General features: G+C 71.2%; 54 protein-coding genes and 1 pseudogene (1 of these 55 only partly in view). 24 read left to right on the forward strand and 31 right to left on the reverse strand.

Annotated elements, in window-relative coordinates; genetic code table 11:
• Window positions 1-9: 9 nt before the first annotated feature.
• A pseudogene (locus BLT23_RS23855) lies at window positions 10-549 on the reverse strand (LLM class flavin-dependent oxidoreductase); the annotation flags it as partial.
• Between the two features lie 68 nt (window positions 550-617).
• Entirely contained in the window at window positions 618-1,487 is an 870-nt protein-coding gene (locus BLT23_RS23860; protein WP_090052324.1) for a LysR family transcriptional regulator, read from the reverse strand.
• Window positions 1,488-1,564: 77 nt separating this feature from the next.
• On the opposite strand from BLT23_RS23860, the gene BLT23_RS23865 reads away from it, so the two are divergent.
• Entirely contained in the window at window positions 1,565-2,794 is a 1,230-nt protein-coding gene (locus BLT23_RS23865; protein ID WP_090052325.1) for an aspartate aminotransferase family protein, read from the forward strand.
• Between the two features lie 6 nt (window positions 2,795-2,800).
• On the opposite strand, the gene BLT23_RS23870 is transcribed toward BLT23_RS23865, so the two are convergent.
• The 9 genes from BLT23_RS23870 to ehuB form a co-directional block, all read right to left on the reverse strand.
• Window positions 2,801-3,436, reverse strand: a complete 636-nt coding sequence (locus BLT23_RS23870; RefSeq protein WP_090052327.1) for a hypothetical protein — start codon at window positions 3,434-3,436, stop codon at window positions 2,801-2,803.
• Between the two features lie 14 nt (window positions 3,437-3,450).
• A complete protein-coding gene (locus BLT23_RS23875) occupies window positions 3,451-4,233 on the reverse strand; it encodes a hypothetical protein (protein ID WP_090052329.1) in 783 nt (260 codons plus the stop codon).
• The gene (locus BLT23_RS23880; RefSeq protein WP_090052331.1) at window positions 4,221-4,934 is read right to left on the reverse strand and encodes an ABC transporter ATP-binding protein; all 714 of its coding nucleotides are present in this window, start codon (window positions 4,932-4,934) and stop codon (window positions 4,221-4,223) included. The genes BLT23_RS23875 and BLT23_RS23880 overlap by 13 nt, the downstream gene beginning before the upstream one ends.
• A gap of 76 nt (window positions 4,935-5,010) precedes the next feature.
• Window positions 5,011-5,679, reverse strand: a complete 669-nt coding sequence (locus BLT23_RS23885) for a response regulator (RefSeq protein WP_090052333.1) — start codon at window positions 5,677-5,679, stop codon at window positions 5,011-5,013.
• Window positions 5,676-6,755 (reverse strand): sensor histidine kinase, encoded by a 1,080-nt coding sequence (locus BLT23_RS23890; protein ID WP_090052335.1) that lies wholly within the window; start codon window positions 6,753-6,755, stop codon window positions 5,676-5,678. Before BLT23_RS23890 ends, BLT23_RS23885 begins: the two co-directional genes overlap by 4 nt.
• 248 nt (window positions 6,756-7,003) lie before the next feature.
• Window positions 7,004-7,783 carry an ectoine/hydroxyectoine ABC transporter ATP-binding protein EhuA gene (gene ehuA, locus BLT23_RS23895; RefSeq protein ID WP_090052337.1) on the reverse strand — a complete coding sequence of 260 codons (780 nt, stop codon included), beginning with the start codon at window positions 7,781-7,783 and terminating at the stop codon, window positions 7,004-7,006.
• Window positions 7,780-8,439: an ectoine/hydroxyectoine ABC transporter permease subunit EhuD gene (gene ehuD, locus BLT23_RS23900; protein WP_090052339.1), complete on the reverse strand. Its 660-nt coding sequence runs from the start codon at window positions 8,437-8,439 to the stop codon at window positions 7,780-7,782. Before ehuD ends, ehuA begins: the two co-directional genes overlap by 4 nt.
• Window positions 8,436-9,116 (reverse strand): ectoine/hydroxyectoine ABC transporter permease subunit EhuC, encoded by a 681-nt coding sequence (gene ehuC / locus BLT23_RS23905; RefSeq protein ID WP_090052341.1) that lies wholly within the window; start codon window positions 9,114-9,116, stop codon window positions 8,436-8,438. Before ehuC ends, ehuD begins: the two co-directional genes overlap by 4 nt.
• A gap of 19 nt (window positions 9,117-9,135) precedes the next feature.
• Window positions 9,136-10,029 (reverse strand): ectoine/hydroxyectoine ABC transporter substrate-binding protein EhuB, encoded by an 894-nt coding sequence (ehuB, locus tag BLT23_RS23910; protein WP_342713689.1) that lies wholly within the window; start codon window positions 10,027-10,029, stop codon window positions 9,136-9,138.
• Window positions 10,030-10,271: 242 nt separating this feature from the next.
• On the opposite strand from ehuB, the gene ectA reads away from it, so the two are divergent.
• From ectA to BLT23_RS23940, 6 genes are read left to right on the forward strand one after another with little or no spacing between them, the layout of a single operon-like run.
• On the forward strand, window positions 10,272-10,802 hold the full coding sequence (gene ectA / locus BLT23_RS23915; protein ID WP_090052345.1) for a diaminobutyrate acetyltransferase: 531 nt from the start codon (window positions 10,272-10,274) through the stop codon (window positions 10,800-10,802).
• A 26-nt stretch (window positions 10,803-10,828) separates the two neighbouring features.
• Window positions 10,829-12,076: a diaminobutyrate--2-oxoglutarate transaminase gene (gene ectB, locus BLT23_RS23920; RefSeq protein ID WP_090052348.1), complete on the forward strand. Its 1,248-nt coding sequence runs from the start codon at window positions 10,829-10,831 to the stop codon at window positions 12,074-12,076.
• 23 nt (window positions 12,077-12,099) lie between these two features.
• Window positions 12,100-12,501, forward strand: a complete 402-nt coding sequence (locus BLT23_RS23925) for an ectoine synthase (protein ID WP_090052350.1) — start codon at window positions 12,100-12,102, stop codon at window positions 12,499-12,501.
• Window positions 12,498-13,406 carry an ectoine hydroxylase gene (gene thpD / locus BLT23_RS23930; protein WP_090052353.1) on the forward strand — a complete coding sequence of 303 codons (909 nt, stop codon included), beginning with the start codon at window positions 12,498-12,500 and terminating at the stop codon, window positions 13,404-13,406. The genes BLT23_RS23925 and thpD overlap by 4 nt, the downstream gene beginning before the upstream one ends.
• Window positions 13,407-13,442: 36 nt before the next feature.
• Window positions 13,443-13,991, forward strand: a complete 549-nt coding sequence (locus BLT23_RS23935; RefSeq protein WP_218133866.1) for a redoxin domain-containing protein — start codon at window positions 13,443-13,445, stop codon at window positions 13,989-13,991.
• Complete coding sequence (locus BLT23_RS23940) at window positions 13,988-14,836, forward strand: cytochrome c biogenesis CcdA family protein (protein WP_090052355.1); 849 nt, start codon at window positions 13,988-13,990, stop codon at window positions 14,834-14,836. Before BLT23_RS23935 ends, BLT23_RS23940 begins: the two co-directional genes overlap by 4 nt.
• Before the next feature lies 1 nt (window position 14,837).
• On the opposite strand, the gene BLT23_RS23945 is transcribed toward BLT23_RS23940, so the two are convergent.
• Window positions 14,838-15,617 (reverse strand): universal stress protein, encoded by a 780-nt coding sequence (locus BLT23_RS23945; RefSeq protein ID WP_090052356.1) that lies wholly within the window; start codon window positions 15,615-15,617, stop codon window positions 14,838-14,840.
• A 196-nt stretch (window positions 15,618-15,813) separates the two neighbouring features.
• Between BLT23_RS23945 and BLT23_RS23950 the strand changes: the two genes are divergently transcribed.
• Both BLT23_RS23950 and BLT23_RS23955 read left to right on the forward strand, forming a co-directional pair.
• Complete coding sequence (locus BLT23_RS23950; RefSeq protein ID WP_090052359.1) at window positions 15,814-16,179, forward strand: DUF1330 domain-containing protein; 366 nt, start codon at window positions 15,814-15,816, stop codon at window positions 16,177-16,179.
• A gap of 168 nt (window positions 16,180-16,347) precedes the next feature.
• On the forward strand, window positions 16,348-16,548 hold the full coding sequence (locus BLT23_RS23955) for a hypothetical protein (protein ID WP_090052362.1): 201 nt from the start codon (window positions 16,348-16,350) through the stop codon (window positions 16,546-16,548).
• A gap of 48 nt (window positions 16,549-16,596) precedes the next feature.
• Here the strand turns inward: BLT23_RS23955 and BLT23_RS23960 are convergent, their stop codons facing one another.
• A complete protein-coding gene (locus BLT23_RS23960) occupies window positions 16,597-19,251 on the reverse strand; it encodes an alpha/beta hydrolase family protein (RefSeq protein WP_090052364.1) in 2,655 nt (884 codons plus the stop codon).
• A gap of 263 nt (window positions 19,252-19,514) precedes the next feature.
• Between BLT23_RS23960 and BLT23_RS23965 the strand changes: the two genes are divergently transcribed.
• Window positions 19,515-19,739: a hypothetical protein gene (locus tag BLT23_RS23965; protein WP_090052366.1), complete on the forward strand. Its 225-nt coding sequence runs from the start codon at window positions 19,515-19,517 to the stop codon at window positions 19,737-19,739.
• Window positions 19,740-19,855: 116 nt separating this feature from the next.
• On the opposite strand, the gene BLT23_RS23970 is transcribed toward BLT23_RS23965, so the two are convergent.
• The 3 genes from BLT23_RS23970 to BLT23_RS23980 form a co-directional block, all read right to left on the reverse strand.
• A complete protein-coding gene (locus BLT23_RS23970) occupies window positions 19,856-20,122 on the reverse strand; it encodes a GlsB/YeaQ/YmgE family stress response membrane protein (RefSeq protein ID WP_090052368.1) in 267 nt (88 codons plus the stop codon).
• 38 nt (window positions 20,123-20,160) lie between these two features.
• On the reverse strand, window positions 20,161-21,102 hold the full coding sequence (locus BLT23_RS23975) for a cation diffusion facilitator family transporter (RefSeq protein WP_090052370.1): 942 nt from the start codon (window positions 21,100-21,102) through the stop codon (window positions 20,161-20,163).
• Between the two features lie 66 nt (window positions 21,103-21,168).
• Window positions 21,169-21,567, reverse strand: coding sequence for a MerR family transcriptional regulator (locus BLT23_RS23980; protein WP_090052373.1), 399 nt, complete (start codon window positions 21,565-21,567; stop codon window positions 21,169-21,171).
• Between the two features lie 131 nt (window positions 21,568-21,698).
• On the opposite strand from BLT23_RS23980, the gene BLT23_RS23985 reads away from it, so the two are divergent.
• The 5 genes from BLT23_RS23985 to BLT23_RS24005 all read left to right on the forward strand — a co-directional run bounded on the left by BLT23_RS23985 (window position 21,699) and on the right by BLT23_RS24005 (window position 26,514).
• The gene (locus BLT23_RS23985; RefSeq protein ID WP_090052375.1) at window positions 21,699-22,997 is read left to right on the forward strand and encodes a hemolysin family protein; all 1,299 of its coding nucleotides are present in this window, start codon (window positions 21,699-21,701) and stop codon (window positions 22,995-22,997) included.
• Complete coding sequence (locus tag BLT23_RS23990) at window positions 22,994-24,046, forward strand: hemolysin family protein (RefSeq protein WP_090052377.1); 1,053 nt, start codon at window positions 22,994-22,996, stop codon at window positions 24,044-24,046. Before BLT23_RS23985 ends, BLT23_RS23990 begins: the two co-directional genes overlap by 4 nt.
• 26 nt (window positions 24,047-24,072) lie before the next feature.
• A complete protein-coding gene (locus BLT23_RS23995) occupies window positions 24,073-25,143 on the forward strand; it encodes a sporulation protein (protein ID WP_090052379.1) in 1,071 nt (356 codons plus the stop codon).
• Between the two features lie 304 nt (window positions 25,144-25,447).
• Window positions 25,448-26,092 carry a DedA family protein gene (locus BLT23_RS24000; RefSeq protein WP_090052381.1) on the forward strand — a complete coding sequence of 215 codons (645 nt, stop codon included), beginning with the start codon at window positions 25,448-25,450 and terminating at the stop codon, window positions 26,090-26,092.
• Window positions 26,093-26,235: 143 nt separating this feature from the next.
• A complete protein-coding gene (locus tag BLT23_RS24005; RefSeq protein WP_090052383.1) occupies window positions 26,236-26,514 on the forward strand; it encodes an early set domain-containing protein in 279 nt (92 codons plus the stop codon).
• Window positions 26,515-26,791: 277 nt separating this feature from the next.
• On the opposite strand, the gene BLT23_RS24010 is transcribed toward BLT23_RS24005, so the two are convergent.
• From BLT23_RS24010 to BLT23_RS24030, 5 genes are all read right to left on the reverse strand, one after another.
• On the reverse strand, window positions 26,792-27,970 hold the full coding sequence (locus BLT23_RS24010) for a hypothetical protein (protein ID WP_090052385.1): 1,179 nt from the start codon (window positions 27,968-27,970) through the stop codon (window positions 26,792-26,794).
• Window positions 27,971-28,104: 134 nt separating this feature from the next.
• Window positions 28,105-30,075 carry an ABC transporter ATP-binding protein gene (locus BLT23_RS24015; protein WP_245744126.1) on the reverse strand — a complete coding sequence of 657 codons (1,971 nt, stop codon included), beginning with the start codon at window positions 30,073-30,075 and terminating at the stop codon, window positions 28,105-28,107.
• Window positions 30,072-30,638 (reverse strand): TetR/AcrR family transcriptional regulator, encoded by a 567-nt coding sequence (locus BLT23_RS24020; RefSeq protein ID WP_090052387.1) that lies wholly within the window; start codon window positions 30,636-30,638, stop codon window positions 30,072-30,074. The genes BLT23_RS24015 and BLT23_RS24020 overlap by 4 nt, the downstream gene beginning before the upstream one ends.
• A 135-nt stretch (window positions 30,639-30,773) precedes the next feature.
• Window positions 30,774-31,316, reverse strand: a complete 543-nt coding sequence (locus BLT23_RS24025; protein ID WP_090052897.1) for an SMI1/KNR4 family protein — start codon at window positions 31,314-31,316, stop codon at window positions 30,774-30,776.
• Window positions 31,317-31,339: 23 nt separating this feature from the next.
• Window positions 31,340-33,730 carry a type 2 lanthipeptide synthetase LanM family protein gene (locus tag BLT23_RS24030; RefSeq protein ID WP_090052389.1) on the reverse strand — a complete coding sequence of 797 codons (2,391 nt, stop codon included), beginning with the start codon at window positions 33,728-33,730 and terminating at the stop codon, window positions 31,340-31,342.
• Between the two features lie 62 nt (window positions 33,731-33,792).
• On the opposite strand from BLT23_RS24030, the gene BLT23_RS24035 reads away from it, so the two are divergent.
• Window positions 33,793-34,674 carry a LysR family transcriptional regulator gene (locus BLT23_RS24035; RefSeq protein WP_090052391.1) on the forward strand — a complete coding sequence of 294 codons (882 nt, stop codon included), beginning with the start codon at window positions 33,793-33,795 and terminating at the stop codon, window positions 34,672-34,674.
• Window positions 34,675-34,730: 56 nt separating this feature from the next.
• Window positions 34,731-35,786 (forward strand): tartrate dehydrogenase, encoded by a 1,056-nt coding sequence (locus BLT23_RS24040; protein ID WP_090052393.1) that lies wholly within the window; start codon window positions 34,731-34,733, stop codon window positions 35,784-35,786.
• A 14-nt stretch (window positions 35,787-35,800) separates the two neighbouring features.
• Here the strand turns inward: BLT23_RS24040 and BLT23_RS24045 are convergent, their stop codons facing one another.
• On the reverse strand, window positions 35,801-36,301 hold the full coding sequence (locus BLT23_RS24045) for a winged helix-turn-helix transcriptional regulator (RefSeq protein ID WP_090052394.1): 501 nt from the start codon (window positions 36,299-36,301) through the stop codon (window positions 35,801-35,803).
• Between the two features lie 87 nt (window positions 36,302-36,388).
• On the opposite strand from BLT23_RS24045, the gene BLT23_RS24050 reads away from it, so the two are divergent.
• Window positions 36,389-36,904, forward strand: coding sequence for a PaaI family thioesterase (locus BLT23_RS24050; protein WP_090052900.1), 516 nt, complete (start codon window positions 36,389-36,391; stop codon window positions 36,902-36,904).
• Here BLT23_RS24050 and BLT23_RS24055 read toward each other — a convergent pair.
• Window positions 36,876-37,640, reverse strand: a complete 765-nt coding sequence (locus BLT23_RS24055; RefSeq protein ID WP_090052395.1) for an SDR family oxidoreductase — start codon at window positions 37,638-37,640, stop codon at window positions 36,876-36,878. The genes BLT23_RS24050 and BLT23_RS24055 overlap by 29 nt on opposite strands.
• Before the next feature lie 99 nt (window positions 37,641-37,739).
• On the opposite strand from BLT23_RS24055, the gene BLT23_RS24060 reads away from it, so the two are divergent.
• Window positions 37,740-38,606 (forward strand): helix-turn-helix transcriptional regulator, encoded by an 867-nt coding sequence (locus tag BLT23_RS24060; RefSeq protein WP_090052398.1) that lies wholly within the window; start codon window positions 37,740-37,742, stop codon window positions 38,604-38,606.
• On the opposite strand, the gene BLT23_RS24065 is transcribed toward BLT23_RS24060, so the two are convergent.
• Window positions 38,593-39,069, reverse strand: a complete 477-nt coding sequence (locus BLT23_RS24065; protein ID WP_090052400.1) for a GNAT family N-acetyltransferase — start codon at window positions 39,067-39,069, stop codon at window positions 38,593-38,595. The genes BLT23_RS24060 and BLT23_RS24065 overlap by 14 nt on opposite strands.
• 148 nt (window positions 39,070-39,217) lie before the next feature.
• Between BLT23_RS24065 and BLT23_RS24070 the strand changes: the two genes are divergently transcribed.
• The 3 genes from BLT23_RS24070 (at window position 39,218) to lnt (ending at window position 43,740) form a co-directional block, all read left to right on the forward strand.
• Window positions 39,218-40,762 (forward strand): sigma-70 family RNA polymerase sigma factor, encoded by a 1,545-nt coding sequence (locus tag BLT23_RS24070; RefSeq protein ID WP_218133867.1) that lies wholly within the window; start codon window positions 39,218-39,220, stop codon window positions 40,760-40,762.
• Window positions 40,763-40,862: 100 nt separating this feature from the next.
• Window positions 40,863-42,275, forward strand: coding sequence for a polyprenol phosphomannose-dependent alpha 1,6 mannosyltransferase MptB (mptB, locus tag BLT23_RS24075; RefSeq protein WP_090052902.1), 1,413 nt, complete (start codon window positions 40,863-40,865; stop codon window positions 42,273-42,275).
• Complete coding sequence (gene lnt / locus BLT23_RS24080) at window positions 42,259-43,740, forward strand: apolipoprotein N-acyltransferase (protein WP_245744127.1); 1,482 nt, start codon at window positions 42,259-42,261, stop codon at window positions 43,738-43,740. The genes mptB and lnt overlap by 17 nt, the downstream gene beginning before the upstream one ends.
• A gap of 3 nt (window positions 43,741-43,743) precedes the next feature.
• On the opposite strand, the gene BLT23_RS24085 is transcribed toward lnt, so the two are convergent.
• On the reverse strand, window positions 43,744-45,189 hold the full coding sequence (locus tag BLT23_RS24085; RefSeq protein WP_176946898.1) for a phenylacetate--CoA ligase family protein: 1,446 nt from the start codon (window positions 45,187-45,189) through the stop codon (window positions 43,744-43,746).
• A gap of 113 nt (window positions 45,190-45,302) precedes the next feature.
• Here BLT23_RS24085 and BLT23_RS24090 point away from each other — a divergent pair, with 113 nt between their 5' ends.
• Together BLT23_RS24090 and BLT23_RS24095 are read left to right on the forward strand one after the other, a co-directional pair.
• Window positions 45,303-46,955, forward strand: a complete 1,653-nt coding sequence (locus tag BLT23_RS24090; RefSeq protein WP_090052404.1) for a choice-of-anchor B family protein — start codon at window positions 45,303-45,305, stop codon at window positions 46,953-46,955.
• A gap of 78 nt (window positions 46,956-47,033) precedes the next feature.
• Window positions 47,034-47,906 (forward strand): hypothetical protein, encoded by an 873-nt coding sequence (locus BLT23_RS24095; protein ID WP_090052406.1) that lies wholly within the window; start codon window positions 47,034-47,036, stop codon window positions 47,904-47,906.
• Window positions 47,907-48,018: 112 nt separating this feature from the next.
• Here BLT23_RS24095 and BLT23_RS24100 read toward each other — a convergent pair whose 3' ends face one another.
• The 6 genes in view from BLT23_RS24100 to BLT23_RS24125 are tightly spaced (at most 30 nt apart) and all read right to left on the reverse strand, a layout consistent with a single transcriptional unit that may run on beyond the window.
• Window positions 48,019-49,293, reverse strand: coding sequence for a cation:proton antiporter domain-containing protein (locus BLT23_RS24100; RefSeq protein WP_090052408.1), 1,275 nt, complete (start codon window positions 49,291-49,293; stop codon window positions 48,019-48,021).
• A gap of 30 nt (window positions 49,294-49,323) precedes the next feature.
• Window positions 49,324-50,631 (reverse strand): cytochrome P450, encoded by a 1,308-nt coding sequence (locus tag BLT23_RS24105; RefSeq protein ID WP_245744128.1) that lies wholly within the window; start codon window positions 50,629-50,631, stop codon window positions 49,324-49,326.
• Window positions 50,625-51,632 (reverse strand): alpha-hydroxy acid oxidase, encoded by a 1,008-nt coding sequence (locus BLT23_RS24110; RefSeq protein ID WP_090052412.1) that lies wholly within the window; start codon window positions 51,630-51,632, stop codon window positions 50,625-50,627. Before BLT23_RS24110 ends, BLT23_RS24105 begins: the two co-directional genes overlap by 7 nt.
• Window positions 51,629-53,194 carry an NAD(P)-binding domain-containing protein gene (locus BLT23_RS24115; protein WP_090052415.1) on the reverse strand — a complete coding sequence of 522 codons (1,566 nt, stop codon included), beginning with the start codon at window positions 53,192-53,194 and terminating at the stop codon, window positions 51,629-51,631. Before BLT23_RS24115 ends, BLT23_RS24110 begins: the two co-directional genes overlap by 4 nt.
• A gap of 11 nt (window positions 53,195-53,205) precedes the next feature.
• Entirely contained in the window at window positions 53,206-54,603 is a 1,398-nt protein-coding gene (locus BLT23_RS24120; RefSeq protein WP_218133868.1) for a class I adenylate-forming enzyme family protein, read from the reverse strand.
• Window positions 54,590-55,872 carry the 3' portion of an NAD(P)-binding domain-containing protein gene (locus BLT23_RS24125; RefSeq protein WP_090052417.1) on the reverse strand. 262 nt of this gene lie beyond the right edge of the window, so the window shows 1,283 of its 1,545 coding nt (coding positions 263-1,545); the start codon falls outside the window, past its right edge — the gene reads right to left on this strand; it ends in the stop codon at window positions 54,590-54,592. Before BLT23_RS24125 ends, BLT23_RS24120 begins: the two co-directional genes overlap by 14 nt.

The following is a 55,872-nucleotide window of genomic DNA, read 5'->3' on the forward strand; positions in this document are numbered from 1 at the left end:
GCCGCCTTACCACATCCGGTCGCGCAGACCGGCGGCGTGCGGCTGGACCCGGTCCGACCACACCTCGATGCCCTCGACGCCGCTGAAGCCGGTGACCTTCTCGCCCGCGACGAAGCCGAGCAGCCGCTGGACGCGGTCGTAGCCGAAGTTCTCGGCGTCGGCGGTCTCCGGGTACAGCGCCCCCTTGACCTCGTCCCAGTGCATCGGCGGGCCGACGCTGACACCGGGGTTCAGCCGGCCGCCGGACAGCACGTCGACCGTGGCGAGGTCCTCGGCGAGGCGCAGCGGGTTCTCCCAGCCGAGCGGGATGACGGCCGTGCCGAGCGCGATCCGGCTGGTCCGCTGGCTCGCCGCGGCCAGGACCGCGACCGGCGAGGAGATGCCGAACTGCAGGTGCCGGTGGCGCACCCAGGCGCTGTCGAACCCGAGGTCCTCGCCCAGCGCGATGATGTCCAGCGTGGACCGGTGGCCTGCGCCGGGGTCGTGCTCGTCGAACAGCCCGATGGTGAGAAAACCCAGCTTCCGCAAGGGCTCCGACTTCCGCGGCACGGTTCCTCCTCGATCATCCTCCCGCCGAGGGTAGGCGCCTTCGCGGCGGTGTCCAGATGGTGGAACGGTCAACGATCGCCGGCCTGCGACCGGGCGTGCAGCGCGTCGAGCACGACGGTGGTCGCGGCCCGTGACCCCCGCCGCGCCGCCGCGGTGATCCTGCGCGTCACCGGCAGCTCCTTCGTGTGGACGTGGAACCGCCGGTCCACGGCGAGCGCGGGCAGCACCGCCACCGCCAGCCCGGCCTCGACGTGCTCCAGCGTCAGCATGTAGTTGCTGAACCGGCCCACGACCCGCGGCTCGAACCCGGCCTGCCGGCACAGCCGCGTCGCGAGGTTCGCCATGTACGAGCCGGGCACGTCGAACGCCCACGGCTCGTCCGCGCACGCCGCGAGGTCGTTCTTCGGCTGGTCCGGCGGTGAGAGCAGCAGGACCGGGTCCGCGCCCAGCGGCACCACGTCGACGTCGCGCGGCACCGGCAGCTCCACGAAGTCGGTGGTCGTGATGATGACGTCGACCTCGCCCGCGAGCAGCGCGGGCATGCTGGCGTGCGGCTCCAGCTCGACCAGCTCCACCTGGAGGTGCGGGTGGCGCAGCGCTTGGAGGGCGGGCACGGCGAGCGTGTGGATCGCGCTCTGGAACCCGCCCAGCCGGACGCGCCCGGACGGCTCCCCGCTCAGGTCGCGCAGCTCGGCCTCGACGGCGTCCATCTGGTCGAGGAGCGACCGCGCCCGGCGCGCCAGGATCAGCCCCGCCGACGTCAGCCGCACCCGCCGCCCCGTCCGTTCGAGCAGCTGCGTGCGCGTCTCGGCCTCCAGCACCGCGAGCTGCTGCGACACGCTCGACGGGCTCAGGTTCGCGGCCTGCGCCACGGCTCGCACGGTGCCCAGCGCGTCGAGCTGGCTGAGCAGGCGCAGCCGGTATGGGTTCAGCGTCATGCTGTGCAGTATTTCCGAACAGCGAGCGTGGAATCGTGAGATGGACCTGACGCTCGGCGGGTCCTAGCTTCGGTGGCATGGACTCCTTCTGGGACGACGTCGACCGCCACCTGGTCCGCTACGGCGGAACGTTCACGCCCGAGATCATCGACAGCGCGTCGGGAAGCTTCCTGTTCACCGAGGACGGCCGCCGCGTCCTCGACTTCACCTCCGGCCAGATGAGCGCGATCCTCGGCCACTCGCACCCGCGCGTGGTCGAGACGGTGCAGCGCCAGATCGCGAACCTCGACCACCTGTTCAGCGGCATGCTCAGCCGCCCGGTCGTGGACCTCGCCCGCCGCCTGGCGGGGACGCTGCCGCCGTCGCTGTCGAAGGTGCAGCTGCTCACCACCGGCGCCGAGTCGAACGAGGCCGCCCTGCGGATGGCCAAGCTCGTCACGGGCAAGCACGAGGTGGTCGCCTTCGCCCGGTCGTGGCACGGCATGACGGCCGCCGCCGCGGCGGCCACCTACAGCGCGGGCCGCAAGGGCTACGGCCCGGCCGCACCGGGCAACTTCGCGATCCCCGCCCCGTCCGGTGACTGGCGGACCCAGCTCGACCTGGCGTTCGACCTGGTCGACGCCCAGTCGGTGGGCTCGCTGGCGGCGTGCATCGTCGAACCGATCCTGTCCTCCGGCGGCATCCTCGAACCGCCGCCCGGCTACTTCGCCGCGTTGCGGGAGAAGTGCCGGGAACGCGGAATGCTGCTGATCTTCGACGAGGCGCAGACCGGCCTGTGCCGCACCGGCACCTGGTACGCGTTCGAGCGCGACGGCGTCGTCCCGGACATCCTGACGCTGTCGAAGACCCTCGGCGCGGGCCTCCCGCTCGCCGCCGTCGTGACCTCCGCCGAGATCGAGGAGGAGGCCCACGCCCGCGGCTACCTGTTCTTCACCACCCACGTCTCCGACCCGCTGGTGGCCGCCGTCGGCAACACCGTCCTCGACGTGCTGGAGGAGGAACGCCTCGACGAACGCGCGGCCAAGCTGGGCGCGTTCCTGCGCACCGGCCTCGAGGACATCGCGGCACGTCACTCGCTGGTGTCCGACGTGCGCGGACGCGGCCTCCTGGTGGGGCTGGAGATCGCGGACGAGTCGCTCAGCGCGCCGATCACCCGCCGGTGCCTGGAGCTGGGACTGCACATGAACATCGTGCAGATGCCGGGGATGGGCGGCGTGTTCCGGATCGCTCCGCCGCTGACGGCGTCGGAGGAGGAACTGGAGCTCGGGCTGGGCATCCTGGACGAGGCGATCGGCGCGGCGGGGTAGGCGCGATCACGCGTCCCGCTTGGTGAACGTGAGCAGGGCGAGCGCGGTCGTGACCACCAGCCAGGCGGCCACGACCGCGCCCCCGTGCCACGGCGACAACGCGCCCGGCCCGTAGAGGCCGGCTCCGGCGCGGTCGGGGAGGTGGCTCGCGGCATCCGTGACCGCCGCGAGCAGCGGGGACACCACGAACAGGAACGCCGTCATCGCCGCGGCCGCCCCGGAGAGGCTGCGCAGCAGCACACCCACCCCGAGAGCGAGGAGTCCGATGGCGACCAGATAGGCGGTGCCGCCGAGCAACGCGGTGGCCGGTGCGTCCGCCACCAAGGCGGACAGCGCGCAGGTGAGCAACGACGCGGGGATCGCGACGGCGAGGTAGGCGAGGACCTTCCCGCACAACAGCAGCGGCCGGTGCGGGACGCACACCAGGCTGGTGCGGATCTGCCGTCCGCTGTACTCGCCCGCAGTCGTCAGGACGCCGAGCACGACGAGGCCGAGCCGGCCGTACTCCACGGCGCGGAAGCCCGCCGCCCAGGCCAGCGCCGGTGTGGCGAGAACGGTGACGACCACTGTGGCCCTCACCGCGGGCAGTGTCGCGAGCTTGCGCAGCTCGGCGGCGAAGACGTGGCGCAGATCGTTGCTCATGACGCCTCCCCGCCTCACGCGTCGCGGCGGATGAACGCGACCGCGCCCACCGCCAGGCCGAGAGCGGTCCACGCCGTCAGCACGGTTGCTCCCGCCAGCGGCGGAAGTTGTTCCGTGTACGCGGTTTCGCCCGCGAAGAGGGGAATCCCGGCGGCGTCGGGGAGGTACTTCGCCCACGAGGTGACCTTGGACAGCAGGAGCGACACGGAGATCGCCGAGCTGTTGACGATCAACACGACCAGGGGGATGAGGCCGTTGCGCGTGACCGTCGTGACGCCGAGGGCGATCAGCGCCGTGCAGACGCAGTAGAAGACGGCGCCGGGGAGCCGCCAGCCGAGCTCACCGGCGGCCTGCCACGGAGCCAGCCCGAACGGGCCGAGCACGGCCTGTCCCGCGACGATCCCGGTGGCGATCGCGGCGGACGACAGCACCGCCGTCACGAGCGTGAGCACGGTGGCCTTGGCCAGGAGCAGCGCGCCCCGGCGGGGAACGCCGGTCAGCGTGGCCACGATCTGCCTGCCACCACCGACATCGCCGTCGTTGGCGGTGTACTCGCTGCTCATGACGACGACACCGAGCACGATTCCGGCGACCACGGCGAACATCACGCCTTCAAGCCCGCGTTCGGCGGCGGACAAGCCGCCCTCCGGACCGGTGCCGCCCTCGGCGACCCGGGAGCGCAGGGCGTTGCCGTTCACCGCGGCGACCGCCGGTGCCGCGACGAGGCACAGCGCCGCCGCGACGAGCGACGCGCGGAGCGAGAGGAGCTTGCGCAGCTCGGCGTTCAGGAGTCCCATCGGTCCTCCCGGTCGGTGAGCGCGAAGAAGGCGTCCTCCAGCGACGCGTGCCCCGTCGTGACGTCACCCTTCGGTCCACTGTGGACGATCTCGCCGTGGTGGATCACGACCAGGTCGTCCGCGGTGCTCGCCAGCTCGCTCATCAGGTGGCTCGACAGCAGCACGGTCCGTCCGGTGGCGGCGCGGGCCCGCAGGAACTCGCGCAGCCAGCGGATGCCGTGCGGGTCCAGGCCGTTCACCGGCTCGTCCAGCACCAGCACCTCCGGGTCGCCGAGCAACGCCGCCGCCAGCCCCAGCCGCTGGTTCATGCCCAGCGAGAAGCCGCCGACCCGCTTGCGGCCGACGTCGCCGAGCCCGACGAGGTCCAGCACCTCCGGCACCCTGCTCCGGGGGATGCCGTTGCTCGCCGCCACCCACGACAGGTGCCCGCGCGCGGTGCGCGACCGGTGCGCGCCACTGCCTTCCAGCAGCGACCCCACGGTGCGCAACGGGTTGCGCAACGCCCGGTACGGCTTGCCGCCGATGAGGGCGGTGCCCGCGTCGGCGGAGTCGAGGCCGAGCAGGATGCGCAGGGTCGACGACTTGCCGGCGCCGTTCGGGCCGAGGAACCCGGTGACGCGCCCGGCTCTGGCGGTGAAGCTGACGTCCCGCACGACCACCTTCGTGCCGTGCCGCTTGACCAGACGGGAGACTTCGATCATGGTTCCAGCCTGGGGCCGGACCGCCGTGCGGGGCATCGACCAAAGGTTGACACCTGGTCCCCGGCCGGGGGACGGGCTACCTGCGCAGCGTGTCCGCGAACCCCGACTCGTAGGCGAGGATCACCAGCTGGGTGCGGTCGCGGACCTCCAGCTTGTCGAAGAGCCGGCTCAGGTACGTCTTCACCGTGGCCCTGCTCAGGAACAGCGCCGCGGCGATCTCGTCGTTGGACATGCCCGCCACGACCGCCGCCACGACGTCGTGCTCGCGGTCGGTCAGCTCCGCGAACCGCGCCAGGCCGGGCCTCGTGCGCTCGTGCCGCCGGGCGAACTCCGCGATCACCCTGCCCGTCACCTCCGGCGCGAGCAGCGAATGGCCACTGTGGACGGTGTGGATCGCGCGCAGGATCTCCTGGGCACCGGCGATCTTCAGCAGGAACCCGGAGGCACCGGCCCGCAACGCCTCGTAGACGTACTCGTCGAGGTCGAACGTCGTCAGGACCACCACCCGCACCGCTCCCGGTGCCGCGCACACCGCGCGGGTCGCCTCCAGCCCGTCCAGCACCGGCATCCGGACGTCCATCAGCACCACGTCCGGGCTCAGCCGGTGCACCGCGCTGACCGCTTCCGCACCGTCGCGCGCCTCACCGACCAGCACCAGCGACTCGTCGGAGGCGACCAGCTCGCACAGCGAACCGCGCAGCAGGTCGTCGTCATCGGCGACGAGCACCCTGATCCGCCCGCTCATGCGCCCGGCAGCGGAAGTACCGCGCGCAACGCGAACCCGCCCTGCTCGCGTGCGCCGGACGTCAGCTCCCCACCGAGCGACTCCACCCGTTCCCGCAGCCCGATCAGCCCGAACCCCTTCTCGTGGTGGCGTGTCCCCGCCAGTGTTCCACCGTCGTCGACGACCTCGGCGACCACCCGGCCGTCCAGCACCTCGACGGTGACCCGGCACCGGCAGCCCGGGGCGTGCCGGACGGCGTTGGTCAGTCCTTCCTGCACGATCCGGTACACGGCCAGTCCTGCGCTCGGCGGCAAGCCGTCCGTGCCGCGCACGGTGAGAGTCACGTCGATCCCCGCCGCACGCATCCGCTGCGCCAACGCGGGGAGGTCTTTCACTCCCGGCTGTGGCCGTCGTTCGGCGGGGGAGGCGGCGTCCCTGACCGTGCCGAGCACCGCGCGCAGGTCGGCCAGCGCGTCCTTGCTCGTCCGCTCGATGCGGGTCAGGCGGTCGCGCAGCCTCTCCGCGTCACCCGTGTCGACGTGCGCCGCCACCCCGGCCGTCACCGCGATCGTGCCGAGCGAGTGCGACACGACGTCGTGCACCTCCCGTGCCACCCGCAACCGTTCCGCCAGCACCGCACGGGCGCTCTCGGCCCGTTCGGCCTGCGCGGCCTCCTGGCGTTCCCGCCGGACCGCTTCACCGAGCCGCCAGGTGCCGGCCAGGACGAGCACGCTCACGATGACGTACCGGGTGATCTCCTGCTGCCCGCCCGCTCCCGCCGTCAGCATCACGGCCACCGTGGCGCCGAGCACCACCGTCACGGCCCGCGATGTGCAGGGACCGCCGTGCGCTATCGCCACCGGGTACAGCGTCCACGCCGCAGCCACGAACGGGTCCCAGGTGACGCCGAGCAACGCGCCCGCGAGGGTCGCCGCCGCCACCACGCCGAACGCCACCACCGGCCACCGCGACCGCAGCAGCACCCCGGCGACGACCAGCACGGCCACCGCGCTCGGCGGCGTACCGCGGGGCAGCCAGAAGACGAGCACGCAGAGCGCCGCGACACCGGCGTCGGCGAGCAGCCTGGAAAACACCACCCACCGACCCTACAAAGCCACCACCGGGCGGTGCGCCCAAGCACGCTTCCAGAAGCGCTGTCCGTAACCCCCCGCCCCGCTCGCGACTCTCTTTCGCGTTTCCCCTGTTGCACGCGGGGGCCCTACGTTCGCTCCACGAGTACGCGGGGCCCCCGCGTACTAGAGCCGTGTCACGCGGAGGAGGCGGGATCCGCTGGGTGGGTGACACACGGGCGGGCGAAGGCAGGGTAAGACCTCTGGCGCAGCGCTCAGCTTTCCTCGCGCAGCGAGCGCAGGAACCGTTGCGTCCGTTCGTGCTGAGGGGCGTCGAACAGCTCGGCCGGGGGAGCGGACTCGATGATGCGGCCCTCGTTGAACATCAGCACGCGGTCGGAGATGTCCCTGGCGAACTTCATCGCGTGGGTGACGCAGAGCATGGTGACCGAGGTGCTCTTGGCGACGTCGCGGAGCACGTCGAGCACCTCGGCGGCCAGTTCGGGGTCCAGCGCCGACGTGACCTCGTCGAGCAGCAGCACCTCCGGCCGGATCGCCAGGGCACGGGCGATGGCGACGCGCTGCTGCTGCCCGCCGGAGAGATGCGCCGGATGGGCGTCGATCTTGTCCGCCAGGCCCACCATCTCCAGCAGCTCCCGCGCCCTGGCCTCCGCCTCGTCCTGCGACAGGCCGAGCACGTGCACCGGCGCCTCCGTGACGTTGCGCAGCACCCGCATGTTCGGGAAGAGGTTGTACTGCTGGAACACCATCGTGATCTTGCGGCGCACGGAACGCAGGTGCTGCTCGCGGGCGGGCACGAGCGTGCCGTTGCGCATCTCCTGGAACAGGTTGTCGCCGTCGACCGTGATGGTGCCGCTGTCCGGCTCGGTCAGCGTCATCAGCATCCGCAGGATCGTCGTCTTGCCGGAGCCGCTCGGCCCGATCAGGGTCACCCGTTCGCCGGCGGCCACGCCGAACGACAGGTCGTCCAGCACGACGTTCTCGCCGAACTTCTTGCTGACCCCGTCGAACGTGATCTGGTCGGCGCGTGTCATGCGTTCTCCTTTCGGTACCGGCGTTCCGCGATCCGCACCGGCCAGGCGATGAGCAGCGCGGCCACCAGGTAGAGCAGGCCGGCCATCGTGATCAGTTCCAGGTACTGGAAGTTCTGCGAGCCGAGCGCCTTCACGACGCTGAGCATCTCGGCGACCGTGATGACGGTGAGCTGGGGCGTGTCCTTGAACATCGAGATCGCGTAGTTGCCGAGCGCGGGCACGACCCGCGGGATCGCCTGCGGGAGGATGATCCGCGTCCAGGTCCGGCGCCGCGGCAGGCTCAGCGCCGTCGCCGCCTCCCACTGCCCGGCGGGCACGCCGTCGATGCCCGACCGGTACACCTCCGAGGTGTAGGTCGCGTAGTGCACGCCGAGACCGATCGCGCCGGTCCACATCGGCGACAGCTCCAGGCCGACGGTCGGCAGCACGAAGAACAGGAAGAACAGCTGCACCAGCAGGGGAGTGGACCGGACGAACTCGACGAAGAACGCCACCGGCAGCCGCAGCCACGCCTGGTGGCTGCGCCTCGCCAGGGCGAACGCCAGCCCGAGCACGAGCGCCAGCACGTAGCCGAGCGCGGTGGCCTGCAGCGCGATGAGAAGACCTTGCAGCAGCTGGGGAACGGAGTCCCAGGCGGTCTGCCAGTCGAAGTTCACGAGGTCCTCCCGGAGAGCAGGCCGGGCCGCACCGCACGGCCGAGCGACGCGGCGGCACGGCGTTCCACGAGCCGCATCAGGATCGTGAGGATCAACGCGATCACGCCGTACCCGACGAGCAGGCCGAAGAACGTCATCGCGGTGTTGCCGGTCGCGGCGCGCACGATCTGGCCCTGGAAGGTCAGGTCCTGCAGGTAGACCAGGGACACCAGCGCCGTCGCCTTCAGCAGCTCGATCAGCAGGTTGCCGAACGGCGGCACCATCGCGACCACGGCCTGCGGCAGCACGACGCGCCGCATCCGTTGCCAGCGCGTGAAGTTGAGCGCGGTCGCCGCTTCGATCTGGCCGGCGGGCACGGACAGGACCGCGCCGCGCACGACCTCGGCGCCGTACGCGCCGATGTTCAGCGACAGCGCGAGCACGCCCGCGAACAAGGGGTTGAGCTGGAAACCCAGGCCGGGCAACGCGAACACGAGCCAGAACAGCACGACGAGCGCGGGCAGCCCGCGGAACCCCTCGGTGTAGGCGAACGCGATCCCGCGCACGACGCGGTGGCGGCTGAGTCTCGCGAGTCCGGCCGCGAAGGCGAACAGGAGTCCCAGCACCGCGCCGTACCCGGTCAGCTGCAGGGTGACCAGGAGTCCGTCGAGCAGGCGGAGCCACAGACCTCCGGACATGTCGGGAAGATCCTTCCGGTCAGGAGGCGGGGCGGCACAGGCGGTCCGCCGTCAGGTCGGTCATCTCGGCCTCGGAGAACCCGAACGGTCTGACGATCTCCAGCAGGTCGCCGCTGTCCTTGAGCGCGTGCAGCTCGGCGTTGAACGCGTCGCGGAGCCTCGTCTGGTCCGGCCGGAAGCCGAAGCCGCCCGCGCCGTACTGCTCCACGCCGTCGATGACGGGGACGAACGGCTCGGTGAGCTCGAGCGGCACGCCCGGCCGCCGGGACAGGCCGTCGCGCAAGGAGATCGCGGTGAGCAGGAAGCCGTCGGCCCGCCCGGCCAGCAGGCCGTCGATGCCGCCTGCCTGGGTCGCGAACGTGACGACCCGTTCCGGGGGAACGCCGTACCCCGCGGCGACGTCGACCTCGACACTGCCGAGCAGCACGCCCAGGCGGAGGTCGTCGCGCTGGGCGAAGTCTTGCAGCGTCAGGGGTTTCTCCGCGTCGCCGGACCGCACGAGCAACGCCTCGGGGGCGTTGTAGTCGGGGTCGGAGAACAGGATCTGCTCGCAGCGCGCCGGAGTGATGAACATGCCGGCCGCGATGACGTCGAACAGGCCCGCGCGCAGACCGGGGATGAGCGAACCGAAGTCCGAAAGCGCGGGCACGACCTTGTCCACACCCAGCCGCCGGAAGATCGCCTTGCCGACCTCGGGCGCCTCGCCGGTGAGAACGCCTTCTCGGTTGACGTAACCGTATGGCGCCTCGTTGGCGAAGCCCATGCGCACCTCGCCCGCGTCGCGCAGTCTTTCGAGCAGGTTGCCGCCGTCCTGCTGCGCTTTCAGATCCACGGTGCTGCACGCGGGAAGGAGGGTCACGGCGGCTAGGCCGGCGCCGAGAAACCGTCGCCGGCTGACTTGCGATGAAGACACGAAGTGGTGTCCCAACCTCGACTACAGGGCCGCCCGACCCTAATCCTCAAAGGACTCCGGGCCAGTCGTGACGCGCTAACGAAAGGACATCGCAACATGGTCCACAAAGGATGATCAAGTTATGACCGGCCTCACAAAGATTCCGGTATCGCCAGGTCAATGGCGGCCGAAGACCGTCGGTGAATCGGGGCGGAAGTGACGCACATGGGCTGCGCGGCGGGGAGCTGTTACGTTCCGGCAGCATGTTCGGCAACCGGACGAAACACGACGGTGACGCCACAGGACCGTCGGCGACCCTGATCATCGACAGACCGGAACCGGGAGACGGAACCGCCATGTGGCGGATCGCGCGGGACTCCCGGGTGCTCGACCTGAACTCCTCGTACGCCTACCTGTTGTGGGCCCGCGACTTCGCCGGCACGTCGGTGGTGGCGCGGTCCGGCGACGACGTCGTGGGCTTCGTGTCGGGGTACCTGCGGCCCGACGCGCCGGGAACGCTCTTCGTCTGGCAGGTGGCGGTCGACGCCTCGCACCGGGGGAAGGGCGTGGCGCTCACCATGCTGCGGGAGCTGGTGGACCGCGCGCACGCGCGCGGGGCCCGGCTCCTGGAAACCACCATCACGTCGGACAACGAGCCCTCGATCCGCCTGTTCACGTCGCTGGCCCGTGAGGCGGGAGTCGCCCTGGAGCGCGGCCCGCTGTTCACCGGCGAGCTGTTCCCCGACGCACACGAGGCAGAAGACCTGTACCGCCTCGGCCCCTGGCCGAGCTGACGACGCCCTGAGGAACTGAGAATTCTGTGAACATCTTCCACACGCTGGAATCCGAGGTGCGCAGCTACTGCCGCAGCTGGCCGGTCGTGTTCGACCGTGCGACCGGCAGCTGGCTGCACACCGAGGACGGTCGCCGGTACCTCGACTTCTTCGCCGGGGCGGGCGCGCTCAACTACGGCCACAACAACCCGGTTCTCAAACAGGCGCTCCTGGAGTACCTGGCCGAGGACCGCGTGATCCACTCGCTGGACATGCACACGGCGGCCAAACGCGCGTTCCTGGAGAAGTTCGACGAGCTGGTGCTGGCGCCGCGCGGGCTGGACTACAAGGTCCAGTTTCCCGGCCCCACCGGCACGAACGCCGTGGAGTCCGCGCTCAAGCTGGCGAGGAAGGTCACCGGCCGCGAGTCGATCGTCAACTTCACCAACGCCTTCCACGGCATGACGCTGGGGTCGCTGTCGGTCAGCGGCGACTCGATGAAGCGCGGCGGCGCGGGCATCCCGCTGGTCCACGCCACCCCGATGCCGTACGACAACTACTTCGACCGCCGCTACCCGGACTTCCTGTACTTCGAGCGGCTGCTCTCCGACAACGGCAGCGGGCTCAACAAGCCGGCCGCGGTGATCGTCGAGTCCGTGCAGGGCGAAGGCGGGATCAACGCCGCGCGGTTCGAGTGGCTGGCCGGGCTGGCCGACCTGTGCCGCAAGCACGACATCCTGCTCATCGTCGACGACGTGCAGATGGGCTGCGGCCGGACCGGCCCGTTCTTCAGCTTCGAGCCGGCGGAGATCCAGCCGGACATCGTGTGCCTGTCCAAGTCGATCGGCGGGTTCGGGCTGCCGATGGCGCTCACGCTCGTGCGCCCGCACCTCGACGTGTGGGAGCCGGGCGAGCACAACGGCACCTTCCGCGGCAACAACGCCTCGTTCGTCACCGCGGCGGCGTCGCTGGAGACCTACTGGGCCGACGACCGCCTGGAGAAGAGCACGCTGGCCAAGGGCGAACAGGTCGACCGCGCCCTGCACGAGATCGCGCGCTCCGTCCCCGGCGTCACGCCGAAGGGGCGGGGACTCGCCCGCGGCCTCTCGTTCGCCGACCCCGCGACGGCCGCCCGTGTGGCGAAGACGGCGTTCGAACGCGAGCTGCTCGTGGAGACGTCCGGACCCGACGACGAGGTGGTGAAGCTGATGCCGCCGCTGACCATCACCGACGACGAGCTCGGCGAGGGGCTCACCCGGTTCACCGAGTCCGTGCTGGCCTGCGCCGCCGTCTGACCCGGGAGACGAGGAACAACACCATGATCGTACGTTCGCTGCACGACCTCGACGGCACCGATCGCGATGTCGTCACCCCCAACTGGCGGAGCAGGCGGATCGTGCTCGCCGGGGACCGCGTCGGGTTCTCCGTGCACGAGACCGTGCTGAAAGCGGGCACCGTCAACGACTTCTGGTACGCCAACCACGTCGAGGCCGTGCTGTGCGTGGAGGGGGAGGGGGAGCTGACCGACAAGGAGACCGGTGAGGTGCACCAGCTCCGCCCCGGCACCCTCTACCTGCTCGACGGCCACGAACGGCACCAGGTGCGTCCGAAGACCGACATCCGCACCGTCTGCGTGTTCAACCCGCCCGTGACCGGACGCGAGGTGCACGACGAGAACGGCGTGTACCCGCTCGTGCGAGAAGAGGAGACCTCGGCATGACCGCGACGAAGATCGAGGACAGGTACCCGACCCGCACGCCGGAGGAGTCCGCTCCGGTGCCCAGGACGGAACCGGTGGTCTGGTCGGGCGCCCTGACCGGCCCGCTGGACGACGCCACGCTGGAGTCCTACGACGCCAAGGGTTTCCTGACCGTCGACGGGCTGCTGGGGCCGGACGAGGTGCTCGCCTACCGCGAGGAGCTCGACCGCCTGCGCGGCGACGAGGCGGTCCGCGCCGACGAGCGCACGATCGTCGAGAAGCGGTCCAACGAGGTCCGGTCGATCTTCGAGGTCCACCGGACCAGCGAGATGATCGCCGCGCTGGCCGCGGACCCCCGCGTCGCCGACCGCGCCCGGCACATCCTGGGCTCCGACGTCTACGTGCACCAGAGCCGGATCAACTTCATGCCCGGCTTCACCGGAACCGGTTTCTACTGGCACTCCGACTTCGAGACCTGGCACGCGGAGGACGGCATGCCGTCGATGCGGGCGGTGAGCATCTCCATCGCGCTCACCGACAACTACCCGTTCAACGGCGGCCTGATGCTGATGCCCGGCGCGCACCGCACCTTCGTGCCGTGCGTCGGCGAAACCCCCGACGACCACTACAAGGAGTCGTTGAAGGAGCAGGAGGTCGGCGTGCCTGGCCGCCGCCACCTGTCCGAGCTGGCCGCGGAGCACGGCATCGAGCAGTTCACCGGACCGGCGGGGTCGGCGCTGATGTTCGACAGCAACAGCATGCACGGCTCGGGCAGCAACATCACCCCCTTCGCGCGCTCGAACATCTTCCTGGTGTTCAACAGCGTGGAGAACACCCTCGTGGAGCCGTTCGCCGCCGCCCGGCCGCGGCCGGACTTCATCGCGGCGAGGGACTTCACCCCGGTCGGCGACGTCAGGGGTTCGTAACAACTTCACCGCCGGTGGCACGGCAGGATTGTCGTCATGGTCGGAATCCGGGTCATGACGGGGTTGCTGGTGTTGCTGGTCGCGCTCTCCGCGTGCGGAGGCACAACCGGCACAGCGGAACCTCCTGCCGCGCCACCGGCCACATCGCAGCCGCGCCCTTCGGCGTCGGCCGGTGCCGAGGTGGCCGAGCAGCTGAACTTCACGGCGAAGACCGTGGACGGCGAGGACATCTCCGGTGCCGACCTGGCGGGGAAGCCCGCCGTGCTGTGGTTCTGGGCGCCGTGGTGCCCCAAGTGCCAGCGTGAGGCACCAGGCATGGCCGCCGCCGCGAAGGAACACGCGGGCGACGTGACGTTCCTGGGCGTCGCCGCGCTGGACCAGGTTCCGGCGATGAAGCAGTTCGTGCAGAAGTACGGCCTGCAGTCGTTCCAGCACGTCGCGGACGTCGGCAGCGCGGTGTGGAAGCGGTTCGGCGTGACCGCGCAACCGGCGTACGCGTTCGTCTCGGCGGACGGCCGGGTCGAGGTCGTCACGAGCCAGCTCGCCGAGCAGGACCTGCGGCAGCGGCTGAGCGCGCTGGGATGACCGAGACGCTGCTGGTGGCGGTGGTGGCCGGCATGGTCGCCACCGTCAACCCGTGCGGGTTCGCCATGCTGCCCGCCTACCTGGCCCTCGTGGTGACGGGCGCGAGCGAACGGACTCGGGCCCGGTTGCTCACGCGCGCCGTCGTGTCCAGCGCGATGATGACCCTCGGGTTCGTCGTCGTGTTCGGCGCGTTCGGTTTGTTCTTCTCCTTTGTCGCGTCATCGGTGCAGCGGTACCTGCCGTTCGTGACCGTCCTCATCGGACTGGCGCTGGTCGTGCTGGGAGTCGTGCTCCTGGCGGGCCGCGAGATCACCTTGCTGCTGCCCAAACCCGGCAAGGGAGCGCCGAACCGGCACGTGTCGTCGATGTTCGGCTACGGCGTCGCGTACGCGATCGCGTCGTTGTCGTGCACCATCGGACCGTTCCTGGCCGTCGCCGGGTCGACGCTGCGCAGCGGTGACGTGCTGGAGGGCGTCGGAGCGTTCCTCGCCTACGCGGCGGGCATGGGTCTCGTGGTGACGGTGCTCGCGCTCGCCACCGCGTTGGCGGGCGACGCCATCACGCGGCGGGCCCGGTCGCTGCTCCCGCACGTGTCCCGGCTCGGCGGTGTCCTGCTCGTCCTCGTCGGCCTGTACGTCGCCTACTACGGTGTCTACGAGCTGCGGCTGTTCCTCGGCGGGGCGGACGCGGCCGATCCGCTGGTCGACGGCGCTGGACGGCTCCAGGGTGTGCTGGTGGAGTGGTTCACCGCGGTCGGACCGGTGCCGTTCGTCGCCGTGCTGGTGGCCCTGGTGACCGGGGGAGTGCTGCTGAGCAGGAAGCGCAAGCCGGCCGGCCGCGGGTGAGCTACGGCCCGGCTGTGGCGGCCTTGGGCACCACTGCGACGGGGCAGGGCGCGCGGGTGAGCGCGGTGCGGATGACCGAGCCGAACAGGGCCCGCTGCACCGCGCTGTCGCCGTGGTCGCTCACCACCAGCAGCCGGGCCCCTTCGGAGTGGTCCAGCAGCATCCGGGAGTCCTCGTGCACCGGCCGCAGCTCGCACGAGTGGCGTTCCGCCTGACTCGCCGCGAACTGCACGGCGGTCATGCACTCGGCGGTGCCGTTCACGGCGACGACCACCGGCCCGGAACGGTCCGCGGGGCCGCTGCGGACCGCGACGACCGGAACGTCCACGTCGTGCGCGAGATCGGTCGCCTTGGAGCCGAGCAGGACGCGGGACAGCGCCCACTGCCCGGACGTGCCCACCACGACCAGTTCCGCCTGCACGGACCGCGCGACCTCGGTCAGGACCGCGGACGTCCGGCCCTCCAGCACCTCGACACTGACGTCGAGGCCAGGTTCGCCGCGCCGGCACACCTCGGCGGCCATCAGGAGCTGCTCCTCGGCCTCGCGCAGCAGGGGAGTGTTGTCGAAGACCGCCGCGGCACCCCAGCCGGGAGCGGCGACGGTGCCCCAGGCACTCGTGACCGACGCCAGGTGGGCGTGGACGAGCAGGAGGGGGCGGCGCCGGTGGGCGGCTTCGGCCGCGGCCCAGTGGACCGCCTCCCAGGCGCGGTCGGAGCCGTCGAACCCCGCCACCACGGCACCGCGGCGCCCGGCCTGCGCGAACGGGCTGGCAGCGCTCATGAACCGAGGTCTCCGGTCACTGCGTCGGACATCGTGACTCCAGGTGCCGGCTTCGAGCTGACCGGTTCACCGTAGACACGCGCGTGCGCCCGCTCCACGGACGGGCGCGCGGTCACCCGAAAAGTTGGACAGCCGAAAGGTTCGGACCGGTGGATCGACCGATGCGGACCGCGCGACCGGACGGCATGCTGTGCGCATGGCCGTTGATCCACGTGGTGCCGACCTGAAACGACTGCTCGCCGAGGACCCCGGCGGTCCGGTCGTGATGCTGAACCTGCTGCGGTTCGCCGAGGGCGGCACCGAGTCCTATGAGGAGTACGCGCGTCACCTGCGCGAGACGTTCCTGCCCCGTTACGGCGGCGAGATCCTCTACGCCGGAAGGGGATCCACCGCGCTGGTGGCGGAGGACGGCCAGGCGTGGGACGCGGTGGTCGTCGTGCGCTATCCGGACAGGGCCGCGTTCAGCCGCATGGTGGCCGACCCCGCCTACCAGGAGGTGACGCGGCTGCGCACGGCGGCGCTGACCGAGGCCGTGCTCCAGGCCACCACGCCCTGGGCCTGATCCCCGCCGGGCTTCGGAAGGAGCTCGCAAGGTTGCACAGTGCAAACGTCGGGCATGCTGGACGGCGCGGGTGGACGCGTCCCTGTGCGTGCTTCCGGGGAAGGTCGGGCGTGGGCTACCGCGGTGCCGCCGACGCCGACTCATGACGACGAAAGGCTGGCACAAGTCATGACGGGGATGCTCACCACGGACGACGGCTGGACCGGGACGGTTCTCGTGTGCGACGGCTGCGGGCGGACCCGCCGCACCAGCGCCACCGGCATGTTCGCGTGGGACCTGCTCTGGGAGCAGGCCGACCACGCGGGGTGGACCGGTTCAGGCCGTCCTCCCGGTCCTCACCACTGCGGCACCTGCGCGAGCAGCGAGTAGACCGAGCGGGCGCCGGTGCTTCCGCGGAAGCACCGGCGCCACGTCTCGTCACGCCACTTCGCCGGTCACCTCGAACCCGGTCCCGGGCGGCACGGAACCCTCGAACCGCAGCCGGACCCACTCGCCGTCGCCGGTCTCAGCGCCGGCCGCGATCGGCACCGCGAGCGCGGCCGACAGCTGCCCGGCCGGCACGACCACGTACACCCGCAGGGGCGACTCCGACAGCGGCCGGGACGGCCAGGGGTCCTCGCCGGTGTACGAGCGGTACCAGTCCGCGTCAACGTCCGTTGTGGACAGTTCGGAGCCGGAAACCGGTGCCAGCGCGCCGCCTCCCAGTGCGATCATGTCGTCGGCGGGCGCGGACAGCGTCACGTCCCATCGGAGCGTGCCGCCCGCGCTGACGCTGTCGGCGACCGGCACGGCGGTCACCACCGGCAGCGGGTCGTCGTTGAGCAACCGCAGTTCGCCCGTGGTGGTGCCGACGACGACGTTGGAGATCGCCTGCACGACGAAGTAGTGGACGCGGTCCTCGCTCCACCTCGTGTTGCCCTCGGAGGTCACGGGCACCTCGAAGCTGCTCTCACCGTGCTCCAGCGTCACCAGCCTGCTGGTCGGCAGCTTGCCCGGCTCCGTGTGGAAGAGCCGGAAGACACGGGTTCCGCTGCCTCCCACGGTGATGACGGCCTGGTGCGTCCTGGTGCCGGAGTCGCCCTCGTCCGCCGTTTTGCGGTGCACGTCGAGCCGTCCCAGACGCGTGGGCGTCACCGGGACGAGACCCTCGTCCCAGCCGTGCGCGTCGATCAGCCACGCCTCACCGGACCCGGACTCGGGGACGAGCTCCAGCGAGGTCACCTCGCCGAGGCCGCGCGGCAGCGGGACCCGGACCTCCTGAGCCCACAACGACGCCGTGCGCGGGCTGCCGGGCAGTCCGGTGACCGCGACGGACCCGAGCGCGTGCCGGCGTCCGCCGCGGTCGACCACTGAGACCCCGAACCTGGTCTCCGGTGTGTTCGCCAGTACGGCCAGGCGCAGGGCGAGATCGCGTGCGCCGGTCAACGCCACCGGCGCGGCGGGCGTGACCACGCCGGACTGGCCCGCGGCCGACCACTTGAAAGCGACCGCGAGCCGTTCCGGTTGCAGCACGGTGCCGCGCAGACCGGCGAAGTGCGGCGACGCGGCCGTGAGGTGGCACCCGGACTCGTCGAAGGCCGTCTGCAGGCACAGGCGGGCGCTGCCGGAGACGGCGGTGACGGGGTCCGGGACGACGAACGGCGTGCGGTCGCCGCCGACGGCGTGGGAGAGGACGCGGGCCGGACCGGCGGACGGGGCGCGCACGCCGGAGCCGTCGAGCAGGGGCAGGACGGACTCGTCGCGATCGGCGAACAACCGCACGGCGGCGGCGATGTAGGTGGCGCCCGCGGCCTGCTGCTGGTCGGCCGTCAGACGGGTCGGGGCACTGGGCGCGCACACCGGGTCCGGCTGGTCACGCGAGTCGAAGTCGTCCCACGCGGGCGCCTCGGCCTGACCGGGAGTCCATTCGCTGTTGAAGTAGTTGTGGTTCGCGCCGACGAGGTAGACGGCGCTGTGCAGGGCCTCGCCACGGCTCAGTCCACGCGTCTGGTCGACGAACATCTGGCCCTGCAGGTCCCGCACGTCGCCGTCGCACCCCGGCAGCAGTGTGACGGAGGGGACGTCCGGAGCGGGGTTGTGGCCGAAGATCGTGGGGGCGATCAGCACGTCGCCGCGGATGGTCCAGCGCACCGGGCCGCTGAAGCCGCTGTCACCGGGTGGTGGGGTGACGCTGTCGATCGCGGCGCGGTTGACGCCCTCGCCGCCGCGGGAATGGCCGACCAGCACCACTTTCGCCAGGTCGGCCTTCGGTGCGGACCGCACGACCGGCGGAGCCTCCGCCCGGCCTGACGCCCAGTCCGCCCACTTCGCCAGGTGGTGGCGGATCAACGACGAACGGCCCTGCGCGCCCGCGTCCCAGGTGTCGTTGTCCTGGGCGTTCACCGAGTTCGCGGAGATGGAGACGGTCAGATATCCCTGTGACGCCAGCAGTTCCTGCACTTTCCGGTAGCCCAGGTAACTCGGCACCGCCGTCATTTCGCTGGGGCACGGCCATTCCAGCGTGAACCGAGCGGGGTCCGCGGCGTCGTAGCAGGTGAAGTGCCTGCCGTGCAGGAAAAGCGCGAGCGGGCGCTTGCCCGGCGCGTTCTTCGGGGCGACGACCACCGCTCGCATCTCGACCGGGGTTCCGTACTCGGGCAACGTGACCGGGTCGAGCGAGTACTCGCCGGTGGTCGTCGGGTACGGCCCCGGCGTGCCGGGATCGACGTCGGCCTGCGGTTGCGGCGGTGGCAGTGCGGGCGCGGACATCGTGGCCACGGACGGGGGGCCGGGCGCGTCGAGTCTCCTGCCCGCCGATCGCACCTGCAGCGCGGCCGGATCGCGCGGCGACGTCCGCAGCGTGAAGCTCCGCAGGTCGGTGGACTCCTTGGCCCGGCCCAGGAACCGGTCGCCCTCCCAGAACTCCGCACCGGCGTCGAGCGGGGGGATCGGGCGGGCGGCGGTCCACCGGAGGACGTCTCCGGACACCGACCAGCCGGGTGCGAGAGGTGGCTCCGGCGCGGCCGATGCCGACGGCGCGGGCAGCACGGCCACCACGGCAACGGACAGGATCAGTGCAACTGTGCGACGCATGAACGTGGTTCCTCCAAAGGAAGTCCACCTTGTTCTAGCGACGCGGCACGGCGACCGGAACGTCGTTGGGCCTAATCAGACTGCGTGCACACGACTTCTGGCCACGAGTACTGCCCTGTTCGGCGCAAAACTGGCCATTAGGCCAGCCGTGGCTGGCTGTAGGGCCATACGGGCGAAGGGAGTCCTCCGGCGGAACAACCGGACGAAACACTCGATAAGGTGACATCGTTCATGATCGACTACCCCTCGAAGGGACATCATCGGTGGCTATCTCGGCGAACCTGGACAAGCAGCTCGACAAGGCTTACGAGGGCCTGACCCTGTCCGAGGTGCTGGACGCGCCCGTCGCCGCACTGTCCGGAGTCAGCGAGGGCGACGCGGAGAAGCTCGGCGCCGCCTTCGGCATCAAGACCGTCCGCGATCTGGGCACCAGCAAGTACTTCACGCTCGCCGCCGCCCTCGTCGCGCTGGAGAACTCCGCCAAGTGACGCTCGGGTGACCGCCGTGATCGGTCACCCGCAACGAAAAACGCTCGGCCGGGGTCAACCCGGCCGAGCGTTCTTCGCCGGCTCAGCAGCGGAGCCGTTGCGCGTGGTCCTTGTGGTTACCGCCGCACGCTCGTGCGGTTGCGGCCGGAGATGCTCTCCGCGACGCCGATGAGCAGCACGGAGGCGATCACGGCGACGATGAAGCCCAGCACGTTCAGCTCGAAGATGTCACCGGTGCCGAGCAGGTTCGCGATGGTGCCGCCGATGACGGAGCCGACCAGCCCCAGCAGCAGCGTCGCCACGATGCCGAGGTTCTGCTTGCCGGGCTTGATCAGCCGGGCGAGCGCGCCGATGATCAGTCCGGCGACGATGAAACCGATCACGTCAGCCTCCTGGTAGTCGATTGCCTTGCTGCACCGGGCTACCCGGGAAGTTGATCGTCCAACCTTCCGGTGGGCCGGAGCACGTCCGGTTCGAGGTAGATCACACGGGCGATCGGGACGGCGGCGCGCACCCGCCGCTCGGCGGCGTCGATGGCCGCCGCGATGTCCGCGCCCGAGGCCGACCTGCCGATGGCGACCTTGGCGGCGACCAGGAGCTCGTCGGGGCCGAGGTGCAGCGTGCGCATGTGGATCACCGACTCCACGCCGTCGCCCGGCAGCGCACCGGCGATCGCCGCCTGGTGCTCGCGGCTCGCGCTCTCGCCGATGAGCAGCGACTTCATCTCCACCGCCAGGATCGCGGCGATGATGATCAGCAGGAGGCCGATCATCGCGGTGCCCGCGGCGTCCCAGCGGCCCTCGCCGGTGACGAGGGTCATCGTCACGCCCAGCAGCGCGAACAGCAGGCCGCACAGGGCGCCCAGGTCCTCCAGCAGGATGACCGGCAGCTCCGGCGCCTTGGCCGTGCGGATGAACCGCGTCCAGCTGCGGGTGCCCCTGATGCGGTTCGACTCCAGCGCCGCCGTGCGCAGCGCCATCCCCTCCAGCACGACGGCGACCAGCAGGACGACGACCGGGACCCAGTGCCACGAGTCGATCGGGTGCGGGTCCGCCCACTTGTGCCACGCCTCGTAGAGCGCGAACAGGCCACCGAGGGTGAACAGCACGATCGAGACGATGAAGCCGTAGACGTACCGCTCCCGGCCGTACCCGAACGGGTGTTCCGGCGTGGCCGCCCGCTTCGCGCGCTTGCCGCCGAGCAGCAACAACGCCTGGTTGCTCGTGTCCGCCACCGAGTGCACCGCCTCGGCCAGCATCGAGGACGACGCGGTGAGCAGGAACGCGACGAACTTCGTCACGGCGATGCCCAGGTTGGCGAGCATGGCGGTGACGACGGCCTTGGTGCTTCCCTCGGTAGCCACGCCCGAACCGTAACCAGCGTGATCGACTGGCGCCGGGTGAGCGGCCGTGACGCGGGGCTTCGCCGGTCAGGGCAGGTAGGAGTCCGGCGGGATCTGCAGGGCGATCGTGATCAGCGAGTGGACCCTCGTGGCGATGATCGCCAGCAGGCCCTGCATCTCCGGCGCCGCGCTGTCCGCGGCCGTCTGGAGGGTCTGCAGGTCGACGTCGATGCGGTCGAGGATCGCCGTGACGTCGGCCTGCCGGGCGGTCAGCGCCGTGGAGATCTCCTCCAGGGGAACTCCGTGGACCTCCAGACGTTGGACCAGGTGGATCCGGTCGACGTCGGCGGGGGAGTAGAGGCGGTAGTTCGACGCCGTGCGCTGCGCAGGGCTGATCAGGCCCAGTGTCGTGTAGTAGTCGACGGTGCGGATGCTGACGCCGGCCCGCGCGGCCAGCTCGCCGATCTTGAGCAACGCTTCGCTCACGTGCACCTCCTCCCGAAACCATACAGTGTCACGTGCTACTCTCGGGTCATGCCTGATGAAGCCGATGTAGACGGCTGCAGTAGTGAGCCGGGGCGAGCCCGGCTGAACGTTGCGAGTGCCGCGGGTGCGGCATGTTGATCTTCTCCGGTCTGCTCGCGATCGTGGCGCTGACCGCCGCCACCGGGTACTTCGTGGCCCAGGAGTTCGCGTACATGGCCGTCGACCGCGGCCGGTTGCAGCAGATGTCCGAAGCCGGTGACAAGGCGGCCGGCCGCGCGCTGCGCGTGACCCAGAAGCTGTCCTTCATGCTCTCCGGTGCCCAGTTCGGCATCACAGTCACCGCGCTGCTGGTCGGCTACGTGGCCGAGCCGCTGCTGGGCACCGGCCTTGCGAACCTGCTCGGCCTGCCCGAGTCGTTCGGCGTGCCGCTGGCGATGGCGGTGGCGCTGGTCTTCGCGACCGTCGTGCAGATGGTGCTGGGCGAGCTGCTGCCGAAGAACCTCGCGATCGCCAAGCCTGAGGCGCTGGCGAAGTGGCTGAGCTCGTCGACGCTGGTCTACCTCAAGATCGCCGGGCCGCTCGTCCGCCTGTTCGACGCCACCGCCAACAGGCTGCTCCGCGCCATCGGCATCGAGCCGGTGGAGGAGCTTCCGCAGGGCGCCACGACCGAGGACCTCAAGCAGATCGTGGAGGACGCGGGCGACCAGGGCCACCTGGACCCGGAGCTCGCCCAGCTGCTCGACCACGGCCTCGGCTTTCGCGAGCTCGTCGCGGAGCAGGCCATGACGCCGCGGGTGAACGTGCACTCGGTCCGCGCGGACGAGCCCGCGTCGCGGGTGGTCGAGCTGCTCGACACCGGGCACTCGCGGTTCCCCGTCGTGGGCAAGGACCTCGACGACATCCGGGGCGTCGTGGGGCTCGCCGAGGTGCTGACCCTCACGCCGGAACAGCGCCCGGTCACCCCGATCGCCGACATCGCCTCGTCCGCGCTGGTCGTGCCGTCCACGCTGCCGCTGCCCGCCGTGTTGGAGAGGCTGCGCACCGAACGGCGCCAGCTGGCGTGCGTGCTCGACGAGTTCGGCGGCTTCGCCGGGATCGTCTCGCTGGAGGACCTCGCCGAGGAGCTCGTGGGAGAGATCCACGACGAGGACGACCTGGTCGAGGCCGCCATCGAGCGCGTCGACGACCGCAGGTGGCGGGTGCCCGGCCGGATGCGCCTCGACGAGATCGAGGACGCCACCGGCGTCGAGCTGCCCGAGGACGACGCCTACGACACGGTGTCCGGCCTCGTGCTGCACCGGCTCGGCCGCACCGCCGAGGAAGGCGACGAGATCGAGGCAGGCGACGCCACGCTGCTCGTGGCCGCGGTGTCGCGCAACGTGCCCGACACCGTCGTGCTGACCGTGAAGGTCAGGGAGGAGGCCCGATGAGCACCGGAACCGCACTCGGGATCTCCCTGGTCCTGCTGGCGCTGAACGCGTTCTTCGTCGCCGCCGAGTTCGCGCTGATCGCGGCCAAGAGGCACCGCCTGGAGCAGGAGGCCGAGAGCTCCAGGGCGGCCCGCGCCGCGCTCGCGGGCGTGCGCGAGCTGTCGTTGATGCTCGCCGGCGCCCAGCTCGGCATCACGCTGTGCACGCTCGGGCTCGGCGCGCTGGCCAAGCCGGCCGTCGCCGACCTGCTCGACCCGCTGCTGCGGCTGACCGGCCTGCCGGACGCCGTCGCGTACGGCATCGCCTTCGCGATCAGCCTGGTGCTGGTGGTGTTCCTGCACATGGTCGTCGGCGAGATGGCCCCCAAGTCCTGGGCGATCTCCCACCCGGAGCGCTCGGCGCTGCTGCTGGCGCTGCCGTTCCGCGCCTTCGCGAAGTCGGTCCGCTGGGTCCTCAGCGGGCTCAACTCGACGACGAACCGCCTGCTGCGCCTGCTGAAGGTCGAGCCGCAGGACGAGCTGGCGCAGGCGCACCGGCCGGACGACCTGCGCATGCTCGTGCGCCAGTCCGGCGAGCACGGCCTCATCCCCGAGGCCCAGCAACGACTGCTGACCCGGATGCTCCAGGTGCAGAAGACGACGCTGCGCGAGGTCATGGTGCCGATCGAGGACGTCGCGACGGTCACCGAGCACACGACGGCCCGTGCGATCGAGCGCCGCAGCCTCCAGTGCGGGCGCTCGCGGTTCCCGGTCAGGAACCTGCGCGGCGAGTTCGTCGGCCTGGTGCACATCCGCGAGGCGATGCGCGCCACGGCCGCCGGGAACGACCCCGCGGCACGGGAGCTGATGGCACCGGTCCTCACGCTGCCCGCCTCGATGCCCGTCGCCGCCGCCGTCACCGCCATGAAGGCGGACAGGGCGCAGCTCGCGCTGGTGTCCGGCGACGACGGCGTGGCCGGCATCGCCGCGCTGGAGGACCTGCTCGAAGAGCTGATCGGCGACTTCGACGACGAGACCGACGCACCGCCCGTCGCGGTGCGGCAGAGGTAAGCCCACCCACTCCCGCAGGAGGACACTTGTTCAAGCGGATGCTCAGCGCGTTCGGCGTCGGCGGACCGTCCGTCGACACCGTGCTCGACTCGCCGCACGCCGCGCCCGGCCAGCACGTCACAGGCCAGGTGCGCATCCAGGGCGGCAGCGCGGACGCTGAGATCGGCCAGGTCGTGCTGTCGCTCGTCACCCGTGTCGAGGTCGAGCACGGCGACCACGAGTACGGCGGCGTGTCGGAGTTCTTCCGGTCGATCGTCCAGCAGGGGGTGCGGGTCCCGGCCGGTCAGCTCGTGGCCATCCCCTTCCAGCTGCCGATCCCCTGGGAGACCCCGATCACCGCCGTCGGCGGCGGCCAGCTGCCCGGCATGACCGTCGGCGTGCGCACGGAGCTCGTCATCGCGGGAGCCCCGGACAAGGGCGACCTCGACCCCGTCGTGGTCCACCCGCTGCCCTCGCAGGACGCGGTGCTCACCGCGTTCGGGCAGCTCGGCTTCCAGTTCCGCAGCGCGGACGTCGAGGCGGGCCGCCTGCACGGCGTGCCGCAGGAGCTCGGCTTCTACCAGGAGATCGAGTTCTTCCCGCCCCCGCAGTTCGCGGGCGCGGTCAGCCAGGTCGAGCTGACGTTCGTCGCGAACCCGCACGAGCTGTACGTGATCCTCGAAGCGGACAAGCGCAGCGGCATGTTCTCCTCCGGCGGGGACGCGTTCGGGCACTTCCGCGCGTCCCACCAGGAGGCGCAGGGCACCGACTGGGCCTCGGCGATCAACGGCTGGCTCGCGCAGGTCGCCCAGCGCGGCCACGCCAACCCGGCGTTCGGGGGAGGCCACGCCAACCCCGCGTTCGGGGGCGGCCACGGCGGCTACAACCCGGCGTTCGGCGGCCAGCCCGGCTACGGCCACCAGCCCGGCTACGGCGGCCACCACGGGTACGAGCAGCACGGTCACCACGGCCAGCACGGCCACCGCAGCGGTCCCGGCATCGGCGGGATGGTCGCGGCGGGTGCGGCCGGCGTGGTCGGCGGCATGATCCTCGGCGAGGTCGTCGAGGAGGTCTTCGAGGACGACGGCGGCGACGACTTCGCCTTCGGCGAGGAGTAGCAGGCCCGTTCCCCAGCACGATCAGAACGCCTGTCCGGGACAGTTCCGGGCAGGCGTTTTCATGTGTTCCGGCCGAACGGACCCCGCGCTCGCCTCTCCCGGGTCCGCCCAGCTCCGAAGGCGGAATCGAACCGGAAGCAGGGGTCACCCGTAGTTCTTTAGTGGTACCGGCAATTCAGACCACGGTCCGATGTGCGGGCCGCCCCGCTGCGGTCAACTGTTCGGCGTAGATACATGATCGCGGTGGCGTTGGTGCGCCGGCCACCGTCGTGCAGAAGGTTCTGCATCGTCACCAGGAGAGTCCATGAGCTTCTTGACCGACGCCCTCGAAGGGCTGGCCGGTCTGCCGCAGCCCGCCGTGCTCACGGTGACGGGAGCGCTGACACTGGCGGAGTGCACGCTCGGCGTGGGCTTCCTGGCGCCGGGGGAGAGCGCCCTGCTGCTGGCCTCGACGACGGTGACGACCGTGCCCAGGTTCCTCGTCATGTGGCTCGTGGTGTCGGTGTGCGCGATCGCCGGCGACAGCATCGGCTACTACCTGGGCCGCCGCTTCGGCGACCGCCTGCGCGACAGCAAGCTGGTCCGCAGAGTGGGCCGTCAGCACTGGGACAAGGCGGCCGAGCTGCTGCGCACGCGCGGGGCGTGGGCGGTGTTCGTCGCCAGGTTCATGCCCGTGGTGCGCACCCTGGTCCCGGCGTCGGCGGGCGCGTCCAAGATGGAGTACCGCAAGTTCTTACCGGCCTCCGTCACGGGTGCGGTGTGCTGGTCGGCCCTGCACATCGGCATCGGCTCGGCCGCGGGCGCCTCGGCGAAGTACATCGAGTCCGTCTTCAACGGCGCGATGTGGGCACTGCTGGCCATCGCGGCGGTCGTCGGCGCGATCGTCGTGCTGCGCCGCCGCAGGCAGGCCGCCGCGGCCGAACCCAGGGAGCTGGAGGAGGTCGCCTGATCCCGCTGCGTGACGTCCGCGCGGTCGCACCACCCGAACCGGGGATCGTGCGGCCCGCACGGGCGCGTCGGCTCGTCAGAAGTGGCATTCGTGGGCAGGCTGCCACCGCATCACGACCGACGAACGCGGAAGGGAAGGACTCGATGATCCGGATCGTGCCTGCCAAGGACCAGCTGGTGCGGGTGACCTGGGCGCTGCCCCGGCACGAGCCGCCGGGCCCGGTCAGCGTGGTCGGCGACTTCAACGACTGGACGCCGGGAACGACCCAGCTCCGGGCCCGCTCCAACGGCAAGCGCACCGCGGCGGTGGTGGTGCCGCGCGGCACCACCCTGCGGTTCCGCTACCTCGGCCCGAACGGCCACTGGTTCGACGACGAGGACGCGACCGCACACGACGGCGACGGCTGCCTGATCCACGTCTGACACCCCGCCCCAGGCTCGCGCCCCCGCTCTCGCGCTGTTGGGCTCGCGTTGCCGGGCATGCTGCCCGGTTCGCGCTGCTGTGCTCGCCCCACCGAGTTGCTTCTCCGGGCTTGCGCTGTCGGGCTCATCCCACCGGCTCGTGCTGCCAGTTCGCCCTACCGAGCGCGTGCCTCCGGGCTCGCGCTGGCGGGCTTGCGCTACCCGTGCCGGGCGTGCGGCTGCTCCACCGCCTTGGGCGTCCTACGTCGTCCGCGTGCGCAAGGGAGGTTCTCGCCGCTCACCCGGCCCCGGACCGGTCCGGCATTCCTTCTGGACGCGCTCCGGCGCCGAGGCCGTCCACTCCGAGGTCGAGCCACGTCTCGGGCGCGAGCCTGTCCCACAGCTTCTCCGCGTTCTCCGGCGTGAGCGCCATGTCGGACATGTTGTGCCATTCCGTCTTGGCCGGCTTGGCCCCGCTGTCGTCGGGACGGCGTCGCTCGCGCTCGGGCCGGGTGAGAAGGTCATCCCCGGACAGCACGCGGAAGCCGTAGTGGTCGTAGAGCCCTTTGACCTTGTTGTTGGCCGACATGAGGCGAACTTCCTCGAACTTCCCGTGGTGGGCCTTGTTCTGCGCGAGGGTGAGGGCCAGGGCCGCCGCCGCGGCACCGCCCACGCGACTCCGCTGGTTCTCCGGTGCCAGGTTGTACGGGTTGGACGCGATGAAGTAGATCTCCGTGGCGGACCTGTCACACCACTTGACGACCGCGTGCAGTGTTCCCGCCCGGTACACCGCGCCGAACTCGTGAAGTGCTGTTCCGGCCGCACCCGCCAGATGGAGCGCCAGGACGTCGGACATCGAGCTGGCGGTCTTCATCTCCGTGTGCGTCTTCTGGAATTCCTTGTACCTGATGCGGAAGTCTTCGTGTTCGGGCTGGTAGTAGGCGCTCCCGAGCGCTTTCCGCCCGGCCTCCCACCGGACGAGCTCCTCGGCCGCGTCCTTCACCCACTGGTCGGCGTAGTCACGCCAGTCCTGCAAGGTGGCGCAGATGTCTTTGGCAGCCTTCTTGTCCGTGAGGACGACGGCGTTCATCGGCGGGTACCGCGTCGAGAAGGCCGGTGCCTCGCTTGTCCCGGTGGTGGCGAGGCTGATCATCAACTCGCAGAGCCGCACGAGGTCCGTTTCAGTGTCGAGGTCGACGGCACCGTGGTCCTCGGGTGCCTTGCTGAGCGCTGCCAACGCGCTGCGCAGTGCGGAGAGCCGCACCTCGCCCTGCTCTTTCCAGTGGGGCGGAACCCTGTCGAGCAACGATCCGTGCTTGATGAGCACGGCTCGCAGATCCTTGGTGTCCGCGCCCGAAGCATCGGAATTCGTCCCGCTCTTGGTGAACGTCACCTGCCGTTGGACGGCCGCGGTGACGGCGCGGTTTCCCGCTGCCCGTTGCAGCGCGACCAGGCCACCGAGAGGCTGCGCTCTCACCGTGCCTCGTGGGGCGGGCTGGGCTGTTCGGTTCAGTGCTGCGCGCATTCGTCCGACGCAACCCCGGCCGACGCCGCCGGGCACCGTCCGCGAGTGCGGCCCCGCGGGCGGGAACCGGCGCCCGCGAGGGCGGGTCAGCTGGGCACCTCGTCCAGGTATGCCTTGGCCTGCAAGGTGAACAGCTCGGCGTAGCCGGCGCCCGCCGACATCAGCTCGTCGTGCGTCCCGTACTCGGCGACCCGGCCGTTGTCGAGCAGCAGGATCCGTTCCGCCTGCCGCACGGTGGAGAACCGGTGCGAGATGTACAGGGTCGTGCGTCCTTCCGACAGCTCCCGCAGCCGCGCGAACAGGTCGTGCTCGGCCTGCGCGTCGAGCGCCGAGGTCGGTTCGTCGAGCACCAGGATCGGTGCCTCCCGCTGGAACGCCCTGGCCAGTGCGATCTTCTGCCACTCGCCGCCGGACAGGCTGACGCCCTGGTCGAACCATCGGCCGAGCGGGCTGTCGTAGCCCTGCGGCAGCCGTTCGATCCGCTCGTGCGCACCGGCGCGGCGTGCCGAGTCCTCGACGTGGCGCCGGTCCTCGAGCCTGGTCAGGTCGCCGAGGCCGATGTTCTCGGCGGCGGTGCCCTGGTAGGTCACGTAGTCCTGGAACATCGCGCTGACGCGGGTGCGCAGCTCGTCCGGGTCGTACTCGCGGATGTCGACGCCGTCGAGCAGGATGCGGCCGCCGGTCGGGTCGTAGAGGCGGCACAGGAGCTTGAACAGCGTCGACTTGCCCGCGCCGTTGCGGCCCACCACGGCGACCGTCTCGCCGGGCCGGATCTCGAAGCTCACCCGGTCCAGCGCGGGTTCCGAGGCACCGGGGTAGGCGAAGGTCACCTCGTCGAACTCGATGTGCCCGTCCACGGTGGACGGCATCGGGCGCGGTGCGGGCGGTGCCTTGATCTCCGGCTTGGTGTCCAGGAACCGGTACAGCGTGTCGAGGTAGAGGTTGTTCTCGTACATGCCGGAGAACGCGGTGAACAGCCCGGACACCGACGCCTGCACGGACGCCGCCGCGGCCGTGTACAGCGCCAGGTCGCCGAGGGTCAGCCGGCCGCCGACGGCTTCCAGCGCGATGTACAACGTGATCGCGGACCCGGCCGCCGTGCTCAGCAGGCCCCAGGAGGTCGAGCTGATGTTGCGGTTGACCGTCAGCTTCCGCTGCCGCTCGTAGGAGACGGTGCCGAGCCGGCGGAACCGTTCGACGAAGTACGGGCCGAGCCCGAAGAGCTTGGTCTCCTTGGCGTAGGTGTCCGTCGTGACCAAAGAGGACAGGTAGTCCATCCGGCGCTTGATCGGCGACATCATGAAGGTCAGCCAGAACGCGCGCGTGCCGTACCTCGACTGGGAGATGAACGCGGGGATCGGCGCCAGCAGCGCGACCAGCGCCAGCAACGGGCTGATCGAGACGAGCAGCGCGATCATGCTGGTGAACGTGATCAGGGTGCGCAGCAGCCCCAGCGCGGAGTTCATCATCGACAACGGTCGTGTCGGCGCCTCCTGCGCGGCCTGGCGCAGCATGTCGTACGAGGCCGAGCCCTCGAAGTAGGCGAGGTGCAGGTCGCTGGCGTGCGCCATCACCTGGTGGCGGATGGTCAGCGTCATGCGCTCCTGCAGCAGCGACTGCGCGATCGACGTCAACGCGCCGGCGACGGCCGTCGCGGCGAGCACGCCGAACTGCAGCAGCGCGACGGTCACGATGTCGCCTGTGGTGCCGGTGTGCTGGATCGCGGCGACGACGGAGTCCAGCAGCAGCTTCGCGATGTACGCCGTCGCGGTCGGCAGCAGGCCGGACAGCAGCGTGACCAGCGTCAGCAGGACGGTCAGGACGGGGCTGGCCTGCCACGTCAGCTTCGCGACCTTCGGCAGCCCGCGGACGGTGCCCGCCACGGACGTCCGCACGCGCCGCAACCGGGAGCGCAGGTCCTTCGGTTCGTCGTCCGGCGTGGGTTCGGGGATGTCGACGGGCCCGGTCAGCCCGCTGTCCGGCACGGTGGTGGGGCGACGCCGACGGCCCCGGCCGCCCAGCGCGAACTCCAGCCCACCCCCGCCGCCCGGCATCATCCAGCCTCCACGGCGCCGCGGAGGAAGAAGTCGACGACCTGGCGCGTGCTGGGCGCGTCGACGTCGGCCGCCAGCCGCCGGCCACCCGACAGCAGCGACAGGAACAGCGTGGCGAGCTGCTCGGCGGGCAACCGCAGCCGCTCGGCCTCCGGCGCGAGCAGGTCGACGATCGCACCCCGGATGGCGGCCATCGACTCCCGCCGTCCGCCCTTCCGGTCCTCGGAGCCGCGCCGCTTCACCCGCCCGGACGCGCGCAGCGCGCCCATCAGCGCACCCATCCGTTCGAGGTGGGCGCCGAGCGCTTCGGCCGCCTCGACGAGCCGGTCCTCCAAGGGCAGGTCGGCGGGGATCTCGGCGATCGCGTCGAGCACGTGGTCAGGCCGCAACGCCTCGGCCGTGCAGGCGTCGAACAGCTCGTCCTTGTCCTTGAACGCGCGGAAGACGGTGCCTTCGCCGATGCCGGCGGCACGGGCGATCTGGCTGCTGGTGATGTTGGCGCCGTGCTCCACCAGGAGTGGCAGCACCGCGTGGACGATCATGGCGCGCCGGTCCTCGACGCTCATGCCCGGCGCTCTCCGCCGGGTGGTTTCAGGTAGTTGTGTCATGCACCCATCTTGCGGAGTGAGCGCTCACTCCGTCAAGTGGGTATGACTTACGAGACTGCGGGGGGCGAGCGGGAATATCCGGCCCCCGGCTCCTCAGCGGGACCAGGACTCCACGGTCTCCGCGAACCCCGGGAACTCCGCCCGAGCCGCCGCCAGCACCTCGGCGGGAGTGCGCGGCGCGACGCCGGAGTGCTTCTCGGCGACGGCACGCAGCCCTTCGTGCGGCACGCCGCTCTCCGCGCCGAACTCGACGGCCTCCTGCGGTCCGACGCCACCGGCCAGCAGCCACAGGAACTCGCCGAGGCTCGGCGCGACGACGCCCACGGCGCCCTCGGAGCCGAAGAACACGACCGGCTGCGCCTCCAGCGGTCCTGGGCGCACCAGCCACAACGCGGCCAGGCCGCCGGTGCCGTCCTGGCCGAACACGCGGAACTCGGCGCCGTCGAGCTCCTGGTTGCCGGTCCACGCCCTGATCCAGTCCCTGGTGTCCTCGGCGGACTCGAACTGCTCGTAGGGCTCGTAGTCGATGTTGCCGGAGGAGGCCGCCTCGTCGTTCTCGTCGTAGTTCCACGGGAAGTCGATGGCGGTGAGGGCGGCGAGGGCGGCGGGGAACTCGCGGTCGTCGGTGATCTCCACGCGCGCACGGTACGCCACCCGGGTCAGTCCGCCGGGTCGAAACGCAGGACGGACGGGGTGTGGCCGGGGAAGCCGAGGCGCAGCAGGCCCAGGCCGAGGCCGGCGAGGCCGCTCAGCAGGCCGGGGGTCGGGACGCCGTTGGGGGTGGCGCACCGCAGGCCGTCTCGGCGCAGGGAGGCGAGGACCTCGTCGGTGCGGCGGAGGCGGGTCGTGGTGGACCAGCTGTCCACCGAGACGTCCGCGTGGCCCAGTTTGCCGTGGCACAGCGAGAGGTCCTCGTCGGTCCACGCCGCCGCGCCGTGCGGGCACCAGCGGACGGGGCCCGCGGGGCCGTCCGGGTAGTGCTCTGCCAGGTCGCGGGCGGGGGAGCAGCCGATCTCGGCGTCGAGGGCGCGCAGCGCTGCGGCGAAGCCGTAGCCCGGTACCTCCACCTCGGAGGCCAGGTCGGCCAGCCGGACGGCGGTGCGGGCCCAGCGGGCGATGCGGCGGTCGTCGAGCAGGGCGGCGATGCGGGCCAGCGCGTAGCCGATGCCGCCGAAGCCGGTGAACGCGCCGGGGCCCGTGGCGGCGATCATGTCATCGTTGTCACGGGCCGCGTCCAGCAGCTCGGGCACGGAGGTGAGGGCCCGGCGGGCGGTGTCGGTGTAGTGGTCGTCCTCGGTGATGCGGCCGAGCTGGGCCAGGAACAGCGCCACGCCCGTGTAACCGTGGGCGAGGCCCGCGCCCATGGGCCGGACCAGCCACCGGGCACGGGCCGCCGGTTCGAGGCCGATCCAGTTGATGCGGCTGGTGCCGTGGCCGGACGCCACGATGAGGTCGGCGAGCCCCCTGGCGACGGACAGCACGTCGTCCGCGGTCGTGGGTCTGCCGGAACGGCCCACGACCGCCGGGCGGCGGGTGGCCAGGGAGGCGGCGATCAGCCACTCCTGGTCGGTGCGGTCGGGTTCGGCGAACGAGGCGAGGCACGCCAGCGCGTCCTGGAAGCCGGAGGTGGCGAGCACGCCGGGGAGCCGTCCACCGGCCGACTCCAGGTCGTGGCCGTCGGCACGGGCGGTGAACAGCGGGACGTCGCCCGCGTCGAGCTCGGCGGCCTCGACGTCGGCCAGGCCGGGCAGGGAACCGGAGGCGCAGGCGTCGCGCAACGCGCGCGACCTCGTCTCCGCGTCGCGCACCATCGCCGGTCGTCGCGCGGTGGCCAGGAGTTCGGTGTAGCGGGCCACCGGCCGTGCCACGATCCGCACCGGCACCGAGGCGCAGATGGCGAGCAGCCGGGCGAACTCCGGGCGGTGCAGGCGGATCGTGTCGTAGACGAGGCGGAACCCGGCCAGCACCGCGTCGGTGTGGCCGGCGGCCTCGACCGGGCTGCCCCGCCACACCGGGCGGTTGGCGGCGCCGGGGGTGCGTTCCGGGATGAGCACGGCGTGCATCCCGTCGGTGCCGGCGTCGAGCCATTCCGTTGTGGTGCCGGAGGTTTCCTGGCCGGCGTCACCTCCGGCCGCCGAGACGTCGACGAGCCCGTGCCGTCCGGCGGCCGCGGGCAGGACGCCGCTGCGTGCCACGGAACGGGCGAGCGCGACCGCGGCGGGGTCGGGCTGCCCGCCGGGAAGCTCCGCCCGGAACAGGGTCTCCACGTCGACGAGCAACGGCTGGTCGGCGCGCGCGATCACGTTCTCGCACCGCATGTCCGTGGCGCGCACCAGGTGCAGCACCGCGAGCAGCCCGCCGAGCCGGTGGAAGAACGGGTTCGCGTCGGAGGTCGGCAGGGGAGCGGGTTCGACGAACTCGGTCCAGCCGTGCTCGCCTCCCGGCACCGCGCCGACCGTCGCGAGGTCCAGGGGCACCAGGTCGTTCACCAGCTCGACCACCCGCGTCAGCGCCAGGTGGGCGTCCACGCCGCGCGGCCGGTAGACGACCCGCTGCCCGTCGGCGAGGCACAGGACCGTGGTCGCGCGGCCGCCCTGGTGGCGCTCGCCGCACGGGTCGAGGCCCACGAGCGCCGCCGCGTCACCGAGCAGCGTCCCGGCCAGGCGGTGCCGGTCGGCCGCGTACCGGGTGGCGATCTCGGTGACCGCCGCGACGGCGGTGTCGCGTTCGGTGTCGAGCTGCCGGACGAGCACGGGAGCGGACCGGAAGTGCGAGCGCCGCAGGAAAGCCGTGAACCGCTCGTGCTCGTCCTCGCCCCACAGGCCGGTCGCCTGGGACAGCTCGTGGACGAGCAACGGCGCCACGAGCCCCGCCAGCCGGGATGTCAGGCGCGCTGTGAACGAGCCGACCAGCGCGGACGTGTCCACCGCCGCGGCGGGCAGCCCGGCCAGGACGATGCGCAGGCGTGTTGTCGCGGCCTGCACCCAGGGAGCCACGACGGGCGCGAACACGTCGGTGGGAGTGGGTGCGACGCTGCATCCGGTCTCCATGCGCCACAGGGTGCCAGTGACCCGGCCGCGCAGGCGGGGGTCTTTGGCGGTTGACTGGGCGAATGGACGTCCGCCAGTTGAGCTACTTCCTCGCCGTCGTGGACCACGGCGGCGTGAACAGGGCCGCGGCGGTCCTGCACGTGGCGCAGCCGTCGTTGTCGCAGGCGATCCGCGGGCTGGAACGCGACCTCGGGGCGGAGCTGTTCCGCCGGGCGGGCCGCAGGCTGGTGCTCACCTCGGCCGGGGAGGCGCTGATCGGCCCCGCCCGGCAGGCCGTGCGCGCGCTCGCCACCGCCCGCGCGAGCGTGGAGCGGGTGCGCGAGCTGCGGGTCGGCCGGGTCGAGATCGCGGCGATGCCGTCGCAGTCGGTCGAGCCGCTCGCCGGGATCATCAAGGCGGTCACCGGGAAGCACCCCGGCCTGTCGGTCGCGGTGCGCGCGGCGGCCACCGCGGCGGACGTGGTCGAGGCGGTCCGGAGTGGACGGACGGAGCTGGGTCTGCTGGGCACCTCGGAGCCGCTGGCGGACGCGCGGGTCGTCGTGCACGGGACCGGTCGGCAGCGGTTCGTGCTGGTGTGCCCGGCGGACGGCCCGTTCGCGCCCGGCACCGCGGTGCGCCAGGAGGACCTGGCGGGGCACCGGCTGATCGTCGGCCAGCCCGGCACCGGCATGCGGCGCGTGGTCGACGAGATCAGGGCGGGCGGCGTCGAGCTGACCGAGGTCGTCGAGATCGAGCACCGCGAGGCCGTCCTCCCGCTCGTGCTGTCCGGCGTCGGGGTGGCCGTGCTCGCCGAGTCGTGGGCGGACCTCGCCGCCAGGGCCGGTGCGCTCGTGCTGCCCCTCGAACCCGCACGGCACCTGCACGTCGCGCTGGTCAGCGGCCGCGGCGAGCTGACACCCGGGGCGAGCGCGTTCCTGGACGTCGCTCATAGCCTGAGCCTCTGACGGTGGCCGGATCCACGTCTTGGACGCCGTCCCCGCGCCGGTGATGTCATCGGGGCATGGTCACCACCCACCGCATCGCACTGATCCCCGGAGACGGCATCGGCCAGGAGGTCACGCCCGCCGCGTGCCGCGTGCTCGACGCGGTCGGCAAGAGGCACGGCGTCGCGTTCTCCTACGACGAGCTCGACTGGTCCTGCGCCCGCTACACCGAGCTGGGCGCGATGATGCCCGCCGACGGGCTCGACCGGATCCGCCACCACGACGCGGTGCTGCTGGGCGCGGTCGGCGACCCGTCGGTGCCCGACCACGTCTCGTTGTGGGGTCTGCTGATCCCGATCCGCCGCACGTTCCGGCAGTACGTGAACCTGCGCCCGGTCAAGGTGTTCGAGGGCGTCGACAGCCCGGTGCGCGGCGCGGAGCTGATGGACCTCGTCGTCGTCCGCGAGAACGTGGAGGGCGAGTACAGCGAGGTCGGCGGCCGGTTCGGGACGGGCTTCCCGGAGGAGATGGCCGTGCAGGAGTCGGTCTTCACGCGGGCGGGGGTGACCCGCGTCGCCGACTACGCGTTCACCCTGGCGGGCAGGCGGCACGGGCACGTCACGTCGGCGACCAAGTCGAACGGCATCGTGCACACCATGCCGTTCTGGGACGAGGTGGTCGCCGAGGTCGCGCGGTCGCACCCGGACGTCGCGTGGCGGTCCGAGCACATCGACGCGTTGTGCGCCAAGGTGGTCCTCGATCCCGTGCGCTTCGACGTGATCGTGGGCTCGAACCTGTTCGGCGACATCCTGAGCGATCTCACCGCCGCCGTCGCGGGCAGCATCGGCATCGCGCCGTCTGCGAACATCAACCCGGAGCGCGACTTCCCGTCGATGTTCGAACCGGTGCACGGCTCCGCGCCCGACATCTCCGGCCGGGGCATCGCGAACCCGCTGGGCGCGATCTGGACCGCGGCACTGATGCTCGACCACCTCGGCCACCGGGAGGCCGCGGCCGAGGTCGAGGGCGCGATCGCCGGTGTCCTGGCGAAGACGCCGATCCGCACCCCGGACCTGGGCGGCACGGCGAAGACCGGCGAGTTCACGACGGCACTGCTGGAGCACCTGTCGTGAGCTGACCTGGTCCGTCAGTCGAGCGGCTGCAGCAACCGCCGCGGGGTGGTGAGCTGCTCCGAGACCGGATCGAGCTCGGGCCCCCGGACGTAGCCGGGGCCCGGCTCGGTCCGGATGTCCTCCACGGCGACGACCTCACCGCACTCCCGGCACCGGCCGTCACGGTTCAGCGTGCCGCCGTCCGCGTCGTGCCGGAACGTCCTCTTCGGACCGCCGGGCGAGTAGTGGGAGTCGCCCCAGACCATCATCGCCCGCAGGACCGGCAGCAGGTCCAGGCCCTTGCGGGTGAGCCGGTACTCGCCGCCGGTGTGCTCCAGCACCCCTTCGCCGACGAGGAACCGCAGCCGGTTCGTCAGCACGGCCCGCGGGATGCCGAGCTGGGTGGCGAAGTCGCCGAACCGGCGCACCCCGAAGAACGCGTCGCGCACGATCAGCAGCGTCCACCGCTCGCCGACGATCTCCAGCGTCCGCGCGAGCGAGCAGTTGCGGTCCGCGTACGTGCTGGGCAGTGCCATGCGTCCCACTGTAGTTCATTCACTGAACTGCGGCGTGCTACCGTGCGGGCGGTTCAGTGAATGAACTTCGAGTGCCGGGAGGCCGCCATGACCCGTACGCGCACCGTGACCTGGAGCGATCCGAAGGAGACCGCCGCGCTGGCGCGGGAACGCGACGGTCTGGACTTCCTCCGCGCCGCCGTGGCCGGCGAGCTGCCGCCCCCACCGGTCCTGGCGCTGCTGGGCGCCCGGCTCGTCTCGGCCGAGAAGGGCGAGGTCGTCTTCGAGCTGGACCCCGAGGAGTACCACTACAACCCGATCGGCACGGTGCACGGCGGCGTCCACGCGACCCTGCTCGACTCGGCGGCGGGCTGCGCGGTCCACTCGCTGCTGGCGGCGGGCACCGCGTACACCAGCCTGGACCTGGCCGTGCGGTTCCTCCGCCCGATCATCAGCGAGACCGGCACGGTCACCTGCACCGGGACCGTCGTCCACCACGGCCGCCGCACCGCGCTCGCCGAGGCCAGGCTGACCGACCGCGACGGGCGGTTGCTGGCCACGGCGTCGAGCACCTGCCTGATCCAGGCGAAGGCCGTCACCTCCCGTGCGGGTCGGTCTCGTTGATGATCGCCACGACCTGGTCGTAGTCGCCGCGAGCCTCGCCGTAGCGCAGGAACTTCACGCGTTCGACCTGGATCTCCCGCGCGTCCGGCTGGGTCTCGATGAGACCCATGACCTCGGTGACGTACTCGTCGAGCGGCATGGCCTGCTCGTTCTCGGCGTGGCCCGGCAGCAGGTCGGTCTGCACGGCGGGCGGCACGAGCTCGGTGACCTTCACCGAGGTGTCGGCGAGCTGGAGCCGCAGCGTCTCGCTGAGCATGTGCATCGCGGCCTTGGACGCGTTGTAGCTGGGCGTGATCTTCAACGGGGTGAAGGCCAGCCCGGACGTGACGGTCATGATCGTGGCGTCCGGCAGGGTCTGGAAGTGCTCGACGAACGCGGCGATCAGGCGGATCGGGCCGAGGACGTTGGTCGTCACGATGTTCTCGGCCGACTCGAGGAACGTCTCGGGCCGGTGCCAGTCCTCCACCCGCATCACGCCCGCCATCGTGACCAGCACGTTCACCGCGGGGAAGCGGCTGATCACGTCCTTGGCGGCGGTCTGCACGCTGTCGGGGTCGGTCGTGTCGACGCGGACGGTCTCGACGCCGGGGTGCTCGGCGGCGATCCGCTCCAGCAGCTCGGTGCGCCGGCCGCCGACGATCACGGTGTTGCCGCGCTCCCGCAGGGCGAGGGCGAGCGCCAGGCCGATGCCGCTGGTGGCGCCGGGGATAAAGATGGTGTTTCCGGTGATGTCCATGCACCGAGCTTCGGCCGTGGCGCAGGAGTGCGGCAGAGAGCGCTTATCGGGGGATCGGCGATCCCTGGTTGGGAACGCCGGAGTGCCCATACTGGACGCATGGACCGTGCCGAGCTCGCCGCCTTCCTGCGCCGCCGTCGTGAGGAGCTGAGGCCGGAGGACGTCGGCCTGCCGGTGGGGGCGCGCAGGCGGGCGCCGGGCCTGCGGCGCGAGGAGGTCGCGTCGCTCGCGGCGATGTCCGCTGACTACTACACGCGGCTGGAGCAGCAACGCGGCCCGCAGCCGAGTGAGCACATGCTCGCGTCGCTGGCCCGCGCCCTGCGGCTGAGCGACGGCGAGCGCGACTACCTGTTCCACGTCGCCGGCCGCAACGCCCCGTCGCCGCGGGTGACGAGCACGCACGTCGCGCCCGCGCTGCAACGCGTGCTGGACCGCCTCGACGACACGCCCGCGCTGGTGCTGTCCAACCTCGGCGAGATCCTGGTGCAGAACCGGTTCGCGGAGGCTCTCTACGGCGACTCGTCGCACTTCACCGGGCTCGCCCGCAGCAGCTTCTACCGCTGGTTCACCGACCCGCGTGAACGGCTGGTCTACCGCGAGCAGGACCGCGACCACCAGTCACGCGCGCAGGTCTCCAGCCTGCGCGCCGCCTACGCCACGATGGGCGCGCAGTCACGGGCGGGCGAGCTGGTCCGCGCGCTGCGCAAGGAGAGCGCCGAGTTCGCCGAGCTGTGGGAACGGCACGAGGTCGTCCGGCGGTTCGAGGACCACAAGGTGCTCGTGCACCCCCAGCTCGGTGAGATCGAGGTCGACTGCCAGGCCCTGTTCACCGAGGACCAGTCCCAGGCGCTGCTCGTGCTGACGGCACCGCCGCGCACCGAGTCGTTCGAGAAGATCCAGCTGCTCGGCGTGCTCGGCACCGAGAACTTCGACCGGGAGAGGTCCGGCGGGCTCAGCCGAGCCTGAGGACGGTCTCCTCGATCTCACCGCCGCGCGCCGCCGCGTGGCCGGTCTCGTGGCCGACGACCTCGAACCCCGCCCGCAGCAGCACCTTGAGCGACCCGGTGTTGTCGCTGGCGGCCCTGGCGTGCAGCGGCCGCGTGGTGACCTCCCGCAGCAGCAGCTCCAGAGCCCGCCCCGCCACGCCCTGGCCCCAGACGGCCCGGTCGACCCAGTAGGTGACCTCGGTGTCGCCCTCCATCACGAAGCTCGCGATGGTGCCCACGACCCGGCCGTCCCCGACGATCACCCGGTTCGTCACGTCGTCGCGGGCGAGGACCTTGCGCCAGTGGGCGTCGAACGCGGCCCTGTCGTCCGGGTCCTCGGTGGTGAACGCCGCCATGTGGACCGCGACCGGGTCGCGCATGAACTCGAACACCACGTCCAGATCGGACTCCTGGACCGGCCGCAACGTCACTTCCTGAACCACCGTGCACCTTCCCCCTGTGAGGGCGACAACACTAGCGGATCACCGTTTGTGACGTGAGTCACCAATCAGTCCGGTTTCTGTGACCCGGGGTGAGACTCGCCGGTCTCCCAGGGCGTACGGACAACTCGCCGGGTGAAGGGTGCGGAAGGTGACGGGTCGGGAGTGGCCGGTGCAGGTGGACGCGGAGCGGGTGGAGGCCGCGCGGGCGGGGGACCGGGCGGCGCTCGACGCCGTCGTCGCGGCCTGCCTGCCGCTGGTCTACAACGTCGCCGGTCGGGCGCTGCACTCCGCCGCGGACGTCGACGACGTGGTGCAGGAGACGATGGTCCGGGTGATCCGCGGCATCGACGCGCTGCGGGAGTCCGGCCGGTTCCGGTCGTGGGTCGTCGCCGTGACGATCAACCAGGTCCGCGAGCACCACCGGCGCCGCGACCTCGCGCCCGCGCCGCTGGAGGAGTACGACAGGCCCGATCCGGGCGCCGAGTTCGTCGAGGTGGCGCTGTCGCGGCTGCACTTCGCCCAGCAGCGCCGCGAGGTCGACGAGGCCGCCCGCTGGCTCGACCCCGCCGACAGCGAGCTGCTCGCGCTGTGGACGCTCGAACGCGTCGGGCAGCTCACCCGCGCCGAGGTCACCGACGTGCTCGACCTCAACGCCCACACCGTGACGGTGCGGGTCAGCCGGTTGAAGGGCCGCCTGGAGACGATCCGGCACCTCGTCCGCGCGCTGTCGGCCGAACCGCGCTGCCCCGCGCTCGACAAGGCGGCGCACGGCTGGAACGGCGAGCCGAGTCCGTTGTGGCGCAAGCGACTCCTGCGGCACGTCGACGAGTGCGGGCGGTGCCGTCGTGGCGTGGACGACGCCATGCCGGTCGAACGGATCCTGACCGGCGCGGCCCTGCTCACCGTCCCCGCCTCGTACCTGCCGCGGCTGCTGGACGACCTGCGCGACGTCACGCCGGTGGCCCCCGCGGCGCACACGGCCGCGCACCTCGCGGAGGCGACCGGTCCGTTCGCGAAGCTCGCCGGGCTCGTGTCCGCGAAGCCGTTGGCCGCCGCGGCCGGTGCCGCCGCCGTGTGCGCGGTGCTCGGTGTGACCGGCATCGTCGCGCTGCGGCCGTCCGACCCACCACCCGCCGTCGCGATCTCGGGCACGACCACCAACGCCCCCGTGAGCTCCGCGCCGCCGTCCACCGCGGAACCTGCGACGACCACGACCACGAGCACGACGACCACGCAGGTGCCCACGCCCGAACCGGTGCGCGTGCCGTCACCGGAGGAACGCGTCCTCGCCCTGATCAACGAGACCAGGGCGCGGCACGGCCTGCCGCCGCTCACCGTCGACCCGGCCCTGGTCACCGCCGCCGACCGGCACACCAGGGCGATGATGAGCAACGGCTGCGGCCTGTCGCACCAGTGCCCCGGCGAGAGCGGGCTCGGGCAGCGCAGCAGCGCGGCGGGCGTGCGGTGGACCTCCGTCGCGGAGAACGTCGGCATGGGCGGACCCGTCAAGGACGCCGTCGAGCCGATCTCGAAGATGGCGCTCGGCCTCACCCAGGCCATGATCGACGAGAAGCCGCCGGAGGACGGCCACCGCAAGAACATCCTCAGCAGGTCGTCGACCCGTGTAGGCATCGTCGTCGTGCGCGACGCACAGGGCACCGTCTGGATGACGCACGACTTCGCCGGAGGTTGATCGCCGGCCGGAAGTCGGCCAAAGATCATCCTTTGGTCGTACGTGGGAACGCGACCACAGGCGGACGCGCGACCGGTGGTCCACAGTGCACCGTCTGACGGTGCAGACCGTGACCTACCGCTGGCCCGCCGGCGTCGCTTCGCAGACCCCCGACCTGCTTCGCTGGACGGGGTTCGCCGGTGCCCTCCTGCTCACCGCGGGGGCGTGGGCGGCGAGAGGGACCGCGCTGGCGCTGGGCGCCGCGATCGCGGGTGCCGGACTGGTGGTGCTGGCGTGGGCGCTGCTCGGTCGCACGAGGACGGACGCGACGTGGCTGCGCCGCACGCTCGCGTGGTGGTGCGGTCCGCTGCTCGTGGCGCCGCCGCTGTTCAGCATGGACGTGTTCAGCTACCTGGCGCAGGGCGAGGTGGCCGCCGCCGGTCACGACCCCAACGTGGTGAGCCCCGCGGCGGGCGCGAGTCCGGAGGCCGTGGCCCGCGTCGGCGTGTACTGGCAGGAGACGCCCTCGCCGTACGGGCCGCTGTTCAACACGGTCGAACGGGCGGTCACCGAGGTCACGAGCGGTGACGTGGTGGCGGGCATCGGGCTGCACCGCCTCGTCGCGGTCCTGGGTCTGCTGCTCGTCGTGTGGGCGGTGCCCAGGCTCGCGGTGCCGGCGGGGGTGCGCGAGGACACGGCGCTGTGGCTGGGCGTGCTCAACCCGCTGGTGCTGTGGCACCTCGTCGGCGGTGTCCACAACGACGCGCTGATGCTCGGCCTGATGCTCGCGGGCACGGTCGTGGCGCTGGAGGCGCTGCCGGAGCTGCGCTGGTGGCCGCTCACGGCCGGTGTCGTGCTCATCGGGCTCGGCGCGCAGGTCAAGCTGCCCGCGCTGGTGGCGCTCGCGGTCGTCGGCACCGCGCTGGCCCGCCGCCTGGGCGGGGGACTGGTCAGGTTCGCGCTCGCGGGCACGGGCATGGTCGCCGCCGCTGCCGTGGTGTCGGTCGTGACGTCGCTGGCCGGCGGCACCGGCTTCGGCTGGGTGCGGGCGCTCGGGACGCCGTCGAAGATCAACAGCTGGATGGCGCCGAGCAACTGGCCGGGCTTCCTGGCGGGTGCGGTGTCGAGCCCCGCGACGGCGCAGGCGATGATTTCCGCGGGACGGGTCGCGGGGCTCGTGCTGATCCTGTGCGGACTGGTCGTGGTGCTCAACCGGCAGCTGCGCGGCGGGATCTCCGAGGTGACGTCGCTGGGACTGATGATGAGCCTGATCGTGGTGCTGGGACCGGTGGTCCAGCCGTGGTACCTGCTGTGGGCGGTGCTGCCGCTGGCCGCGTGCCTGCCGGAGGGACCGTGGCGCACGCGCGTCGCCGCGGTCGCCGGGGTGTTCTCCCTGCTCGTCCCGCCGCTCGCGGGCAACTTCAGCGGCCGGGTGGCCGAGCTGGTCATCGCGTACGTGGTGGGGGTCGCGCTGGTGGGGGCCGCGTTCCTCCTGCTGCGCAGGGCGAGGGTGTCCGTTGCCGCGCAGAGCTGACCTGGTCCGCTACGGGGCGGCCGCGCTGGCCGGAGGCGCGCTCGCGCTGAGCTTCCCGCCGCGCACGATGTGGTGGCTCGCGGTCCCGGCGTTCGCCGTGCTGTGGCTCACGCTGAAGGACGTGCGCGGACGCCGCGCGGCCGGTCTCGGGTTCGTCTTCGGGCTCGCCTTCTTCCTGCCCCACCTGTGGTGGATCCAGCACTTCCTGGGTGACCAGTTCGGCCCCTGGCCGTGGCTCGTGCTCTCGGCGCTGATGGCGCTGTTCGTCTGCGTGGTGATGGCGTTCGTGCCGTTGGTCGCGCGGCTGCCCGCGGCCCCCGTGTGGGCGGCGCTGCTGTTCGTGCTGCAGGAGACCGCGCGCGGCCTCATCCCGTTCAACGGCTTCCCGTGGGGCAGGGTGGCGTTCGGGCAGGTCGACGGGCCGTTCGGCAGGCTGGCGGCCGTCGGTGGCGCGCCGCTGGTGACGTTCGCGGTGGTGGTGACCGGCTTCGGGTTCGCGGCCTGGCTGCCGCACCTGCGGCAGTGGTGGCGGGGCTGGGCGTTGCTGCCGGTCGTCGCCGCCCTCGTGGCCGGTCCGCTGGTCATCGTCGACGCCCAGAACGGGCAGCGCACCGTCGCGGTCGTGCAGGGCAACGCGCCGGACATCGGCCTCGACCTGCTCACCGCGGGCGACACGCTGCGCGCCAACCACCTGCGCAAGACCGCCGAGCTGGCGGGGAAGATCCGCGACGGCTCGCTGCCGCGGCCCGACCTCGTCGTGTGGCCGGAGAGCGCCACCCGCACCCGTGACAACGACCCCGTGCTCGACGCCGCGATCACTGACCTGGGCGTGCCGACGCTGGTCAGCGCGCTGCGCAACGGGCAGAACGCCATCATCACCTGGCTGCCCGGCAGCGGGGCGGGCAAGTCGTATGCCAAGCAGGAGCTGGTGCCGTTCGCCGAGCACATCCCGCTGCGCGACCTCGCCCGGCTCGTGACGCCGTTCGCGGACCAGGCGGACCTCGACGCGGGCACCGAACCGGGCGTGCTGGACATCGCGGACACGCGCGTGGGCGTCGGCATCTGCTACGAGGTCGCCTACGACTACGTCCTGCGCGAAAGCGCGGCCGAGGGCGCCCAGGTGCTCGTCGTGCCGACCAACAACGCCTGGTACGGCCGCGGCGAGATGACCTACCAGCAGCTCGGGATGGCCCGCCTGCGGGCGATCGAGCACGGCCGTGCCGTGGTGGTCGCGGCGATCAGCGGCGTCAGCGCGGTGGTGCGCCCGGACGGCAGCGTCGTGCGGTCGACCGGGATGTTCACCGACGACCTGCTGGTGGACACCGTGCCGTTGCGGACGGAGCTGACGTTCGCGACGAGGTTCGGCAGCGCGATCCACGTCGTGTTCACGGCCGCCGCCTTCGCCGCGTGCCTCTTCGCGCTGTGGTCCCGCCGCCGCGCCGTCACCTCCGAACAGCGGGACTGACCGTCAGGACCGGCGGGTGTACCGGTGCTTCACCCCGGTGGGGAAGTACTCCGGGTCGCCCGCCGGGCGCAGCACTACGTCCGGCAGCTGTCGTTCCGCCGGGACGTAGTGCGCGAACTCGCTGTTGAGCCGCAGCAGCTCGGTCCTGATCGACTCGGCGACGGCCGCCGCGTCCGCCGTGCGGCCCGGCGCGGTCTCGACGGTGATCCGCAGGACCCGGTCTCGGTCGGCGTCCTCGACCGACTCGACCACGAACTTGCCGGTGACGGTGTCGCTGATGCCGGGCTGTTCCAGGCCGACGGTGACGTTCTCCGGGTACACGTTCGCGCCGAAGAACGACACGGTGAACAACGACCGTCCGAACAGGAAGACGAACGGCAGCTCCGGGCCGGGCGGGGGAGTGAAGCCGTGCCCCGCGCAGAACGCCAGCAGCTCGTCGTGGCGCAGGAGCCCGCCCTCGTCGGCGATGCGGTAGCGAACCAGCGGGATGCCGCCGTCCGAGGTGAACACCAGCGTGCCGTCGTGCACCTCGAAGAACCGGCTCGCCGGGTCGTACTGCACGAGCGTGGGCAGCCGTGCGTCGCCGAACACCTGCCGCGCGAGGTCGGGCCGCAGCGCGAAGAACCGCCGGATCGCCACCGACAGCGCCGTCTCGTTGCCGAGCACACCGGCGTCCGCGGTGCCGTAGAGGGACGCGATGTCCGCGATCGGGTCGGCGATCCCGGCGCGCTGGGACACCAGGTCGCGCCACTGCTCGCTGAACACCTCACCGGCCAGCACCAGCTTGACCGAGTACGACGGCCAGTCGACGCCCTCCGCGAGACCGGTGTCGACGACGTCCTTCACGAACGGCGGGTAGCCCAGCAGCACGACCTGGTCGAAGTGCGGCGCCAGCTCGGGCAGCACCCGCAGGATCTCCGCCTTGTTGTTGCCCGGCGCCACCACCGTGATCGGGCAGCCCTTGACCGCGAGGTGCCGCACGCACGCCTGGGTGAACAACCCGCCGACCCACGTGCCGAGCGGGAAGCACACGACGGCGAGCGTCGTCCGTTCGTCCGCCTTGAACCCGTCGACGAGCACCTGCTCGAACCGGCGCGCCACGCGCAGCTCGTCCTCGACGGCCCGCGGCCAGACCGTCGGCCGCCCGCTCGACCCCGACGAGACGGCGATCATGTCGCACGCCGTCAGCGTCCCGTCGCGGCACAGCTCCGGCAACGGGTACCGCTCGTGGTAGTTCGCCTTGTCGAGCAACGGCAACCGCTGGAAGTCCTCGAACGTGCGGATGCCCGCCGGGTCGATCCCGTTCTCCCGCAACAGCTTCCCGTACGCGGGCACGGTCGCGGCCGTCCGCCGCACCAGGTCGAGCACCCAGCTGTCCGACACCGGTTCGCCCGGCGCGAAGAAGTCGTCGAACGCCTGTCGCACGCGGTCCTGCCGGCTGCTGGTCACCAGCTGAGACTAACCGCCATTCCAGACGAACGAAGGTGCACGCGGAGTACCCGCTGCTCCTACGCTCGGTGATGATCGGAACTCCCCCTGCTTTCCGGTGAGGAGACAACTCCATGAGATCCCTGCGCACGGGGGCACTGGCCGTCCTGACGGCCTCAGTGGTCGCCCTCTCGATGACCGGTGCGTCCGCACACGACCCCGACACCCCCGAAGGACAGGCAGCGGCCAGGTCGTTCCTGGCCGACCACCTCCCCGCCGACCGCCACTCCGTGACCGGAACCGCCGACGGCGTCCCGTGCGTCGACGGCAAGGCCGACATCTACCCCTGCAAGAACGTCGACCTGCTCAGCGTCCTGCCGCTGTCCGCGATCGGCGGCGGCAACGGCAACGACATCTGGGGCTGGACCGACCCGTCCTCCGGCAAGGAGTACGCGATCGTCGGCCGCACCAACGGCACGGCGTTCGTCGACGTGAGCACGCCGACCGCGCCGAAGTACCTGGGCAACCTGCCGTCCAACGGCGGCAGCAGCTCGTGGCGCGACATGAAGGTCTACAAGGACCACGCGTTCGTCGTCGCGGACAACATCAGCGGCCACGGCATGCAGGTGTTCGACCTGACCCGCCTGCGCACCGTCACCACGCCGCAGACGTTCACGGCCGACGCGCTGTACCGCGACTTCGGCCCCGCGCACAACATCGCCATCAACGAGGAAACCGGCTACGCGTACGCGATCGGCTCCAACACGTGCCGTGGCGGCCCTCACATGGTCGACATCCGCACGCCGAAGCAGCCGGTGAACGCGGGCTGCGTCTCGGAGGACGGCTACACGCACGACAACCAGTGCGTCGTCTACCGCGGCCCCGACGCGGGCTTCCAGGGCAGGGAGATCTGCTTCAACTCCAACGAGGACACGCTGACGATCGTCGACGTGACCGACAAGTCCAGCCCGCGCCAGCTCGTCCGCAAGGGCTACTCCGGCTCGCAGTACTCGCACCAGGGCTGGCTGACTGAGGACCAGCGGTACTTCCTGCTCGACGACGAGCTGGACGAGTCGTCGAGCTCCGACAAGCGGACCAAGACCTACGTCTGGGACCTGCAGAGCCTCGCGAACCCGGTCCACATCGGCACCTACACCTCGCCCGCCACGGCGATCGACCACAACCAGTACATCAAGGGCAGGTACTCCTACCAGGCCAACTACCAGGCGGGCCTGCGCATCCTCGACGTCAGCGGTGTCGCGTCCGGCCAGCTCACCGAGGCCGGGTTCTTCGACATCTACCCGTCGGGCGACGCGGCGCGCTTCAACGGCGCGTGGAGCAACTACCCGTACTTCGCGAGCGGCATCGTCGTCATCAGCGGCATCGAGCAGGGCCTGGTCGTGGTCAGGCCGAACCTCGACGCCGTCGAACCGCCGCCTCCCGGCGACAAGTACGAGAACACGACCGACGTGCCGATCCCGGACGCCGGTGCCGCGGTGACGTCCTCGATCTCGGTCACCGGCCGGTCCGGCAACGCCCCCGCCACCCTGACCGTGGGCGTCGACATCAAGCACACCTACCGCGGTGACCTCGTCATCGACCTGGTCGCACCGGACGGCACCGTCTACCGCCTCAAGAGCCAGAACACCGACTCCGGTGACAACGTGATCACCACCTACACCGTGAACGCGTCGGCCAGGGCCGCCAACGGCACCTGGCAGCTGCGGGTGCAGGACGTCTACCGAGCCGACACGGGCTACATCGACTCGTGGAGCCTTCAGTTCTGACCCTGACGCGGCAACCGCGTTGATCCTGTGGGGGCGCTCTCGTCACGAGGGCGCCCCTCAGGTGCGGAGGGAGCGATCATGCGCAAGTTGCGTTTCACGGACTGGATCTTCGCCGTCATCGCCGTGCTGGTGATCGCGGGCGGCGTCTACGTCATGGCCCAGCCGTCCGCCGGCCACAACGCCCACCAGCAGCAGCAGGTGGACCTCACCCCCGCCGCGCACAGCGACGGACTGTCCGAAGTGGAGAGCGGCTACCGCTTCGACCGGGTCACCATGCCCGAGACCCGCAGTGAGGCCGTCCCGGTGGCGTTCCGCATCCTCGACAGCGCGGGCACCCCGGTCACCCGGTTCCTCGACAACCAGACCAAGCAGATGCACTTCTTCAGCGTCCGCGACGACATGAACATCTTCGAGCACCTGCACCCCGTGCTGGACGGCGACACCTGGCACACCACGCTCAACCTGCCCGACGGCGGCGCATACCGCATGTTCGCCGAGTTCGTCCCCCTCGACACCAAGGACCCACGCCACCCCGTCGTCCTGGGCGTCCCGTTCAGCGTCCCCGGCGACACCACCCTCGTCCCGGTCCCCGCCCCGTCCACCGAGGCCACCACCACCGACGGCTATACGGTCGTCCGCGTCGACGAACCCACCCGCCCCACCGCCCTGCGCCCGCAGGACCTGCGGCTGTCGATCCGAGGCCCGGACGGCAAGCCGGTCAGCTCGCTCGAACCCCACCTCGGCGCCAATGGCCACATGACCGGCTTCCACACGATGCTGCTGTCCGCCACCCACATGCACCCGCTGGAGCTGGCCGGCATCCCGCTGAACAACGGGGAGCTGAGCTTCCAGGCGGTGTTCGCGGAGCGGGGGGAGTACCGGCTGTTCCTGGAGTTCGCGCACGCCGGGAAGGTGCGCAGGGCGGCCTTCACGATCGACGTCACCGGCTGAGAACACAACCGCTTCGTCCGTGCCACCTCCTCGCGGAGACGGCACGGACGATGCTGCTGAATTCTCTATAGCTTCAGTGTTGACTAAAAGTAACCCTCACTCGGTGGTCGGCTCAGCGGACCGGCTCCGGTGACTTCAAGCTCGCCTGGGCCTCCAGGTGGTCGGGCAGGGAGGCCCGGTAGATCGGCATCGCCGCGGCCGTCGTCACGATGGCGACCGCGACCAGGATCGCGAACATCTCCGGCGTCACCAGGTCGTAGGCGAGGCCGATGTTGATGAAGATGAGGATCATCAGCCCGCGGGCGTTCATCAGGCCGCCGACCGCGGAGGCGTAGCGCCACGAGTAGCCCTGGGCCCGCACGACCAGGCCGCAGCCGACGTACTTGCCGACGAACGCGACGAGCATCATCGCGGCGAGCTGGAACCACAGCGCGCCGCCGGAGCCGAAGCCGTCCACCCTGGTGTTGAGGCCGCTGAAGGCGAAGAACACGGGCAGCAGCAGGATCGAGTTGAGGTCGGTGAGCTTGGTGTCGAGCTCACGGCGGACGACTTTCGAGTTCGGCATCGCGAGGCCGGTGATGAAGCCGCCGAACACCGAGAAGACGCCGATGTAGTCGGTGTACCAGCCGGCCAGCAGGACGATGAAGAGGATGACGGCCACCATGTCGCGGCTGAGCTTGCCGTCGCGTTCGGCTCGTTCGCCGAGCTTCGCGAGCCACTTGCGGCCGACGGTCAGCATCAGGACGGCGAAGATCGCCGCGCCCGCGATGGTCTTCAGCGCTCCCGCCGGGCTGCCGGAGGCGCCGACCGCGATGATCAGCGCGAGGAACGCCCACGCCGCCGCGTCGTCGATCGCCGCCGCCACCAGGGTGAGGCCGCCGATCGGGGTGTTGGCGATGCCGCGTTCCTGGAGGATGCGGGCGAGCATGGGGAACGCGGTGATCGACAGGGCGCCGCCGATGAACAGCATGAACACCCACATGCTCGTGCCCTCGGGGCTGAGCGAGTCGTAGAAGACGACCGCGGCGCCCGCGCCGAGCAGGAACGTCGGCACGATGCCGGAGATGGCGAGCACGGACGCCTTGCGGGCGTTGGAGCCCGCGGTGAGGCCGTGGTCCAAAGAGGACCCGACGAGGAACATGTAGAACGTCAGGCCGATCGTGCTGAGCACGTACAGCGTGTTCTTCACGTCGGCGGGGAAGAGCTGGGCCTGCACGCCGGGGGCGACGGCGCCGAGCAGCGCCGGGCCGAGCAGGACACCGGCGACCATCTCGCCGACGACCCTGGGCTGCTTGACCAGCATGGCGAGCCGTCCGCACACGGTGGTCGCGACGAGCACGACCGCCAAGGCGGCGAAGACCTGCAGCGCGAAGTGGATCTGGTTCACGGGATCTCCTGGGTCGGGGCCGGCCTGGGGTCAGTGCCGGACTGGGCATCCCTGCGTGTCGTGCTTGTCGAAGTACTCGCCCGCCAGCCGCAGCCGGTGGGCGTGCAGCACCATGACGGTGCCGAGCACGAGTTGCGCGACGCTGCGCCAAACGTCTTCCCAGCGGTCCCGCACGCGCATCAGCGCGAGCCGGGTCGTGGGAGTGGAACCGTCGCGGACGAGCAGGCACGGACCCCTGCTCGGCAACGACCGGGAGTGCGTCACCGAGGAGTGCAGGGTGACCCGGCGGAGCACCTCCCTCGATGCGGCCCTCATCGCGATCGGCGACAGCCGCCACGCCGGGCAGGGCCGGTTCGCCGCGATGCCGAACGGGATGTGGTGCGCCGAACGGACCTTCATGCGTTCCCAGCGGCCGGGGTCGAACTCGCCGGGCCGCTCGTAGCCGGTGGCGTGGTACTCGGGGTAGTTGAAGCACAGCACCGACCCGGCCGGAAACCTGGTGTTCTCGTCCAGCTCGATGTCGTCGGTCGTGATGCGGTGCGCGATGCCGAACAACGGGTAGAGGCGGAACGTCTCGTCCAGCACGTGGGCGAAGTACCGGTCGTCGGACGGGTCCGCCGCGATGCGGGCCGCGACGTCGGGGTGCTGGGCCAGCGCGAGCAGCAGGTGTGCCATGCCCTCGGACATCTGCACGACGGCGGTGTTGAAGTACGTGCCCTGGAGGTAGTGCACCTGTTCGGTGCGCGACAGCGTCTCCGGCAGCGGGAGGCGGACGTCGCCGAGCCGTTTCTCCAGGTAGCGGGTGAGCCGTGCCCGCCGCCGGGGGTGGCGCAGGCCGGTGCACTTCAGGGCGGTCACGACGTCGTCGGCGTGTCCGATGATCAGGTCGCGTGCGGCGCGGGGGCACGGCTCGCCGAACACCATCTCGTAGAAGTACTCGGCCCAGACCGGCATCATCAGGTCGCGGAGCCGGACGTGTGTGACGGGGCCGCGCAGCACCTCGTCGAGCACCTTGGCGGTGCAGCGGGTGGCCGCCGCCGACAGCTCCTCGGTCGGGCCGGCGAGGAAGGCGCGGGTCACGCGGGCCACGTCGTCGTAGCGCGGCCCGGCCTCCAAATGCTCCTGGTGCACCTCGGGGCCGGGGGAGAGCCAGTACCAGAACAGGTCCGACAGCCCGGCGCCCTTGCTGCGGCCGTTCGCCGCGGCCTGGCCGTAGAGCTCCTGGAAGCGGTCGGGGCCGACCTGCTCGTTGGGGAACGTGATCGCGTTGTCGCCGTTGACCTTCTCGAACACCTTGGCGCGCAACGCGACCACGCGTGCGGGTAGCTTGCTCAGCAACGAAACCCCCTGTGCACCACCATGTCCCGCGACAGCACACCGCCGCACATCGTCAGGACGTGCAGGAACTCGTCGCGCAGGACGTCGAGCACGCGCCGCACGCCCGCCTCGCCGTCCGCGGCGAGACCCCACAGCACCGGCCTGCCGATGCCGACGGCCGTCGCTCCGAGCGCGAGTGCGATCGCGATGTCGCCGCCGCTGCGGACACCTCCGTCGAGGACGACCGGCACCCGCCCGGCCACCGCGTCGGCGACGGCGGGCAACGCGTCCAGGGACGCCGGCACCAGGTCGAGCTGACGGCCGCCGTGGTTGGACACGACGATCCCGGCCACGCCGTGCTCGACGGCGAGCACGGCGTCGGCGGGGTGCAGGACTCCCTTCACCCACACCGGGAGCGACGTCATCCCGCGCAGCCGGCCGATGTGCTCCCACGACACATCGGCCGACATCGCGATGTCCCTCGGTCCCGCCACGCCCGCCAGGTCCCGCATGTTCTCCGCGGCCAGCCCGGCGGGCAGGTCGTGGAAGCCGTGCTCGATGTCGCGGCGGTGCCGGCCGAACACGGGGGAGTCGGCCGTCACGACGAGCGCCGCGCAGCCCGCCCGTTCGGCGCGCCGCACCAGCTCCTCGGTGACGGCCATGTCCGGCTGGACGTAGAGCTGGAACCACACGGGGCCGGTGGCGGCGGCCACGACGTCGGCGATCGGCACCGTGGAGGCCATGCTGGAGACCACCACGGTGCCGTCCGCCGCCCGCGCCGTCGCGAGCTCGCCGTCGGGGTGGGCGAGCTTGTGGAACGCGGTCGGCGAGATCAGCACCGGGAAGTCGGTGCCGATCTTCCCGCCCCGCAGCACCCTGGGCAGCAGGGCGAGGCTGCGGAACGCCGCCTCGTTCTCCGCGAGCACGACCTCGTCCCCGACTCCGCCCGCGAAGAAGTCGTAGTGGACGGGGTCGAGCACCGCACGGGCCTTGTCGTGCAGCTCCGCGAGCGCCGGGTTCACAAGCGGGCTCCGAGGACGGTGTCCAGGTAGGCGCGCAACGGTGCCTTGTGGACGTGCTCGCTGTCCCACTCGTTCTCGAGGTTCTCGGTGATGTGGTGCTCGGTGAGCAGCTCGCCCGCGCGGAAGTGCCGCACGACCGGGTGCAGGTAGCGGCCGTCGAGCCCGCTGGTGTCCTCCTGGGAGGTGCGGCCGGCGGTGATGTCGAACGGGTTGACCTTGTCGTGGTCGGCGCCGTATTCCAGCGTCACCGTCAGGTAGGTGTCGACGTCGCCGAACTCGCCGCGCGCCACGGCCTCGTGCAGGTGCGCGACCGGCACCTCCTCCAGGTACCGCGCGGTGCCGTCCGGTCCGATGAGGACGGTGTCGGCCAGGAACCCGAACAGCTGCCACAGCGCGGAAGTCCGGTTGACCCGCTCGATGACCGCTTCGGTGACGTCCGCGGCGGCCACGTCCCTGCTCGGCCAGTCGACGCCGTGGTAGCGCTGTTCGGCGATGCGGTGCAGCGCCACCACCCCGTACCGGAAGCCGTGGATGAACCCGCTCGTCGACTTCTTGAAGTCCCTTGCCTGCGTGATCGTGCCCGCGAAGAACAGGTCGGGCACGTTCACCGACTCCCAGGCCGCGGTCTGGTCGGGGAAGCGGGAGTTGATGGTCAGCTGCGGCCGGCACTCCGGGGCGAAGATGGAGGCGTCGAACCGGAACCCGGTGGCGAGGATGACCCGGTCGTAGCGGATCTCCTTCACCACCTCGTCGACCCGCTGGAAGCTCACCTTCACGTAGAAGTCGTCGCCGTCGCGCCGGATGCTCTTGATGTGCCCGTCCAGCAGGGCGTTCTGCGACTTGAGCTGGTAGGTGTCGAGGAAGTTGTTGTTCACCGCCCGCAGGTGCCCGACGAAGTGCGTCTGCCAGGCGAGCTTGAGCGAACCGGGGCCCGCCACGTGGATGACCGACGCCGTCTCGACGAGCGCGTCCGCGGTCTCGAACGCCGAATTGCCGCGCCCGACGATCAGCACCTTCTTGCCGATGAACTCCTGCGGGTCCACCGACACGTCGTAGTAGTGCTCGGCATGCTCGACGCCCTCGATCTCCGGCACGTACTTCTGCGAGACACCGGTGGCGACGATGAGCCGCTTGGCACGGTAGGTGCCACCGTGCTGGTCGCGCACCACGAAGTCGTCCGGCCTGGACACCGACACGACCCGGGTGTCGTAGCGGATCGGCAGGTCGTTCTTCACGGCGAAGTCGCCGAGGTAGCGGACCATGTCGTCGGCGCCGGGGAAGTACCGCGGGGTGTAGCCGGTGAAGAGCAGCTCCGGGTCGTCGGAGAGCAACGAGTTCCAGTCGACCCGCAGGTTCAGCTCCGGGTCGTCCCAGCCCGTGTACACCTTGTTGATCGAGATCAGCTGGCGGTGCCGGGGGAAGCGGGTGAAGAACGTCCCCGCCGCCGCGCCGGCCTCCAGCACGAGGTGGTCCCGGCCGGACCGCTTGAGCAGGTAGGACGCCTGCAGTCCCGCCGGACCGGCGCCGATCACGAGACACTCGGTCGAAACCTCGCTGGACACGACTTCTCTCCTCACGCTGTGCCGATCAACTTGGCGAGCCGGCGTTTGTCGGGCTTGCCGCTGGGAGCGACGGGGGGTTCGGTGATGGCGGTGACGCGGACGGGGGCGCACGCGGCGCCCAGCCGCGCGGTGACGAGCTCGCGCAGCTCGGCCAGCCGCGGGACGCGGTCCGCCCTGGGCACGACGAAGGCGTGGACGGCCTCGCCGGTGTCGTCGTCCGGTGCCGCGACGACGTACGCCTCCGCGACGTCCGGGTGCCCGGCGAGCACGTGCTCGATCGGGCCGATGTGGAACAGGTTCGCGTTGACGATCACGACGTCCCTGGCCCTGCCGGTGAGCACCAGGTTGCCGTCCTCGTCGAACCGGCCGAGGTCGCGGGTGCGGACCCAGCCGTCCACGAACACCTCGGCCGACTCCTCCGGGGCGCCCCAGTAGGAGCTCGCCTGCGACGGGGTGCGCACGTACAGCTCCCCGTCGCGGATCTCCACGTCCACCGGGGGTTTCCCGACGGTGCCGGGAGGGTCGGACGGCGTGGCCATCGAGATCATGCCGGTCTCGGTCTGGCCGTAGCCGTGGAACAGCACGGGCCCGAGCACGTCGAGCGCCTCGCGGTGGCGTTCGGCGGTCAGCGGTGACCCGGAGACGAGCAACGCCTCCAGCGTGTCCAGGCCGGTGGGGGAGTGCCGCTGGGCCGCGACCAGCTTCGCCAGACCGGGCACGGTGATCACCCGTGCCGTGGCGCGCAGGTCCGTGATCGCGGTGGCCGGGTCGTCCGCGACGACGACCGTGCCGCCCGCGGTCAGGGTGAGCACCGCGTACTCGAACATCACCTGGCTCGACAGCGACCCGAACACCAGGTAGCGGCCGAGCCGGGCCGCGAGCTCCCGGACGGCCGGTGGCCACGCGGCGGGCCGGGTGTTCCAGGCGTTCGCCATCGACGCGTAGGTCTGCGCGCACGCCTTGGGGGCACCGGTGCTGCCGCTGGTGTGGATCAACCGGGCCACGTCGCCGGGGTGGCCGTCGCAGTGCAGGGCAGCGGCGGGCACCGTGACGAGGCCGGTCGTGACGAGGTCGGCGGTGTCGCGGACGACGAGCTTGATGTCCAGGCCGAGCAGGTGCTCGACCTGGGTGTCGGTCAGCCCCGGCCGGACACCGACGACCCGTGCGCCCACCACGTGCGCCGCGAGGATCGTCGCGAACGCCTCCACGGTCACGCCCAGCAGCAGCGCCACGCCGTCGCCCGGCCCGAGTCCCTTGCGCCGCAACGCGGTCGCGACCCGCGCGACGAGGTCGAGCAGTTCCGCGCCGGTCACCACGCGGGTGCCGTGCTCGAACACCGGCCGGTCCGCGGCGGCGCCGAGCACGTCGAGCACCGCGCGCGGGAACGGCTCGGCGTCACGCGCCGGCAAGGCATTCCTTCACGAACACGACCAGCGGCTGCTGGTGCACCTCAGGCAGGTCCCACTGGTTCTCCAGGTTTTCGGCCAGGTGGTGCGTCGCGGTGAGCACGCCGTTGCGGTAGTAGCGGGTCACCGGGTGCAGGTAGCTCGCGTCCGACGCGTTGACCGGGTCGTTCTCGGCGACGCGCGGGACGTTGATGTCGAACGGGTCCACGGTGTCGTGGTCCGGCCCGTACTCGAGCGTCGTGACGAACCGGTGCTCGGCCGGGCCCAGGCCACCGTCGGCGACGTAGGAGACCGGCACCTCCTCCTCGTAGCGCGCGCTGTCGCCGTCGACCGTCACGACGTCGCCGATGACCGCGAACTGCTGCCACAGGCACGACGAGCGGTTGACCCTGGCGATGATCGCGTCGCTGATCGCGTCGGGGGAGTGCTCCAGCTCCGTCGCGGGCCACGGGGTGTCGTGGTGGCGGGCGTTGAGGACGCGGTGCAACGCGCGGGCGCCGTAGCGGAACCCGTGGATGAACCCGCTGGTGGACTTCTTGAAGTCACGCGACTGGGTGACCGTGCCCGCGAAGTACAGACCGGGGATGTTCGTCGACTCGAACGCCGAGGTGAGCTGAGGGAACCGGTCTTTGATGATCAGGTTCGGCCGGCAGTCGTCGGCGAAGACCGAGGCGTCGAACCGGAAACCGGTGCACGCGATGATCCGGTCGTACTCCAGCTCACGCAGCCTCTCGACCGTGCGCGCGTACCGGAACTGGATGCGGAAACCGCCCTCCGGCTTGCGTTCGATGCGCTCGATCGTGCCGTCGATGACCGCGTTCTCGCTCTTGAGCTGGTAGGTGTCGAGGAAGTTGTTGTTCACCGCCCGCAAGTGCCCGACGTAGTGCGTCTGCCAGGCGAGCTTCACCGAGTTCGGCCCGGCGAGGTGGATGACGGCCGCGTGCTCGACGAGCGCGTCGGCGGTCTCGAAGCCGGAGTTGCCCTTGCCGATGACCAGCACCCGCTGGTCGGTGAACGACTCGGGGTCCGTGTCGAAGGTGTCGTAGCGCTCGACGTGCTCGATGCCGGGGATCGGCGGCAGGTAGAGCTGGGAGACGCCGGTGGCCATCACGAGCTGCTTGGCCTGCCAGGTCTTGCCGCTGCCGTCCTGCACGGTGAACCCGTTGTCATCGCGGGAGATCCGGGTGACCTCGGTGTCGTAGTGGATCTTCAGCCCGGCGGCGAAGTCCTGGAAGTACCGGACGATGTCGTCGGCGTCGGGGAAGTACTTGG

Source organism: Lentzea fradiae, from assembly GCF_900100955.1.
GTDB lineage: Bacteria > Actinomycetota > Actinomycetes > Mycobacteriales > Pseudonocardiaceae > Lentzea > Lentzea fradiae.

What these genes read in the sequence shown, in the direction of transcription:
- BLT23_RS23860 (WP_090052324.1), bottom strand. Translation starts at nt 1,487, where the DNA reads ATGACGCTGAACCCATACCGGCTGCGCCTGCTCAGCCAGCTCGACGCG.
- BLT23_RS23865 (WP_090052325.1), top strand. Translation starts at nt 1,565, where the DNA reads ATGGACTCCTTCTGGGACGACGTCGACCGCCACCTGGTCCGCTACGGC.
- BLT23_RS23870 (WP_090052327.1), bottom strand. Translation starts at nt 3,436, where the DNA reads ATGAGCAACGATCTGCGCCACGTCTTCGCCGCCGAGCTGCGCAAGCTC.
- BLT23_RS23875 (WP_090052329.1), bottom strand. Translation starts at nt 4,233, where the DNA reads ATGGGACTCCTGAACGCCGAGCTGCGCAAGCTCCTCTCGCTCCGCGCG.
- BLT23_RS23880 (WP_090052331.1), bottom strand. Translation starts at nt 4,934, where the DNA reads ATGATCGAAGTCTCCCGTCTGGTCAAGCGGCACGGCACGAAGGTGGTC.
- BLT23_RS23885 (WP_090052333.1), bottom strand. Translation starts at nt 5,679, where the DNA reads ATGAGCGGGCGGATCAGGGTGCTCGTCGCCGATGACGACGACCTGCTG.
- ehuA (WP_090052337.1), bottom strand. Translation starts at nt 7,783, where the DNA reads ATGACACGCGCCGACCAGATCACGTTCGACGGGGTCAGCAAGAAGTTC.
- ehuC (WP_090052341.1), bottom strand. Translation starts at nt 9,116, where the DNA reads ATGTCCGGAGGTCTGTGGCTCCGCCTGCTCGACGGACTCCTGGTCACC.
- ectA (WP_090052345.1), top strand. Translation starts at nt 10,272, where the DNA reads ATGTTCGGCAACCGGACGAAACACGACGGTGACGCCACAGGACCGTCG.
- BLT23_RS23925 (WP_090052350.1), top strand. Translation starts at nt 12,100, where the DNA reads ATGATCGTACGTTCGCTGCACGACCTCGACGGCACCGATCGCGATGTC.
- thpD (WP_090052353.1), top strand. Translation starts at nt 12,498, where the DNA reads ATGACCGCGACGAAGATCGAGGACAGGTACCCGACCCGCACGCCGGAG.
- BLT23_RS23935 (WP_218133866.1), top strand. Translation starts at nt 13,443, where the DNA reads ATGGTCGGAATCCGGGTCATGACGGGGTTGCTGGTGTTGCTGGTCGCG.
- BLT23_RS23940 (WP_090052355.1), top strand. Translation starts at nt 13,988, where the DNA reads ATGACCGAGACGCTGCTGGTGGCGGTGGTGGCCGGCATGGTCGCCACC.
- BLT23_RS23945 (WP_090052356.1), bottom strand. Translation starts at nt 15,617, where the DNA reads ATGAGCGCTGCCAGCCCGTTCGCGCAGGCCGGGCGCCGCGGTGCCGTG.
- BLT23_RS23950 (WP_090052359.1), top strand. Translation starts at nt 15,814, where the DNA reads ATGGCCGTTGATCCACGTGGTGCCGACCTGAAACGACTGCTCGCCGAG.
- BLT23_RS23955 (WP_090052362.1), top strand. Translation starts at nt 16,348, where the DNA reads ATGACGGGGATGCTCACCACGGACGACGGCTGGACCGGGACGGTTCTC.
- BLT23_RS23960 (WP_090052364.1), bottom strand. Translation starts at nt 19,251, where the DNA reads ATGCGTCGCACAGTTGCACTGATCCTGTCCGTTGCCGTGGTGGCCGTG.
- BLT23_RS23985 (WP_090052375.1), top strand. Translation starts at nt 21,699, where the DNA reads ATGTTGATCTTCTCCGGTCTGCTCGCGATCGTGGCGCTGACCGCCGCC.
- BLT23_RS23990 (WP_090052377.1), top strand. Translation starts at nt 22,994, where the DNA reads ATGAGCACCGGAACCGCACTCGGGATCTCCCTGGTCCTGCTGGCGCTG.
- BLT23_RS24000 (WP_090052381.1), top strand. Translation starts at nt 25,448, where the DNA reads ATGAGCTTCTTGACCGACGCCCTCGAAGGGCTGGCCGGTCTGCCGCAG.
- BLT23_RS24005 (WP_090052383.1), top strand. Translation starts at nt 26,236, where the DNA reads ATGATCCGGATCGTGCCTGCCAAGGACCAGCTGGTGCGGGTGACCTGG.
- BLT23_RS24015 (WP_245744126.1), bottom strand. Translation starts at nt 30,075, where the DNA reads ATGATGCCGGGCGGCGGGGGTGGGCTGGAGTTCGCGCTGGGCGGCCGG.
- BLT23_RS24020 (WP_090052387.1), bottom strand. Translation starts at nt 30,638, where the DNA reads ATGAGCGTCGAGGACCGGCGCGCCATGATCGTCCACGCGGTGCTGCCA.
- BLT23_RS24030 (WP_090052389.1), bottom strand. Translation starts at nt 33,730, where the DNA reads ATGGAGACCGGATGCAGCGTCGCACCCACTCCCACCGACGTGTTCGCG.
- BLT23_RS24035 (WP_090052391.1), top strand. Translation starts at nt 33,793, where the DNA reads ATGGACGTCCGCCAGTTGAGCTACTTCCTCGCCGTCGTGGACCACGGC.
- BLT23_RS24040 (WP_090052393.1), top strand. Translation starts at nt 34,731, where the DNA reads ATGGTCACCACCCACCGCATCGCACTGATCCCCGGAGACGGCATCGGC.
- BLT23_RS24045 (WP_090052394.1), bottom strand. Translation starts at nt 36,301, where the DNA reads ATGGCACTGCCCAGCACGTACGCGGACCGCAACTGCTCGCTCGCGCGG.
- BLT23_RS24050 (WP_090052900.1), top strand. Translation starts at nt 36,389, where the DNA reads ATGACCCGTACGCGCACCGTGACCTGGAGCGATCCGAAGGAGACCGCC.
- BLT23_RS24055 (WP_090052395.1), bottom strand. Translation starts at nt 37,640, where the DNA reads ATGGACATCACCGGAAACACCATCTTTATCCCCGGCGCCACCAGCGGC.
- BLT23_RS24060 (WP_090052398.1), top strand. Translation starts at nt 37,740, where the DNA reads ATGGACCGTGCCGAGCTCGCCGCCTTCCTGCGCCGCCGTCGTGAGGAG.
- BLT23_RS24090 (WP_090052404.1), top strand. Translation starts at nt 45,303, where the DNA reads ATGAGATCCCTGCGCACGGGGGCACTGGCCGTCCTGACGGCCTCAGTG.
- BLT23_RS24095 (WP_090052406.1), top strand. Translation starts at nt 47,034, where the DNA reads ATGCGCAAGTTGCGTTTCACGGACTGGATCTTCGCCGTCATCGCCGTG.